Origin of the sequence: Pseudomonas sp. W22_MBD1_FP4 (assembly GCF_052113765.1) — a bacterium.
GTDB classification, from domain to species: Bacteria; Pseudomonadota; Gammaproteobacteria; order Pseudomonadales; family Pseudomonadaceae; genus Aquipseudomonas; species Aquipseudomonas sivasensis.
On record NZ_JBGQOI010000010.1, the window covers coordinates 169038 to 216583 of the forward strand.

The window sequence follows — 47546 nt, forward strand, 5'->3', positions numbered from 1 at the left end:
TGGGCGAAGAAGACTTCATCAGCACCCTGCAAGACGGCGCGATTCTGGTACGCAACCCAAGCGCGCGCATGGCGTGGTCGGAAGTGGACGACGACGTGCTGCTGTTTGCCAGCGGCCAGAGCCGCTACCTGCCCGGCAAGCTGCGTGAACTGTTGAAACTGGTGTGCTCCGCCGATGCGTTGCACAGCGAAAACCTGGGTGAGTGGCTCGCCGACGAAGACGGCCGCGACCTGCTGTGCGAGCTGGTCAAGCAAGGCAGCCTGGGATTTGCCGATGAATAAAATTCACGTAAGTGTCGCGGACTGGCAAAAGGATATCGCCGAGATTCGGCGCATTCGTGAAGCGGTATTTATCGCTGAACAATCGGTTCCGCCCGAGTTGGAGTGGGACGCGGATGACGCTGGTGCGATGCACTTCCTGGCGTTCGAAGGCGACTTTCCAATCGGCACCGCTCGCCTGCTGCCCAGCGGCGAGATCGGCCGCGTATCGGTCCTCAAGGACTGGCGCGGCCTGAAGGTTGGCGACAAGCTGATGGAAGCGGTGATTGGCGTGGCCGAGCAACGCGGCCAGACCAAACAGTTCCTCAGCGCGCAGGTCTATGCAGCGCCGTTTTATGAGCGGTTGGGCTTCAAGATCGTCAGCGATGAGTTCCTGGAAGTCGGGATTCCCCATGTTGATATGGTGCGTGGGGGCTGATCCCTGCTTAAGGGCTTGTCTGTGGTGAGCGGGCTTGCCCCGCGCTGGGCTGCTTAGCAGCCACAAAACCAAACGCCGCGTTCTTTCTGAAAGAACGCGGCGTTTTTTATAGGGGCCGCTACGCAGCGCAGCGCAGGGCAAGCCCGCTCACTACACCCCAGGCCGACAAACTGGCACTATCAAGCCTAAATGACTCGCAGAGATAACGGACATGTCCCTACGCACCCTGCTCACCGCCCTCCTCCTGGCCGTCAGTTGCTCGACAATGGCCGACACCGAAGTCGTCAACCTGAACAACCGCACCAGCGCCGATCTATTGCCGGTGGCGCAGAATTTCATCGGCAAGGACGGCACCGTCAGCGCCTACGGCAACCAACTTATTGTTAACGCCGATCCCGGCAAGCTCCAGGACCTGCGCGCACTGATTGCACAACTGGACACACCGGCCAAGCGCCTGCTGATTACTGTAGACACGAACGAAAACAACCAACAGAACAGTGGCGATAGCCAAACCCGCATCATCAACTACGGCACTGCCAGTCGCGACGGCGGCATCCAGCAGATCCAGGCCAGCGAAGGCGTGCCTGCGCTAATCCAGGTCGGCCAGAGCGTGCCACTGACCACCACCCAACCAGACGCCTACGGCCGCCCGCAGAACCAGACCCAATACCGCAACGTCACCCAGGGCTTCTACGTCACTGCCAGCGTCACCGGCGAGACCGTGCATCTGGCGATCAGTACCAACCGTGACCGCATGAGCCAGGAACGTCCCGATGTAGTGAATGTGCAAAGTACCGACACAACCGTCAGCGGGCGTCTTGGCGAATGGATCCCCCTGGCCGGCATCAACCGTGAAACCCAAGCCGATAAATCCTCTACAACCCGCAGCTACTCTACCCAGGGCCGTGATGACCTGACGTTGCGGGTCAAGGTCGACACCCTGAACTGAAGCACCAAAAACTGACTGATGAGTCGTATTAGACTAAAGATGTAGTGCTATAAAAAAAGCACTACAAAACATTTGACGATCCAAAAAAGCATGGGCATGATGGCCTCGCTCCCGCTAATCAGGGGCCCTGGCAAGGGCCTTCGGATCGTCGCTCTAAGCTACCCACCTGAGCCGATTCGTGTCTGTACCGCCCACAAGGTGTGTTTGACGAGGTTGCGACTGGAACGAAGTTGTCCCGAGGGACGGAAGCTAACCAGGTAACCCGGCAACATGCTGCAGAATACCCAAGGGCCCACGATGCCCGAAGACCGTTCTCGGCCAGCCTTTACCTGCCCCCTCTCGATCATCGTTCATCCCGTCGCCTTCCCCGTCGAACCTGACTTGACCACCTATGCTTCTGGTCAGCGAGCAGCCATACCCCGCAACGATTGCGCGGCTGGCAAATGGATCTTTCCACCTAGACCTATGCGACGAGGTTTTTCCCCATGGCACTGACACGCGAACAGCAAATTGCAGCCCTTGAAAAAGATTGGGCTGAAAACCCACGCTGGAACGGCGTAACCCGCGCTTATTCCGCTGCTGACGTCGTCCGCCTGCGTGGCTCGGTTCAACCTGAGCACACCTTTGCAAAACTCGGCGCCGAGAAGCTGTGGAACCTGGTCACCCAAGGTGCCAAGCCTTCCTTCCGTCCCGACAAAGATTTCGTCAACTGCATGGGCGCCCTCACTGGCGGTCAAGCAGTCCAACAGGTAAAAGCCGGCATCCAGGCGATCTACCTGTCCGGCTGGCAAGTGGCAGCGGACAACAACTCCGCTGAATCCATGTACCCCGACCAATCGCTGTACCCGGTTGACTCCGTGCCAACCGTAGTCAAGCGCATCAACAACTCGTTCCGTCGTGCTGACCAGATCCAGTGGAAAGCTGGCAAAGGCCCAGGCGATGAAGGCTACATCGACTACTTCGCGCCAATCGTAGCTGACGCCGAAGCCGGCTTCGGCGGCGTACTGAACGCCTATGAGCTGATGAAGAGCATGATCGAAGCAGGCGCCGCGGGCGTTCACTTCGAAGACCAACTGGCTTCCGTGAAGAAATGCGGCCATATGGGCGGCAAGGTACTGGTTCCGACCCAAGAAGCTGTACAGAAGCTGACCGCTGCCCGTCTGGCGGCTGACGTTGCCGGCACACCGACCATCATCCTGGCCCGTACCGACGCCAACGCAGCAGACCTGTTGACCTCGGACTGCGACCCGTACGACCAGCCATTCGTTACCGGCGAACGCACTCAGGAAGGTTTCTACAAGGTACGCGCCGGCCTCGATCAGGCCATCGCCCGCGGTCTGGCCTACGCACCGTATGCCGACCTGATCTGGTGCGAAACCGCCAAGCCGGATCTGGACGAAGCGCGTCGTTTCGCCGAAGCGATCAAGAAGGAATACCCGGACCAACTGCTGTCCTACAACTGCTCGCCTTCTTTCAACTGGAAGAAGAACCTGGACGACGCGACCATCGCCAAGTTCCAGCGCGAACTGTCCGCCATGGGCTACAAGCACCAGTTCATCACCCTGGCCGGCATTCACAATATGTGGCACAGCATGTTCAACCTGGCGCACGACTACGCCCGCAACGACATGACCGCCTACGTGAAGCTGCAGGAGCAGGAATTCGCTGACGCCTCCAAAGGCTACACCTTTGTGGCGCACCAGCAGGAAGTGGGTACTGGCTACTTCGATGACATGACCACCGTGATCCAGGGCGGCACCTCGTCCGTGACCGCGCTGACCGGGTCGACTGAAGAAGAGCAGTTCCACTGATCGATGTGAGTACACAGCCACTGCGGACCCGTTAAAGAGCTAACCGCAGTGCTGCACGACAATCACGCCCCGACTGGTTCGGGGCGTTTTTTTGCCTGAGATATCTGCCCCGGGCCAATGAGAATCCAAATGTGGGAGGGGGCTTGCCCCCGATAACGGTGGATCAGCAACAGCGTTATTGACTGACACTCAGCCATCGAGGGCAAGCCCCCTCCCACAAGGGAACGCACGCAACCTGAAGATTTTGTACAAAACCTTGATCCAGAGCGGTATTCGCTGCGGATAAATCGGTTAAAAGATCCGCTCCGGCAACTTGCGCCAATCAAACAAGTAACGGCAACTTACCCCGCCACATGAGAAACAATCGCTTAAACCCCGCGCAAACAATATTCATTATCATTTAGACCATGAAAACTTCGTTACTGGTTAAACAAAACATAATTGATCAAATGCCCGCTAATCCCCGCCCCGCAAGGGCTACAGCCCCAAGAAGGTGCACTATGTCCTTATTCCATCGAATAATTTCGCTATAGGAATTTTACTTGCCCGGTGTTTAGCCATAAAATCACCGCGATTGACTGCGCTGCGACATATCGTCACTGCATCATTACTTTTTCGAGCTCAGAGACCTTTGCTCTCTGTTAAGGATTTCCAGCATGACCGAAGCGACAGGACTCATGGCCCACAACTGGGGCTTTGCCATTTTCCTCCTCGGTGTTGTCGGCCTTTGCGCCTTCATGCTCGGTGTTTCCAGCCTCCTCGGGTCAAAAGCCTGGGGCCGCAGCAAAAACGAACCGTTCGAGTCGGGCATGCTACCTACAGGTGGCGCCCGTCTGCGGCTCTCAGCCAAATTCTATCTGGTCGCGATGCTGTTCGTGATCTTCGATATCGAAGCCCTCTTTCTCTTTGCCTGGTCTGTGTCCGTCCGCGAAAGCGGCTGGACCGGATTCGTCGAAGCTCTCGTTTTCATAGCAATTCTGTTGGCAGGCCTTGTCTACCTATTTCGAGTGGGCGCCCTTGACTGGGCTCCGGAAGCTCGTCGTAAGCGGCAAGCGAAGCTGAAACAATGAGGCTTTGGCGATGCAATACAATCTCACCAGGATCGACCCGGATGCTCCTAACGAGCAGTACCCCATCGGCGAACGGGAAACCGTTTCCGATCCGTTAGAAGACCAAGTCCACAAAAACATCTACATGGGCAAACTCGAAGACGTGCTGAGTGGCGCGGTCAACTGGGGGCGTAAAAACTCCCTGTGGCCTTACAACTTCGGCCTTTCGTGCTGCTATGTGGAAATGACCACCGCCTTCACGGCGCCCCACGACATCGCGCGCTTTGGCGCCGAAGTTATCCGGGCATCACCGCGCCAGGCGGATTTCATGGTTATCGCCGGAACCTGCTTCATCAAGATGGCGCCAATCATTCAGCGTCTCTACGAGCAAATGCTCGAACCGAAGTGGGTTATCTCCATGGGTTCGTGCGCCAACTCCGGTGGCATGTACGACATCTACTCAGTGGTCCAAGGGGTGGATAAGTTCCTGCCCGTGGACGTCTACGTGCCTGGCTGCCCGCCCCGCCCTGAAGCATTTCTGCAAGGCTTGATGCTGTTGCAGGAATCGATTGGCAAGGAGCGTCGTCCGCTTTCCTGGGTCGTCGGCGATCAAGGCGTTTACCGCGCCGAGATGCCCTCGCAAAAGGAACAGCGCCGCGAACAGCGAATCGCAGTCACCAACCTGCGCAGCCCTGACGAAGTCTGATCCAGCCCGCTTCTTTTATAGAACGAACACCTGGCTTCATTCTTTACGTTGACCGAAAGCGATAAAAAACCATGACTACAGGCAGCGCTCTGTACATCCCGCCTTATAAGGCAGACGACCAGGATGTGGTCGTCGAACTCAATAACCGTTTTGGCCCTGACGCCTTCACCGCCCAGGCCACACGTACCGGTATGCCGGTGCTGTGGGTGGCGCGCGCCAAGCTCGTCGAAGTCCTGACCTTCCTGCGTAACTTACCCAAGCCGTACGTCATGCTTTATGACCTGCATGGCGTGGACGAGCGTCTGCGCACCAAGCGCCAGGGCCTGCCAAGCGGTGCCGATTTCACCGTGTTCTACCATCTGATGTCGCTGGAACGTAACAGCGACGTGATGATCAAGGTTGCCCTCTCCGAGAGCGACCTGAGCGTCCCGACCGTAACCGGTATCTGGCCGAACGCCAGCTGGTACGAGCGTGAAGTGTGGGACATGTTCGGCATCGATTTCCCCGGCCACCCGCACCTGACGCGCATCATGATGCCGCCCACGTGGGAAGGTCACCCGCTGCGCAAGGACTTCCCTGCCCGCGCCACCGAATTCGACCCGTTCAGCCTCAACCTCGCCAAGCAACAGCTTGAAGAAGAGGCTGCGCGCTTCCGTCCGGAAGACTGGGGCATGAAACGCTCCGGCACCAACGAGGACTACATGTTCCTCAACCTGGGCCCGAACCACCCTTCGGCTCACGGTGCCTTCCGTATCATCCTGCAACTGGATGGCGAAGAAATCGTCGACTGCGTGCCGGACATCGGCTACCACCACCGTGGCGCCGAGAAGATGGCCGAGCGTCAGTCGTGGCACAGCTTCATCCCGTACACCGACCGTATCGACTACCTCGGCGGCGTGATGAACAACCTGCCGTACGTGCTCTCGGTCGAGAAGCTGGCCGGCATCAAGGTCCCGGACCGCGTCGACACCATCCGCATCATGATGGCCGAGTTCTTCCGGATCACCAGCCACCTGCTGTTCCTGGGTACCTATATCCAGGACGTCGGCGCCATGACCCCGGTGTTCTTCACATTCACCGACCGTCAGCGCGCCTACAAGGTCATCGAAGCCATCACCGGTTTCCGTCTGCACCCGGCCTGGTACCGCATCGGCGGCGTGGCCCACGACCTGCCGAATGGTTGGGAGCGCCTGGTCAAGGAGTTCATCGACTGGATGCCCAAGCGTCTAGACGAGTACCAAAAAGCCGCGCTCGATAACAGCATCCTCAAGGGCCGTACCATCGGCGTCGCCGCCTACAACACCAAAGAGGCCCTGGAATGGGGCGTCACCGGTGCAGGCCTGCGCTCGACTGGCTGCGACTTCGACCTGCGTAAAGCGCGCCCATACTCCGGCTACGAGAACTTCGAGTTCGAAGTGCCGGTGGCCGCCAATGGCGATGCCTACGACCGTTGCATCGTGCGCGTCGAAGAAATGCGCCAGAGCCTGAAGATCATCGAACAGTGCATGCGCAACATGCCGGCCGGCCCGTACAAGGCGGATCACCCGCTGACCACGCCGCCGCCGAAAGAACGCACGCTGCAGCACATCGAAACCCTGATCACGCACTTCCTGCAGGTTTCGTGGGGCCCGGTCATGCCGGCCAACGAATCCTTCCAGATGATCGAAGCGACCAAGGGTATCAACAGTTATTACCTGACGAGCGATGGCGGCACCATGAGCTACCGCACCCGGATTCGTACTCCAAGCTTCCCGCACTTGCAGCAGATCCCTTCGGTGATCAAAGGCGAGATGGTCGCGGACTTGATTGCGTACCTGGGTAGTATCGATTTCGTTATGGCCGACGTGGACCGCTAAGCATGAACAGCACGCTTATCCAGACAGACCGTTTCACCCTGAGTGAAACCGAGCGCTCGGCCATCGAGCACGAGCTGCATCACTATGAAGACCCGCGCGCGGCGTCGATCGAAGCCCTGAAGATCGTTCAGAAGGAACGTGGCTGGGTGCCGGACGGCGCCCTCTACGCCATCGGCGAGATTCTGGGCATCCCCGCCAGCGACGTTGAAGGCGTGGCTACGTTCTACAGCCAGATCTTCCGCCAACCGGTGGGCCGTCACATCATTCGCGTGTGCGACAGCATGGTCTGCTACATCGGTGGTCACGAATCCGTGGTCAGCGAGATCCAGAACAAACTGGGCATCGGCCTGGGCCAAACCACTCCGGACGGCCGCTTCACGCTGCTGCCGGTGTGCTGCCTGGGCAACTGCGACAAGGCGCCGGCGTTGATGATCGACGACGACACATTCGGTGACGTGCAGCCTGCTGGCGTGACCCAATTGCTTGAGGGCTACCCATGACCCTTACATCTTTCGGCCCGGCCAACCTGATCAAGCGTTCGCCTGAGACCCATCCTCTCACCTGGCGCCTGCGTGACGATGCCGAGCCGGTATGGCTCGATGAGTACCAGGCCAAGAACGGCTACGCCGCTGCGCGCAAAGCCTTTGCCGACATGGCCCAGGACGACATCGTCCAGACCGTGAAAGACGCCGGCCTCAAAGGCCGCGGCGGTGCAGGCTTCCCCACGGGCGTGAAGTGGGGCCTGATGCCCAAGGACGAGTCCATCAACATCCGCTACCTGCTGTGCAACGCGGATGAAATGGAGCCGAACACCTGGAAAGACCGCATGCTGATGGAGCAACTGCCCCATTTGCTGATCGAAGGCATGCTGATCAGTGCCCGCGCGCTGAAAACCTACCGTGGCTATATCTTCCTGCGTGGCGAATACACCACCGCCGCCAAGCACCTCAACCGTGCTGTAGAAGAAGCCAAGGCTGCTGGCCTGTTGGGCAAGAACATCCTGGGTTCCGGCTTTGATTTCGAACTGTTCGTGCACACCGGCGCCGGGCGTTACATCTGCGGTGAAGAAACCGCACTGATCAACTCCCTCGAAGGGCGCCGCGCCAACCCGCGCTCCAAGCCCCCCTTCCCCGCCGCCGTGGGCGTATGGGGCAAGCCGACCTGCGTCAACAACGTTGAGACCCTGTGCAACGTGCCGGCGATCATCGCCGACGGCGTGGACTGGTACAAATCGTTGGCCCGTGAAGGCAGCGAAGACATGGGCACCAAGCTCATGGGCTTCTCCGGCAAGGTCAAGAATCCTGGCTTGTGGGAGCTGCCATTCGGCGTTACCGCACGCGAGCTTTTCGAGGACTACGCCGGCGGCATGCGCGACGGCTACACCTTGAAGGCCTGGCAGCCAGGCGGCGCTGGTACCGGTTTCCTGTTGCCCGAGCACCTCGACGCACAAATGTATGCCGGCGGCATCGGCAAGGTGGGCACCCGGATGGGTACTGGCCTGGCGATGGCGGTGGACAACACCGTGAACATGGTCTCGCTGCTGCGCAACATGGAGCAGTTCTTTGCCCGTGAATCCTGTGGCTTCTGCACCCCATGCCGCGACGGTCTGCCGTGGAGCGTCAAGCTGCTGATGGCCCTGGAAAATGGCGAAGGCCGTGAGGGTGACATCGAGACCCTGTTGGGTCTGGTCGGTTTCCTCGGCCCAGGCAAGACCTTCTGTGCTCACGCACCGGGCGCCGTGGAGCCATTGGGCAGCGCAATCAAATACTTCCGCTCGGAGTTCGAAGCCGGTATTGCGCCTACCAGCGCCGCCGTCCCGCCTCTGGCAAGGCCGATCGTAGTCGGCGCGTAACGCTTTAAAAGGCGAAGGGTCCGTGCCCTTCGTCTTCTCATGGGCTGACGCCGTAAAGGCTGTGTTGATGCCCATGAATAACAAGATTCCATTAGCCACGCCCGCTGACAACGGGCCAACGAAGAACTTTGAACCATGGCCACTATCCACGTAGACGGCAAAGCGCTCGAAGTCGATGGGGCGGACAACCTGTTACAGGCATGTCTGTCACTAGGCCTCGACATCCCGTATTTCTGCTGGCACCCCGCACTCGGTAGCGTCGGTGCCTGTCGCCAGTGTGCGGTCAAGCAATACACCGACGAGAACGACACCCGTGGTCGTATCGTCATGTCCTGCATGACCCCAGCCACCGACAACACCTGGATCTCCATCGAAGATGAAGAATCCAAGGCGTTCCGCGCCAGCGTTGTCGAATGGCTGATGACCAACCACCCCCACGACTGCCCAGTCTGTGAGGAAGGCGGTCACTGCCACTTGCAAGACATGACGGTGATGACCGGCCACAACGAACGCCGTTATCGCTTCACCAAGCGTACCCACCAGAACCAGGACCTCGGCCCGTTCATTTCCCACGAGATGAACCGCTGCATCGCCTGCTACCGGTGCGTACGTTTCTATAAAGACTACGCTGGCGGCACCGACCTTGGTGTCTTCGGCGCCCACGACAACGTGTACTTCGGTCGCGTTGAAGACGGCGTGCTCGAAAGCGAGTTCTCCGGCAACCTCACTGAGGTCTGCCCGACCGGTGTGTTCACCGACAAGACCCACTCCGAGCGCTACAACCGTAAGTGGGACATGCAATTCGCCCCGAGCATCTGCCATGGCTGCTCCAGCGGTTGCAACATTTCCCCGGGCGAACGCTACGGCGAACTGCGTCGTATCGAAAACCGCTTCAACGGTTCGGTCAACCAGTACTTCCTGTGCGACCGTGGCCGTTTCGGCTATGGCTACGTCAACCGCAAGGATCGCCCGCGCCAACCACTGCTGGCCGACGGCACTAAGCTGAGCCTGGACGACGCGCTGGATAAAGCCGCCGACCTGCTGCGCGGTCGTAATATCGTCGGTATCGGTTCGCCTCGCGCCAGCCTCGAAAGCAACTACGCGTTGCGCGAACTGGTCGGTGCCGAGCACTTCTACTCCGGCATCGAAGCTGGTGAGCTGGAACGCATCCGTCTGGTCCTGCAAGTGCTGAACGACAGCCCGCTGCCAGTGCCGAACATGCGCGACATCGAAGACCACGATGCCATCTTCGTGCTCGGTGAAGACCTGACCCAGACCGCCGCGCGTATCGCGCTGTCTCTGCGTCAGTCGGTCAAAGGCAAGGCTGAAGAGATGGCCGACGCCATGCGCGTACAGCCGTGGCTGGACGCTGCGGTGAAAAACATTGGCCAGCACGCGCTGAACCCGCTGTTTATCGCCAGCATCGCTGAAACCAAGCTCGACGACATCGCCGAAGAATGCGTCCACGCTGCACCGGACGACCTCGCCCGCATCGGTTTCGCCGTGGCCCACGCCCTGGACGCCAGCGCGCCTGCCGTCGAAGGCCTGGACACAGAAGCCGTCGAATTGGCCCAACGCATTGCCGACGCCCTGCTGGCAGCCAAGCGTCCATTGATCATTGCCGGTACCTCGCTGGGTTCCAAAGCATTGATCGAAGCCGCCGCCAACATCGCCAAGGCCTTGAAGCTGCGCGACAAGAACGGCTCCATCAGCCTGGTCGTGCCGGAAGCCAACAGCCTAGGCTTGGCCATGCTGGGTGGTGAGTCCCTGGACGCTGGCCTGCAAGCCGTGATCGACGGCAACGCCGACGCCATGGTGGTGCTGGAAAACGACCTGTACACACGCACCGACGCCGCCAAGGTTGACGCTGCACTGAACGCCGCCAAAGTTCTGATCGTGGCCGACCACCAGAAGACCGCCACCAGCGACCGCGCTCAGTTGGTATTGCCAGCGGCGAGCTTTGCCGAAGGCGACGGCACCCTGGTCAGCCAGGAAGGCCGCGCCCAGCGCTTCTTCCAGGTATTCGATCCGAAGTACATGGACGCCAGCATCCTGGTTCACGAAGGCTGGCGCTGGCTGCATGCCCTGCGCGCGACCCTGTTGAACCAGCCGATCGATTGGACCCAACTGGACCACGTGACCGCAGCCGTCGCCGGCAGCACACCGCAGCTTGCGCGTATCGTCGATGCCGCACCGTCCGCCGCGTTCCGCATCAAGGGCATGAAACTGGCCCGTGAACCGCTGCGTTACTCCGGTCGTACCGCCATGCGCGCCGACATCAGCGTGCACGAACCGCGTACCCCACAAGACAACGACACAGCGTTCGCCTTCTCCATGGAAGGTTACTCGGGGTCAGTCGAGCCGCGTCAGCAGGTGCCGTTTGCCTGGTCGCCGGGCTGGAACTCGCCGCAGGCCTGGAACAAGTTCCAGGACGAAGTCGGTGGTCACATCCGCGCTGGCGACCCAGGCACCCGCCTGATCGAAAGCACCGGTGACTCGCTGAACTGGTTCGCAGCAGTACCGCGCCCGTTCAACCCGGCCCAGGGCACTTGGCAAGTTGTGCCGTTCTTCCACCTGTTCGGCAGCGAAGAGAACTCTTCCAAGGCCGCGCCGGTGCAAAGCCGCATCCCAGAAGCGTACGTGTCCGTGGCCAAGTCCGAAGCCGACCGTCTCGGCGTCAACGACGGTGCCGTGCTCAGCCTGAACGTGGCCGGCCAGACTCTGCGTCTGCCGCTGCGTATCAACGAAGCGTTGGGCGCTGGCCTGGTTGCATTGCCTAAAGGCCTCGCCGGCATTCCGCCTGCGATCTTTGGCAAAACCGTTGACGGTCTGCAGGAGGCAGCGCAATGACCTGGTTCACCCCTGAAGTGATCGACGTGATCATCTCGGTCGTCAAGGCCATCGTGATCCTGTTGGCCGTGGTCGTTGCGGGCGCCCTGCTCAGCTTCGTCGAACGTCGCCTGCTAGGCTGGTGGCAGGACCGTTACGGTCCGAACCGCGTTGGCCCATTCGGCATGTTCCAGATCGCTGCCGACATGCTGAAAATGTTCTTTAAGGAAGACTGGACCCCGCCGTTTGCCGACAAGGTGATCTTCACCCTGGCACCGGTCGTGGCCATGAGCGCCTTGCTGATTGCCTTCGCGATCATCCCGATCACCCCGACCTGGGGCGTGGCGGACCTGAACATCGGCTTGCTGTTCTTCTTCGCCATGGCCGGTCTGTCGGTCTACGCGGTGTTGTTCGCCGGTTGGTCGAGTAACAACAAGTTCGCCCTGCTGGGCAGCTTGCGTGCCTCGGCGCAGACCGTGTCCTACGAAGTGTTCATGGGCCTGGCGCTGATGGGCATCGTGGTGCAGGTCGGCTCGTTCAACATGCGCGACATCGTCGAGTACCAGGCGCAGAACCTGTGGTTCATCATTCCGCAGTTCTTCGGCTTCTGTACTTTCTTCATCGCTGGCGTCGCCGTGACTCACCGTCACCCGTTCGACCAGCCTGAAGCAGAGCAGGAACTGGCCGACGGTTACCACATTGAATATGCCGGCATGAAATGGGGCATGTTCTTCGTCGGTGAGTACATCGGCATCATCTTGATCTCTGCCCTGCTGGTGACGCTGTTCTTCGGCGGCTGGCACGGTCCGTTCGGCATCCTGCCGCAGTTGGCGTTCTTCTGGTTCTTCCTGAAGACCGCGTTCTTCATCATGTTGTTTATCCTGCTGCGCGCTTCCATTCCGCGTCCACGATACGACCAGGTGATGGATTTCAGCTGGCGCTTCTGCCTGCCACTGACCCTGATCAATTTGCTGGTGACTGCTGCCGTTGTGTTGTTGAACACGCCAGCGGCCGCGGTTCAGTGAGGATTTGACCCATGTTCAAATATATTGGCGACATCGTTAAGGGTACCGGTACCCAGTTGCGAAGCCTGGTGATGGTATTCGGTCACGGTTTCCGCAAACGCGACACCCTGCAATACCCGGAAGAAGCGGTCTACCTGCCGCCGCGCTATCGCGGCCGTATCGTGCTGACCCGCGACCCCGATGGCGAAGAGCGTTGCGTAGCCTGCAACCTGTGCGCCGTAGCGTGCCCGGTGGGTTGCATCTCCCTGCAGAAAGCTGAAACCGAAGACGGTCGCTGGTACCCGGACTTCTTCCGCATCAACTTCTCGCGCTGCATTTTCTGCGGCCTCTGCGAGGAAGCTTGCCCGACCACCGCAATCCAGCTGACACCGGATTTCGAGATGGCCGAGTTCAAACGTCAGGACCTGGTGTACGAGAAAGAAGATCTGCTGATCTCTGGTCCCGGTAAAAACCCTGATTACAACTTCTATCGTGTTGCAGGTATGGCCGTTGCCGGTAAGCCGAAAGGCGCCGCACAAAACGAAGCCGAGCCGATCAACGTGAAGAGCTTGCTGCCTTAAGGAAGAAAGATGGAATTCGCTTTCTATTTCGCATCGGGTATTGCAGTGGTGTCCACGCTTCGCGTGATCACCAACACTAACCCCGTGCACGCCCTGCTCTACCTGATCATTTCGCTGATCGCCGTGGCCATGACGTTCTTCAGCCTTGGCGCACCGTTCGCCGGTGTGCTCGAAGTGATCGCCTACGCCGGCGCCATCATGGTGCTGTTCGTGTTTGTGGTGATGATGCTCAACCTGGGGCCGGCTTCGGTCGCCCAGGAACGCGTCTGGCTCAAGCCCGGCATCTGGCTCGGCCCGGTTGTCCTCGCAGCGCTGCTGTTGGGTGAACTGCTGTATGTGCTGTTCGCTCACCAGAGCGGCCAGGCCATCGGCCACACCACCGTAGACGCGAAAGCCGTGGGCATCAGCCTGTTCGGCCCGTACCTGCTGGTGGTCGAACTGGCTTCGATGCTGCTGCTCGCGGCAGCCATCACCGCCTTCCACTTGGGCCGCAACGAAGCCAAGGAGCAATGACGATGCCTGCTATCCCTTTGGAGCATGGTCTGGCGGTTGCCGGCATCCTGTTCTGCCTTGGCCTGGTCGGCCTGATGGTTCGCCGTAACATTCTGTTCGTGTTGATGAGCCTGGAAATCATGATGAACGCTGCGGCACTGGCGTTCATCGTTGCAGGTGCACGTTGGGGCCAGCCTGATGGACAAGTCATGTTCATCCTGGTGATCAGCCTGGCAGCCGCCGAGGCCAGTATCGGCCTGGCGATCCTGCTGCAACTGTATCGTCGCTTCCACACGCTTGATATCGACGCTGCCAGTGAGATGCGCGGATGAACATGATCTTTCTGACTTTCGTATTTCCCCTGATTGGTTTCCTACTGCTGTCGTTCTCCCGTGGACGCTGGTCGGAAAACCTCTCGGCCCTGATCGGCGTGGGTTCCATTGGCCTGTCGGCCATCGTGGCCGCCTACGTCATCTGGCAATTCAACGTAGCGCCGCCGGAAGGTGGTCACTACACCCTGGTGCTGTGGCAGTGGATGTCGGTGGAAGGCTTCAAGCCTAACTTCGCCCTCTACGTCGACGGCCTGTCGATCACCATGCTCGGCGTGGTCGTCGGCGTGGGCTTCCTGATCCACCTGTTCGCGTCCTGGTACATGCGCGGTGAAGCGGGCTACTCGCGCTTCTTCTCGTACACCAACCTGTTTATCGCCAGCATGCTGTTCCTGGTGCTCGGCGATAACCTGTTGTTCCTGTACTTCGGCTGGGAAGGCGTGGGCCTGTGCTCGTATCTGTTGATCGGTTTCTACTACAGCAACCGCAACAACGGTAACGCGGCACTCAAGGCATTTATCGTTACCCGCATCGGCGACGTGTTCATGGCCATCGGCCTGTTCATCCTGTTCCAACAGGTGGGCACGCTGAACATCCAGGAACTGCTGGTGCTGGCACCACAGAAATTCCAGGTCGGCGACTTCTGGATCACCCTGGCGACCCTGATGCTGCTGGGCGGCGCCGTGGGTAAATCCGCGCAACTGCCGCTGCAAACCTGGCTGGCGGATGCGATGGCCGGTCCTACCCCAGTGTCGGCACTGATCCACGCCGCTACGATGGTAACTGCGGGTGTCTACCTGATCGCCCGTACCCACGGCCTGTTCACCCTGGCGCCGGACATCCTGCACCTGGTGGGCATCGTCGGCGGCGTGACCCTGGTGCTGGCCGGCTTTGCCGCGCTGGTGCAGACCGACATCAAGCGTATCCTCGCCTACTCGACCATGAGCCAGATCGGCTACATGTTCCTGGCCCTGGGCGTTGGCGCCTGGGACGCGGCGATCTTCCACCTGATGACTCATGCTTTCTTCAAGGCCCTGCTGTTCCTTGCCTCTGGCGCGGTGATCGTTGCCTGCCACCACGAGCAGAACATCTTCAAGATGGGCGGCCTGTGGAAGAAACTGCCGCTGGCCTACGCCAGCTTCATCGTCGGTGGTGCAGCCCTGGCCGCACTGCCACTGGTGACCGCCGGTTTCTACTCGAAAGACGAAATCCTCTGGGAAGCCTTTGCCAGCGGTAACCAGAACCTGCTCTACGCAGGCCTGGTGGGTGCGTTCATGACCTCGCTGTACACCTTCCGCCTGATCTTCATCACGTTCCACGGTGAAGCCAAGACCGAAGCGCACGCAGGTCACGGCATCTCCCACTGGTTGCCACTGTCGGTGCTGATCGTGCTGTCGACCTTCGTCGGCGCCCTGATCACCCCGCCCCTGGCCGGTGTACTGCCGGAAAGCGCCGGCCATGCCGGTGGCGCCGCCAAGCACAGCCTGGAAATCGCCTCGGGTGCCATTGCCATCGCGGGTATCCTGCTGGCCGCGCTGTTGTTCCTCGGCAAGCGTCGCTTCGTGACGGCCGTGGCCAACAGTGGCATTGGCCGCTTCCTGTCGGCCTGGTGGTTCGCCGCCTGGGGCTTCGACTGGATCTACGACAAACTGTTCGTCAAGCCTTACCTGGCTATCAGCCATGTACTGCGCAAAGACCCGCTCGACCAGACCATCGGTTTGATCCCGCGCGCCGCCAAGGCCGGTCACACCGCCCTGAGCCGCAGCGAGACCGGCCAACTGCGTTGGTATGCAGCGTCCATGGCGGTCGGTGCCGTGCTGGTGATCGGCGCCATCGTTGTCGTGGCGGTCTGACCATGTCTATGTACATTGCGAACTTTGCAAACTTGCGAAAGGAAACGAGCCTGTCATGATTCTGCCCTGGCTAATCCTGATCCCCTTCATCGGCGGCCTGCTCTGCTGGATGGGTGAACGCTTCGGCGCCACCCTCCCCCGCTGGATTGCGTTGCTGACCATGTCCCTGGAACTCGCACTCGGCCTCTGGCTGTGGGCCCACGGTGACTATTCATTCGCTCCGGCACCGGGTGTCGATCCGACTTTCGCGCTTGAATTCAAGCACGTGTGGATCCAGCGCTTCGGCATCAACGTGCACCTGGCCCTCGATGGCCTGTCGCTGTTGATGATCCTGCTGACCGGCCTGCTGGGTATCCTCTCGGTACTCTGCTCCTGGAAAGAGATCCAGCGTCACGTGGGCTTCTTCCACCTGAACCTGATGTGGATCCTGGGCGGCGTTGTCGGCGTGTTCCTCGCCCTCGACCTGTTCATGTTCTTCTTCTTCTGGGAAATGATGCTGGTGCCGATGTACTTCCTCATCGCGCTCTGGGGTCACAGTTCTTCGGACGGCAAGAAAACCCGGATCTACGCGGCGACCAAGTTCTTCATCTTCACCCAGGCTTCCGGCCTGATCATGTTGGTGGCGATCCTGGGTCTGGTACTGGTCAACTTCAACAGCACAGGCGTGATTACGTTCAACTACGCCGACCTGTTGAAAACCAAGATGTCCCTGACCACCGAGTACATCCTGATGCTGGGCTTCTTCATCGCGTTCGCGGTGAAGCTGCCGGTGGTGCCGTTTCACTCCTGGCTGCCTGACGCTCACGCCCAGGCACCGACCGCCGGTTCCGTTGACCTCGCCGGCATCCTGCTGAAAACCGCTGCCTATGGCCTGCTGCGTTTCGCGCTGCCGCTGTTCCCGAACGCCTCGGCGGAGTTCGCGCCGATTGCCATGACCCTGGGTCTGATCGGGATCTTCTACGGTGCGTTCCTGGCGTTCGCGCAAACCGACATCAAGCGTCTGATTGCCTTCTCGTCCGTTTCCCACATGGGCTTCGTACTGATCGGCATCTACTCCGGCAGCCAACTGGCGTTGCAAGGCGCAGTGATCCAGATGTTGGCGCACGGTGTTTCCGCCGCTGCACTCTTTATCCTGAGTGGCCAGTTGTACGAGCGCCTGCACACCCGTGACATGCGTGAGATGGGCGGCGTGTGGTCGCGCATCGCGTACCTGCCGGCGATCAGCCTGTTCTTTGCCGCTGCCTCGTTGGGCTTGCCGGGTACCGGCAACTTCATCGGCGAGTTCCTGATCCTGATGGGTGCCTTCGTGCAAACGCCTTGGATCAGCGCCATTGCTACTTCCGGCCTGGTATTCGGTTCGGTCTACTCGCTGATCATGATCCACCGCGCCTACTTCGGCCCGGCCAAGTCCGACACCGTCCTGAAAGGGATGGATGCTCGCGAACTGATCATGGTGCTCGGCCTTGCGGTGCTGCTGATCTACATCGGCGTGTACCCGCAACCGTTCCTGGACACTTCTGCCGCAACGATGCATGGCGTGCAGCAGTGGTTCGGCACCGCCTTCTCTCAACTCGCTTCGGCCCGGTAAGAGCGCTATGGAATTCACGATCCAACACTTTATCGCGCTTGCGCCGCTGCTGATTACCAGCCTCACCATCGTGGTGGTGATGCTGGCAATCGCCTGGCGCCGCAATCACTCACAAACGTTCCTGCTGTCCTGTGCCGGTTTGAACCTGGCTTTGCTGTCGATTATCCCGGCACTCAAGGTCGCGCCACTGGCGGTGACCCCGCTGATGATGGTCGATGACTTCGCGCTGCTGTATATCGCGCTGATCCTCGTCGCCACCCTCGCCTGCGTCACCCTCGCCCACGCCTACCTCGGCGAAGGCGGCACCGGCTACCCAGGCAACCGCGAAGAGCTGTACCTGCTGATCCTGCTGGCTGCGGCCGGCGGTATCGTGTTGGTCAGCGCACAGCACCTGGCCGGCTTGTTCATCGGCCTGGAACTGCTGTCGATCCCGACCTACGGCCTGGTGGCTTACGCCTTCTTCAACAAGCGTTCCCTGGAAGCCGGCATCAAGTACATGGTGCTGTCGGCGGCCGGTTCCGCGTTCCTGTTGTTCGGTATGGCCCTGCTCTACGCCGAAGCCGGCAGCCTGAGCTTCACCGGTATCGGCCACGCGCTGGCTGCCACCAACAGCCCGGCGCCGATTGCCCAACTGGGTCTGGCGATGATGCTGATCGGCCTGGCATTCAAGCTGTCGCTGGTGCCGTTCCACCTGTGGACCCCGGACGTGTACGAAGGCGCCCCGGCGCCGGTGGCTGCGTTCCTGGCTACCGCGTCCAAGGTTGCTGTGTTTGCCGTGATGGTGCGTCTGTTCCAGATCTCGCCTGCTGCCAATACCGGCGTGCTGAGCAACGTGCTGACCGTGATCGCCATCGCGTCGATCCTGTTTGGTAACCTGCTGGCCCTGACCCAGAACAACCTCAAGCGTCTGCTGGGTTACTCGTCCATCGCTCACTTCGGCTACCTGCTGATCGCCCTGGTGGCGAGCAAAGGCCTGGCCGTGGAAGCCATCGGCGTTTACCTGGTCACCTACGTGATCACCAGCCTCGGCGCCTTCGGTGTAATTACGCTGATGTCCTCGCCGTACAAAGGCCGTGACGCTGACGCCCTGTACGAGTATCGCGGCCTGTTCTGGCGCCGCCCGTACCTGACCGCCGTACTGACCGTGATGATGCTGTCCCTGGCCGGTATCCCGCTGACCGCGGGTTTCATCGGCAAGTTCTACATCGTCGCTACCGGTGTCGAAGCCCACGAGTGGTGGCTGGTTGCGTCCCTGGTACTGGGCAGCGCTATCGGCGTGTTCTACTACCTGCGCGTGATGGTCACCCTGTACCTGATCGAGCCAAACCTGCGCCGTGTGGATGCCGAGCTGCATTGGGAACAGAAGGCAGGCGGCGTGATGCTGCTGGCCATCGCCCTGCTCGCGTTCTTCCTGGGCGTGTACCCACAACCGTTGCTCACCCTGGTGCAGCACGCGGTACTGGGCGTTTGATCGCTTAGCGGGATGCAGTAAACAAAACGGCGCCTTCGGGCGCCGTTTTGCGTTTCTGGATGCCCTGCAACAGGGCGTTCACCTCACTCGTTTTGGGCCAAATCGCGGATAGCCCAAAATTGCATATCCAACCCAGGAAACCCGGCGGGTACATGGATCGCAAAACCGCTCGACTGGCTCAACAGTTGCCAATACTCGCTGCTGCGATCAAGTTCGAAATACGTGCAGCCCGCATAGAACGGCAATTGCCGTGGGGCTGCCGGCAAAGGCCGCAGGCCAACACCCGGCAGTTGCAGGTTGACCAGGTCGCGGATTTTCTCCATCGAGCCGATCTTGACCTGGGAGGGGAAACTGCTGCGCACGCTGTCCGCCGCCATTTGAGCCTGAACCACCAGGATGAAGGTGGCCGAGGCCAGTAACGCCCGGTCCGGCAGCACGGCCACACGGATGCCGTATTGGCGCTCTTCCAAGGGAATAGCGATGGCCCGCGTATCCATCACGGTCGAGAGCATCCGACGCAGTTCAAGCATCACCGGAGCAAACGTTTCTGCCAGGGCCGTATGGCGATACACCGGGTAGGCAGGCGTGCGCTTATCGTCGCGGCTAAACGTTGCCAGCTCACCGGCCAGGGCCGAGAGGTCGCGATACAGTTGCTCGGGATGCAGGCCGCTCATGGTCGATAAATGGCGCATCAGCGGCAGGCTACGATTGAGCACCTGCAGTTGCAGGACATCGGCAATGTCCGCTGCACCACTGCCATCGAGCCGGGCCACGCGCGAGGCCGTGGCTTCGCCCCGCTGCTGCACCAGCCCTGCGACCTCATCGACCATCGCCTTGAGGCATTCGGCCGCCCGGATATCCAGACAGGGCGGGCAGTAGCCGCGATCAAGCACCACACAGTTGTCGGCGCGCTTTTCCAACACGTGGGCGATACCCAGTGAGGTGTAGGCATCGGCCACGTCGCCCTCAAAGGCCAGACGCACGCGCAACTTGCCGACACTCATCAGCGCACTGCTGTCCAGTCCATTACTGTCCCAGACTTCGTATTCAGCGCTGCGAAGTCGGGCGAAATTTTCGATACTGGGGTTGTCGTCAACCTCCGGGATCCCGGGACGTAAGCTTGGTAACGCCAACACCACGGTCAGGTCGCGCGCATCATCGGGGATGGTCAGGGGCGGCGGCATTTCATCATCGAATGGCAGGCCGACAGGCGTTCCATCCGGGAATATACCGCTGTATGAAAGCAACGATACCTTGCCCAGAGCCAGTTGCTGCGGGTCAATGTCCAACGCCGAAAAGCCCCAGCCATACGCACGCAACGCCGTGACCCGTGCCTCCAGCTGGGTTTGCAGGAAACGGTCATGTTGTTGCAGATGCTGAGGCTGCAACAACATGCCTTCGGACCAAACCACTTTGTGTTTCCAGGACATTAAGTTCTTCCAATATTGGCAACGGTAGAAGCAGACAGAGCCGACAACGGCTTACTTGCCATCGTCGGCCTCCTTGGGCGGCAGCGGCACACCCGCAGGCCCGGTGGCCGCTGCCAATGCCGCGGCGGTGGCAGCGGTTGCGGCCTGAGGCAAGGGCACAGGCATGGCCGAAGCGAGAATCGAGCCTGGAGAAAAGGTCATAAAGGCCCCACCGACCTTCAAGGTGATGCTCGCGCCGGCTTCGATCACCACGTTCGCCCCGCCCTTGATATGCACATCGGTACCGGCGGTGATACCCGTCTTCATGGCGCCCTCGATAATCATCTCGCTGCCGGCGCTCATCGATACCGCACCGCTGGTTTTTTCATTGCGGTTGCCGTCCACAGAGGAATGACGATCACCGCCGACCTTCTCGCGCAGGTCCTGGTCGATTCTGGAGTGACGGTCGCCGCCTACCCAGTCCAGGGCATCCTTGAGCACTCGCTGGTCGAAGTTTTTCTGGGCGTGCAGGAACACCTGCTCCGAACCCTTCTTATCCTCGAAGCGCAGTTCGTTGTAGCCACCACCGCCCTTTGAAGAATGGGTCTTGAGGGTCGAGCGGGTGGCATTTTCTGGCAGTGCATAGGGCGGCAGCGATTCCGCGTTATAGACGCTGCCGGTGACCAACGGCTGGTCGGGGTCGCCGTCGAGAAAGCTGACCACCACTTCCTGGCCGATACGCGGGATATGCAGGCTGCCCCAACGCTTGCCGGCCCAGCCATGGGCTACTCGGACCCAACATGAGCTGTTTTCGTCGCCCTTGCCCTCGCGGTCCCAGTGGAACTGCACCTTGATCCGTCCGTATTTGTCGGTCCAGATGTCTTCGCCCTGTTTGCCCACCACCTTGGCGGTCTGCGGACCGTGCATCCGTGGCTTGGGCGATACGCAAGGTGCTCGAAATGGCTGCTGGTGCGGCATGGCCACGAACTCGCAAGTCAGCACGGGCGCGGGCTCGGTCGGTGGCGTCGGCTCATAGGTGTCTAACGACAACGTGTAACGCGCTTCCAGCAGCAAACATTGCGCGTTCTGTTCACTGCGCGGGTGCTCGGCCAAGGTCATCAACGCTCCCGGGAACAGCCCCCGGGCACGAGTGGCACCGCTGATCCGACTGGCGCCGGTCTGCAGCGATTCAATCAAGGTGCGGGCATAGGTTTCGCCCTGTTTGCGCTCGGTGTATCGACCCGGATAGTCGTAACGTTCGTGACGAGACTGCGGGTAGTCACCAGGCATGGCCGACTTGACCATCAGATTGACGCTGGGCTTTTCGAAGTCGAAGTCCTTCAGGGTATAGCCGCCCGGCGCCACCTCGCCGCTCATGTGCCAGGCGTAGATCACCTCGCTTTCGCGCAGGGCGTGATCCTGGGACGGCATGTAGCGCAGTTGGGCATAGCCCGGCGCCGGCGAATGCGCGCCGCAGGAATCGGCAAGTACCAAGGTATGACGGCCAGCAGCGCTTTTGAAGAAGTAGTAGATACCTTCCTGCTCCATCAGCCGGCTGACAAAGTTGAAATCGCTCTCGCGGTATTGCACGCAATAGTTAAGTGCCGTGTAGTCCGCACTCAGGCCCGAGGTGTCGACATCGGCAATGCTGTAAGGCGCGAACACCTGGTTGAGGATCTGCGGCACGCTCAGGCCCTGGAAAATACGGCAGTCGCTGGCCAGTGTCAGGAACCACAACCACGGCCTCAACACCGCTTTGCACGTGGTATAGCGCCCTTGACGACCGGTTATGGAGAAGTGGCTCACATGCCCGCTGAAGTAACGACTACCGCCCTTGGGCAAGTCCACCGCAATGCTCATCGGCGTAGCGAGCAAGTCGTTGATGTCCAGGTCGGCGCGTTCGCTGTACAGCTCCACCTCGTATTCACTGAGACGAGACAGCCCCTCGAATGCCTGCATGCTGCGAAACAGCAGCACATCGTCGCCGAGCACACTGCTGACCTGAATGTCACGATGCATTTGACTGGTTGCCATAGGGACTACCTCGCGGACTCGGAAAAGACATAGGCAAACTCGCCGTTTTCCACGCTGACCCCAACCTGGCTGGCCGGGATGCCCTGTAACAGACGATCGAGGAACTCACGGCTGATTGCTGGCAGCAAGCAGTTGGTCAGGATTGAGTCAATCATCCGCCCACCGCTTTCCAGCTCGGTACAGCGGCTGGCAATCAACTGCACCACGTCATCGCTGTACGTGAAGGGAATCTTGTGGCTGTCAGCGATGCGCTGTCTGATCCGCTCCAGTTGCAGGCGGATGATGCGGTGGAGCATGGCGTCGCTGAGGGGGTAATACGGGATCACCACGAGGCGTCCGAGCAAAGCCGGCGGGAAGACCTCCAGCAACGGCTCACGCAAGGCTTTTGCGAGGGCTTGCGGTTCTGGCATTGCCAGCGGGTCACGGCACTGGCGGGCGATCAGGTCAGTGCCGACGTTGGTGGTCAGCAGGATCAGGGTGTGCTTGAAGTCGATGACTCGCCCCTCACCGTCTTCCATCCAGCCCTTGTCGAACACCTGAAAAAACAGTTCGTGCACATCCGCGTGCGCCTTCTCCACTTCGTCCAGCAGCACCACGCTGTAAGGCTTGCGCCGTACTGCTTCGGTGAGCACGCCGCCTTCGCCGTAGCCCACGTAACCAGGCGGCGCGCCCTTGAGCGTAGAGACGCTGTGGGCTTCCTGGTATTCGCTCATATTGAGGGTAATGACGTTCTGCTCGCCGCCGTACAACGCCTCGGCCAGGGCCAGGGCTGTCTCGGTCTTACCCACCCCGGAGGTGCCGGCGAGCATGAACACCCCCACCGGTTTGCCTGGATTGTCGAGGCCCGCGCGGGAGGTCTGGATACGTCGCGAGATCATCTCCAGCCCATGATCCTGACCGATAATGCGCTGGCCCAAACGGTCTGCCAGGTGCAACACGTTCTCGATTTCATTCTTGACCATGCGACCCACGGGGATGCCGGTCCAGTCCTGTACTACCGCCGCGACGGCCTGTTCGTCGACGTTGACCAGGACCAACGGAGTCTCGCCTTGCAGCAGCGCCAATTGTTCCTGTAATTGACGCAGTTCCAACCGGCCCGCTTCAGGTTCATCGGCATCCACATCGACCAACCGGCTACGCAGACGCAAGATCTGCATGACCAGCGCCAGCTCGCTGTGCCAGCGGCTGCCAAGGACCTTCAGGCGCTCGCGCTCAGTCGCCAGCAACGCATCGACCGATGCACAACGACTTGAGGTTTGCGCCCCCATGGCGCGTTCACGCTGGATGATCGCCTGCTCGGTTTCCAGGCATTCGATACGCCGGCGGCTGTCATCGACTTCCGCCGGGGTGGCGTGCAGGCTGATGGCGACGCGGGCGCACGCGGTGTCGATCAGGCTCACCGCCTTGTCCGGTAACTGCCGCGCCGGGATATAGCGATTGGACAAACGCACGGCCGCTTCCAGCGCCGAATCGAGGATCTGCACCTGATGGTGCTCCTGCAGGCTGAAGGCAAGACCGCGCAGCATCAGCAGCGCGCGGCTTTCATCCGGCTCATCGACCTGCACCGTCTGAAAGCGCCGGCTCAGGGCCGGATCTTTTTCGATGTGTTTTTTGTACTCGGCAAACGTGGTTGCGCCCAAGGTCCGCAAGGTGCCACGGGCCAGGGCTGGCTTGAGCAGATTAGCCGCATCGCCGGTACCCGCGGCGCCACCTGCGCCGACCAGGGTGTGGGTTTCATCGATAAACAGCACCACCGGTTTGACGCTGGCTTGAACCTCATCGATGACCGAGCGCAGGCGCTGTTCAAACTCACCTTTCATGCTCGCACCGGCCTGCAACAGGCCGACATCAAGGGCCAGCAATTGTACGTCCCGCAGGCTAGGCGGCACGTCGCCACGGGCGATTCGCTGCGCGAACCCTTCCGCCACAGCAGTTTTGCCCACGCCCGCCTCGCCCACCAGCAGCGGGTTGTTCTGGCGACGGCGCATCAGGATATCGATGACCTGCCGGATCTCTTCATCGCGTCCGACGATAGGGTCCATCGTGTTTCGCCGCGCCTGCTCGGTCAGGTCGACAGTGAAGCGCTTCAGGCCTTCCTGACGGTCGGGCGCCAGTGCACCGACAGCCTCACCCGGCACCTGGTACCCATCGCTGGCCGTCATACGGGCCTCGGGCGAATCCTTGAGCAACGCGCCAAACTGCTCACTGAGGTCGTCGGTCCTGACGTTGTTGAACTCCCGTGACACACCATACAAACCATTACGCAATGCCGGAGTTTTCAGCATCGCCAGCAGCAAATGGCCAGAACGCACCTGGGACTCACCCAGCATCAGGGTCGCGTAGACCCAGGCACGCTCCACGGTTTCCTCGACCTGCGAGGACAGGTCCGTCACCGAGGTCGAGCCCCTAGGCAAACGATCTAGGGCGGCAGTGAGGTCCCGGTCCAACACCACCGGATCAATGCCGTAATGGCGGACCAGGCGCAACAGGTCCGAATCGGTCAATTGCAACAACTGCTGCAACCAGTGCACCAGCTCGACATAGGGATTGCCGCGCAGTTTGCAGAACACAGTGCTGCTTTCAATCGCCCGGTAGCACAGGCTGTTGAGCTTGCCGAAAAGCGCGACGCGACTGATATCAGCCATGGGCAGTTCCTTGAGAAGAAAATGAGGGTCGAGGCTTGATCAGCAATTGCCGATCATCCCGCTGGGGCGCTCTGCTGCTCAGCCAACTGGTCCAACCCAATGACGTGGACCCCAGGCGCAAGCGAGGCCGGTGTTCTTTCTTGACGATCAGGTTGACGTCCCAGTCCATCGCCATGCCGACGTACTGACGCACCCAATCCTGCACCCGTTGCAGGCTGTCGCCACCGGGCAGCAAACGGCGGGTTTGTGTCAGGTCCAGAGGGCCAATCAGCAGGCGAAACTTGTGTTGGGCATTCCAGACTTTCCGGCCCATGACCGTGGCCTGGCCGAGCACCACCGCGTCCGGACCGCTGCGCAAGGTGCACAGCCCGTCACGGGGCAGGGTCATCCAGTGGCCGACAAATTGCTCGACCTCTACGGGAACGCCAAGGTAGTCGCCAAGCAAGGCGGCCAGGCCTTCGGCATTGCGTGTTTGCGGTCCCAGGCGACCGGCGAAATGCAGCTTGGCGAGGTCCACCACGCCGTCGCGCGCCTGCAGCGACGGTAGGCCAATACCGAGCAATGATCCCAGGTAGTTGGCAAAGCGGTCCGCCCCCGGACGGTCCAGACTCACCGTTGGCTGGGCACTGGCCCAGGCGCGATAGAACAGGCTGATCATGCGGTGATGAAACACGTCGCAAAATGCCGCCAGCGTAGGGTCGTTGAGGTTGCGTTGACGGTCGCGAATGTATTCGGTGAGGTGAATCGGCAACGGGCCATTGGCGCCCATCAGGCCGAAGAAATTGAGCAGCAGTTTAGGCGTGTCGCCGGGTATGAGGCCCGCAATCATTGCAGGCTCAAACGCCAGCGAAGAATGCTGGCCGAAACGCACCGCCTCGTCCGCCGGGCGCGTGGCCTCGCCGATGCGCGGCAGGTGCGCAAAGGCGCACTCCAACTGGCGCAATGCCGCGTAGAAATCAAACCGACCCGGATGCGCTTCAAGCTCGCTGAGCAGGCTCAGAGGATCTCGCATCTGCCCACCCGCGCAGGCCACTGCATGATCACGCCGCGTGACGCGCTCACGATCCGCGTCTCGGTGAATGAGTTGAGCGACACGTACTTGGCGAAAAACTGTTCCAGCACCGAGCCCAATACACAGACGCCTGCACCCTCGAACGCAGACTCATCCACGCTCACACTGATCTGCAAACCTCGCCCATAGGTGACGGGTCCAGACAATGGCAGGCGTCGCACGATGCTCTGCGCAGTCACCGAACGCACGCCTTCGATCTGTTTATGTGCAACGGCATCGTCGACGCGGCAATACAGGCGCAACATGTCACGCAAGGCTACAGCGCCCTGCTCCGTGTCCTGGTCCAGCAGTGACAGGTAGTTAAGGGACAAATGGCTGACCAGACGCCATGCGGTATCGCCTTCGGCATACGACGGCGCGGGCACCGTGGGCCCTGCCACGCAACGTACCGACTGCACCGGCGCAGCGGATTGGACGCTGAAGTCGGTGCTGCCACTGCCCACCGGCATGCTCAGCACCAGGTCGCGGTTGCTGCACAGGGCGTCGATGCCCAATTGGCGCAGGTCGCTGCGGTGAGGAGCCTGCTCGCCGTCCACCAGCGACACGAATACCTCGCTGCCCCCATAACTGGAGCGCGGGCCTCGGCTGCGCTGCTGTTCGGACAAAACCCGCGTGTCGCGCCGTACCTGGTAGTACGCACGCGGCGGCGTGCGTCCCTGCAGGTCGTTGGCGCGGTAGAAGGGTTCGAATGTCTGACTGGCCTCGGCGCCACTGCCGTAACCGGTCACCCCTTCAATTTCGTAGATCTCGTAATCCATTGACCGTGTGCGGTCGGGGCTCACATGGTATTCAGAGCGCTGTTCATCCAAGTGCACACGCTCGGTGCGCATCGGGAACAGGTTGATCGCCGGCGTGCAATACAGCGCGAAATTGGCGGCACTGAGGTTTTGCTCAAGTAACGGGTCTGCCGTCTTGAACAACACGATCAGCTCCAGTTGCTCGGCGGTGCAGCGGCTGACACTGCTCGCCAACCCCACCACGTCGACGAACATGAAGCGTTGCGGCAAGGCGAAGTATTCCTGCAACAAGCGATAACCCTGGAACGAACGCGGCCCGATGGGCAGCAAGGCTTCGCTGTCGCTATAGCCCACACTGCGAATCGCACTGTTGGGCAGCAGCTGATGCCAGTCCCCAGACGCTTGCATGGGCATGACCAGCACACCCGCCACTTGGGCCAACAGCTGCTCAAGAACCCGCGCGGGCGTGCCGTCCCCGCCACGGATGTGCAGCCGCAGGGTGTCGAGGGCCAGGTCGCTGAAAGCCAGGCCAGCCCCGACGCTCAAGCGCAGGCGCAACGCGGCCTTGACTGCGCCGAGACGTGACAGGTCAACCCCGGCCACCTGCGTGCTGCAGGCGAAATAGCGCGCCTCGACCAACTCCACCGGCCACAGGGTTACCTCATGGGCAGTGCGAAATTCGCAGGCGGTCTGGTCCCCCTTGCCCAACTGGCTGTGCAATGCCGTGTGGCGTGGCACCTTGAAGCCGGCGGCCAAGCTGCCCTCGCCCATGTCCGGGTGCAGTTGCACCACTGCCATCGATGGCGTTGGCGCCAAGTAGTGTGGGTAGATCAGTTCCAGCAGGTGATGGGTAAATTGTGGGAATTGAGCATCAATCTTCAGTTGCACCCGTGCGGCGAGAAAGCTGAAACCTTCCAACAGCCGTTCAACATAGGGGTCGGCACAGGCGTAGGTTTCCAGCCCCAGGCGGCCGGCAACCTTGGGGTAGTCGCGGGCGAATTCACCGCCAACTTCCCGCAGATGCGCCAGCTCACGCTCGTAATAGCGCAGCAGTTTTGCGTTCAACGCACGTCCCTTGTCTCAATATCGAAGATCCGCGCCTCGCCTGCTTCCAGGTCGAGTTCGGTCTTCAGGTACAGGCGCTCGGGCAACGGTTGGCCCCAGAGTTCGCCATGAATTTCAAAGGTCATCTGGTTGGGACTGAGGGTTGCACCCGAGGAGGCAACCGGCACGACACGCAGGCTTTCGCGCAAAATCCGCGGTTCGAAATCCCAGATCGCCTGGCGAATGCGGCGTCCCAACGCTTCGCGGTCCAGGCCGGCAGCCGTCTTTCCCGCGAGATCGGGCAGCCCGAAATTGAGCACTGATTGTCCCGCCAACGGGCACTTCCTCAGGTCGCGAAAGCTGCCCAGACTGGTGCTGTTGAGCAGCCACCCCAAATCGCGTAATACCGCCTTGCGCAAGCGGCGCATGGACAACACGCGCTTGTCGCGAGGCTCGAAAACCTGCTCGGTGTCGTCATCACTCAAGCGATCGAGCAAGGACGGTTGCAAACGTTCGAGACTGGTTAGTTCAGCCATGCGCTGAGGCCTCCATCGACAGGACGGCGGGCGGGCGAACCCACCCACCGTCGGGCATCCGAATCAGATCTTCTGATTCTTTTCCAAGTCCCACTTCTTCGGCGTACCGGTGATTACCGTGTCACCGTTGAAGGCGTCATAGGCGTAGCTGATGGTGGTGAAGTTGATCGAAAGGGTTTCGGCCGGCCGATCGCCAGTGCTGCTGGCGGAGTAAGCACTGATAATCGCGCCGCCCAGGATGATCTTAAGAAACACTTGCTGTTTTTTGTCCGCGCCGCCCGTATGGACAAAGTGGATCTCGGCATCGCCCAGGCTCTTGCCGCACACAGCCTGCATAAACAGATCGGCCGAGGCCACGTCGGCCAGTTTGGTCACGGAAATTTCCGAGAACGAAGGGTTGCTGGTGTCACGGTCGGCACCGCCGCCACTGGAGGAAATCGCTCGTAAAACCCCCATTTGGATAGCGTCGAGGGTGATCCAGTCTTTGTGACCGTCGACGGTGGAAGTGCCTTTGATTGGGGTGCCTTTAAAGTTCAGCAGGATCATGGTGAGTACCTTTCAGGTTGAACAACGGGGTTATGACGCTTGGGTTGAAGGCAGCCTGGAGACCAACCGCAAGGACACGGTCAAGCCTTCAAGCTGGTAGTGCGGACGCAGGAAAAACTTGGCGCTGTAGTAACCGGGGTTGCCTTCGATTTCTTCCACCACGACCTCGGCCCCCGCCAGCGGCTTACGCGCTTTGTCGGCATCGGTCGCGGTGGCCGGGTTGTGCTCCACGTAGCGGCCAACCCAGTTGTTGAGCCAGGTCTGCATATCGTCGCGCTCTTTGAATGAACCGATCTTGTCGCGCACGATGCACTTCAAGTAGTGAGCAAAACGGCACGTGGCAAACAGGTACGGCAGACGCGCTGCCAAGTTGGCGTTGGCGCTGGCATCCGGGTCGTCGTACTCCGCCGGTTTGTGCAGGGACTGAGCGCCGATGAAGGCCGCCAGATCGCTGTTTTTTTTGTGCACCAGAGGCATGAAGCCGTTCTTGGCCAGCTCGGCTTCGCGCCGGTCGCTGATGGCGATCTCGGTCGGGCAGGTCATGTCCACACCGCCGTCGTCAGTCGGGAAGGTATGCACCGGCAAGCCCTCCACGACGCCGCCGGATTCGATGCCGCGAATTTGCGAACACCAGCCATAGTGTTTGAACGACCGGTTGATATTCACAGCCATGGCGTAAGCCGCGTTGGCCCAAGTAAAATCCTTGGCGTCGGCGGCGTCGGTGGTTTCTTCAAAATCGAAGTCTTCCACCGGATTGGACTTGGCACCGTAAGGAGCACGGGCCAGGAAACGCGGCATGGCCAGGCCCACGTAGCGTGAGTCTTCACTGGCGCGCAAACTGCGCCACGCCGCGTGCTCCGGGGTCTGGAAAATTTTGGTCAGGTCACGTGGGTTGGCCAGTTCCTGCCAGGACTCCATAAGCATCACGCTGGGGTCAGCGGCGGTGATCAGCGGGCAGTGCGCGGCGGCACTGACACGGGCGATCTGGGTCAACAGCTCGACGTCCGGCGCACTGTTGTTGAAGTAGTAGTCAGCGACAAAGGCGCCATAGGGCTCGCCACCGAACTGGCCGTATTCCTCTTCATACAGCTTCTTGAAAATCGGGCTCTGGTCCCAGGCCACTCCTTTGAACTTGCGCAGAGTCTTATGCACTTCGTGCTTGGAAATGTTCATCACCCGAATCTTCAGGGACTCGTCGGTCTCGGTGTTACTGACCAGGTAATGCAAGCCGCGCCATGCGCTTTCCACGGCCTGGAACTCCTCATGGTGGAGGATATGATTGACCTGTTCGGTGAGCTTTTGGTCGAGGCTGGCGATCAGGCCTTCAATCGTGCCGAGCACGTCATGGGACATCACCTGCGTGCCTTGCAGCGCCTGTTCCGCCAGGGTGCGCACGGCGGATTCCACGGCGTCCCTGGCTTTGTCGGTCTTGGGCTTGAATTCTTTTTGCAGCAGGCTGGCGAAGTCACCGGCGTCGAATGCCGTGGCCGGAGCTCCCTGTTCGGGTTGTTCCGATTGCGTAGTGGACATGACGGTATCCTTGAATTATGGGCAACAGCGTCCCCATACCGGGGCAAACGAGGCGCCGGCAGAGACCACGGTCATTCAGTTAGTCGGGTTGTTGGGGGGCCGCGCACAGGGCCTGCATCACACTCGGATCGCTGAGCACTTTGGCCAGCAATTCTTCGGCCCCTACCTTGCCGTCCATATAGGTCAGCAGATTCGACAGCTGGCGGCGCGCGGCCAACAACTGATTAAGGCTGGGCACCTTGTTGGCGATTGCACCTGGGGAGAAGTCGTCCATGCTCTCAAAGGTGATCTCCACCGGCAGGTTGCCCTCGCCCGTCAGGGTATTGGGCACCTGGAATGCCACACGGGGCTTCATGGACTTGAGGCGTTCGTCAAAGTTGTCCACATCGACTTCCAGAAACTTGCGCTCGGCTACCGGCGGCAAAGGCTCGGCCGGTTTGCCGGAAAGGTCTGAAAACACGCCCATCACGAAGGGTAACTGCACGGTTTTTTCCGCGCCGTAGATCTCCACGTCGTATTCGATCTGGACGCGCGGCGCACGATTGCGGGCGATAAACTTCTGGCTACTTTCTTTGGCCACGGAACTGGCTCCGGTGAGTGGAGTGGATAGATGAACGTTCAGTTGTCGTTGGTGCGGATGCCGCTGACCTGCGCCAGTTGCGCAAGTCCATCGGGCGCCAGGTCTTGCAGCAACTCCATGAAATTCTTGTCGATCAGTGTTTTTGCCCGTTGCAGCAGGAACGGCACCGGGCTCGCGGGCTCATGGGTATGAAAATAGCTGCACAGCCGATCGATGACCTGGCGCGCCTCTTCGCGGCTGCGGATCTCGCCGAACAGTGCCTGCGGTGCGGCCACCTCTGAGGTAGCAACAGTGGCTGCAGCCGCCTCGACTGGCGCAGGTTCAAGCAAGAACCGGCGGACTATTTCAGCGGCGCGACGCAGTGGAGCGACCAGTCCATTGAGGTCGATGGCGCGACCTACGCCGACTTTTTCCGTCAGCCACTGCTCAATCTGCAGGCTGTGCGCTAACGCCTGGGTCAGCGCAAGGTGAATGGCCTGTAGCTGTTGCGCATTGGCATCGACAAGCGCCCCTTCGATCATTGCCAGGCTCGGGTGATTGCCCTCGCCGCCGTGCTCGACAATCGCCAGATCGATCATTCTCAAGCTGACCGCGCCGATGCCTCGCGCGTTGATCAACGGCGCATCCAACACGTCGCGTACCAGGCCGTTGGGGGCGCAAAGGAACGCCAGGACATTGATGCGCAACAGCGGGTCATAGCCATCCTCCGGGTCGAGCCTGGGGTACAGCCCGTCCCAGCAATTTTCCAACAACCCCTGCACCAGCCCCAGGCCAGCCGACAGGCCGGCGATGCCGTGCACGTTGAGTTCGGCGCGGGTGGCCCAGATGGCCAGGCGCAAATCGCGGCTACGCTCCAACATCGGCAGTGCGAGGGCCATGACGCGCTTCCAGTTCGGCTCGATGGCGTCGGTAACGGTGTCGCCGTACTGAACCTCGGGTTTACCCAGTGCCTCTTCTTCAAGTTCTAAGAATTGCGCCGAATATTCAAAGTTCTGGCCACCGCCATCGGCCTCGCTCAGGGGCAAGCACAACAGGGTGAAATCCAGTGGTTGAGCTTCGGTGGGCGACCCCATCATGTGTCCCTCGGGCAAATGGCTCTGGCAGTAGAGCCGCGAGTCGGGACGTCGAATCCAACGGTTCAGAAAACTGAGCCTGTTGGAGCCCCCGCGCTACGCCTACTGCCGAAAATATTCAGCGTGGGCGGATTTATATAGCGATGGGACCACACGAGAATGCAGGCAGTGTCATTGCGGGGCGTAGGATTAAGCTGCGAATGCAGCGCTCGTGAGCAGAGAACGCGCACTCATAAATGGCGTCGCCTGGCTTTAGGTCGGCCACCCGCCGGCCATTGCTTGAGCCAGTGACGGCTGCACCGGCACGCGAATACCGAAGGTGTCCCTCAGCAAGGCCGTTAGCTCTTGCGCGTTGTTCAGCAGCCGTTTTTCGCTGGGCTGATCCAGGGAATGGATCGCGTAATGCGCGTTGTTCAAGGTATGGCGTTTGCCGGGCGCCAGCAGTGCGACTTTCAATTGGCCCAAGAACGGCGAGTTCGGGTGGGTCGAGACATACCAATTACCGATTTCGTAATCGATGGCGGCCTGCACCTGCAAGTCGAACACATACAAACCACGCCACTCCCCCGCCACTTCGGCCCACAAGGTGTAACTGTTCTCTCCCGCATTGAACGTCAGGCGATAGGGCTCATGGGCGGTGGCCTGCACGGCCTCAGTGTCCAACTGCAACGGACTGCTGGGCACCATGCCGCCAAAGCCTACATCGGTGATGTAACGAACCCCGTCCAGGGTCACCAGGCTCAAACGATGGGTGCGTGCCGTGCGCGCGTCCGGCGGTCCGCCCATCACCACCCGACCGGTAATGCCACGGGCCTCGAAACCCAGTTCCTGCAGCAGCGCGAGGAACATCTGGTTCAACTCATAGCAGTAGCCGCCGCGGCCATCGAACAACACCTTTTGCTCGACGCTGGGCAAGTCGATCGGCACCGGCAGGCGCAGCAGGGTCGACAGGCTTTCAAAGGCGAAGGTGCACACATGGCGCAGTTGCAGATCCCGCAGGGTTGCCAGGGTGGGCGGTGGCGGCGAATCGTATCCCAGGCGCTGCAGGTACAGATGGCTGTGGTTGAGGCGGGTCATGGCACGGTCCTTGGGCGCAGGAAGAGTGCGTCACTATGCCGCGTTCACATGCAAACTGTCATTTTGAATGAACCTTTTTGAACGCTTCAGCCTCCATCTATAACAAGACAGGGAGGCAACATGAGTACCGCAAAAATCTACACCATCCACTACCAACTGCACGGTCAACCGAAGTCCTTTGTGGTGCGTGCCGAAGTGATGAATAACGCCGAGGCCTGGCACTGGGCAGCGGTCGATGCCGACATTGCTCATGTCAGCCGTATCGGCCGCGTCGGCCACGAGCAAGTGAAAAAAACCACCCGGCCCTGGGCGGAGAAGTTCGGGATTACCGACGTTTCCTGGACGCCACCTAAATAAACGAAGGCCCCGCTCAATGGCGGGGCCTGATTACCTATTACGCTGTTATTTCTTTAAGTCGCCCAACGGATCGTAGGGCGGCTTTTTTTTCGCCTCGTCCTTGTCCTTTTTATCCAGCGGGGCAATGGCCGGACCTACCGGGTCAACCTGCGGATCAGCCACATCCGGCGAGTCGGGGTCAAATCCCAGCTCATCCTTGCCGCTGGCGTGTTCGTTAGAGGGGGGCCCATCCGAGCGCTTGTTCATCATGGTCTCCTGTTAGAGCGGGCGAGCTTTGTCGTGGAGGTTTTCCAAGTCTTCTTCGACGCGCTCCACATCATCATGGTCGTCACGCTCTTTCGGGTCATTGGGGCGCAAGGCATCGTTGTCGCGCTCTTCTTCACCGGGTGTGCGATCAGGGTCGGGTGTACCGGGCGGTGGTTGCTTGTATTCGGGCATGGTGGTTCACCTCAAAGGGACTACATTCGTTTAGAGAAACTGCCACAGATCATGGTTCAACTTGATTGCCCCACCGCTGACCGCTGACCATGAGAAGATGCCACCCCCTACCCGCCCTGGAGACCTGGACCGGATGTTCGAGCTCAAACCCTGCGACCCCGTCACCTACCGCCAACAGACCCGCCGCAGCACGTTGATCGTGGCCGTGCTGTTCATGGCCTTGGCCATGCTGCTGTCGACCCTGGCGGTGATGCTGTTCGGCGAACCCGGCGGTGATAACTTTCGCTTCAATGTCGGCGGTGTGCTCGCGGGGGTGCTGATTACCGTCGCCCTGGTGCGCGGCCCGTTCTGGTCCAAGTCGTGGCTGGCCGCTGCGGTGTACGGCTGGCAGCTCAAGCGCACGCTGATGCGCGTGACCAATGTGATGCACACCGTCACCGAACGTGTGCAGGCCAATGATCCGACGGCCATGAAAGTGCTGCGTTTCTATCACCTGGGGCTGACGCAGATGCATGCACTGGACGCCAACTCCAGCGCCCAGGCGCAACTGGTCGGCGAAATGGACGCGCATAAAGCCAGGATGCAGACGCTGGGAATCGACACCGAACAGACCCGTTTCGACCCCGCGTGGCTGGACGGTTTGAAAAGCGTTTAAATCATCTGCCTCGCCAGCAGAACAACGCACTCACCGCAATCGCCGCACCCGCCACGCCAAACACCAGCGGCGCCGACGCCACCGGCAGCAGCAGACCCGCCAGCAGCGGCCCCAGGCCAGCGCCGATGTCGCGCCAGACCGCATTGGACGCCAGCGCCGACACTCGCATCGAACCGGGGTTGCGCTCGGCGACCAAGGTAGTCACCAGCGGCAGTTGCAATGCGCGCAGCACCAGCACCGCCGCCGCGCCGACGATCACCCAATAGCTGCCGAATGCGCTCAAGGCCAGGGCACTCAAGAACGAAAACAGCAGCAACATGGCGGTGGCGCCAAATCGCTGCGCCGCGCGACCGCCCAAGGGGCTCAGAAGCATTTCCGAGACGTAGCGCAGGGCCATTAAGCCACCAGCAATCAGCACCGCATCGCCGCCGAGAATTTTCTGGGCCTGGATCGACAGCCCAAAGATAAACAGCCCGTCCAGCGCCACGCCTTCGATAAACGACCACAGTGCAACGCTGTCCGGCCACTTGAAGCGACGCCCTGGTGTGCTGTGCAAATCATGTCCGGCGCTGGGCAAGCCGCGCGCCATCCAAAGGCCTATCAGGCAGCAACCGGCAAGAATCACAAAGATCGGACGCGGCCCGGCCCACAGCGTCAGCCAACCACCGAACGGCAACGCCAGCATCGGTCCCCAGGCGATCAAGGCCCGCGAACGCCCTGCCCGGCGCGCGGCGCCCTCTGGCTCAGCGGTGGCCAATACCTGGGTCGACAGGTTCAACGCGGCAAAACACAGGCCCCACACCAGCCGCAACCCGAGCAACGCGGCAAAGCCGGATAGCACCGAATTGCCCAGGGCACACAGCGCAGCGGCACCGGCGGCGATCATGCAGGTCAGGCGATCGCCGTTGCGCGCGTAGAAATTCAACACATGCCGGTAACCGAAAATCCGCACCAGGCGGTTGGCCGCCAGCAACACCCCGGCCTGGGCCAGGGTAATGCCAAAGGCCTGGGATTCCATGGGCAGCAGCAGGTAGAGCAGCACGTCGCTGGGCAGGCACAACGCCAGGGTCAGCGCGGCGCGGCGGGAGGTGGTGTCGGCAGTGCGTTGGGCCTGACTGGACATAAATCTGAAACATCCCGAAATATTCAGGTCGCCACGGTAGCCTTAGCGAACCGCGCTTTACAACGCCCCGTCACGTCTTTTTCCCATAGGGCAGCAAACGCAAACCGCTGGCCACGCTGCCCACCAGCGCAAATGCACAGCCCAGCCACAACGCAGAGTGCGGGCCGCTGGCCATGAACAGGTGGAAACACAACGCCACCAGCGAGGCGCCCAGCGTCTGCCCCAACAAGCGCGAAATCGCCACGATGCCACTGGCCCCGCCGCTGCGCGCCAGCGGTGCACTGGTCATCAACGCCTTGAGATTGGGCGACTGGAAAAAACCAAAACCGGCGCCGCACAAGGCCATGCGCCAACCGATATCGAAGGCCGACGCGCCGGTGTCCAAGGTCGCCAATGCGGCCATGCCCAGGCTCAACATCAGCAGGCCGATGCCGCACAGCAGGCCCAGGGACACACGGTCGGCCAGGCGCCCGGCGACCAGTGCCATCACCGCCACCACGGCAGGCCACGGCGTCATCAGGAAGCCGGTTTCCACCTGGCTATGGCCGAGCACTGCTTGCAGCAGAAATGGCAGCGACACGAAGGCCAGGCCCTGGGCACTGAAGGCGCAGATCGCAGTGAGAGAAGACAAGGCAAACACCGGCCGCTTGAACAGGTCCAAGGCGAGCATCGGCGCCGGATGACCGGCCTGGCGACGCAGCAACAAGGTGCCGCACAGCAGCGCCACGGCAATCAAGCCCAGGGTCAGTGCGCCTTGAGCGCCGTGCACCGCTGTGCCAAGGCCCAAGACCAACAAGGCGAACAAACCGGCACATAACAATGCCGCCAGCCGGTCAAACGCGTGCCCGGTGATGGGGAGGATGGGCAGTGAACGCACGCCGAGTGCCAGGGCCAACAGCCCCAGCGGCACATTGATCAGGTACAGCCAGTGCCAGGTCGCCACTGACAGGATCGCCGACGCGGCGGTCGGCCCCAAGGTAAAGGCCAACCCCACCACCAACGAGTTATAACCAAGGCCGCGCCCAAGCATTTTCGACGGGTAGATATGCCGCAGCAACGCCGTGTTCACACTCATGATCGCCGCCGCCCCCAGCCCCTGCACCACCCGCGCAGCCGTCAGGGTCTCCAGCGAACCGGCCAACCCGCAAAACAGCGACGAGACGATAAACAGCAGCAACCCGCCAAGGTACACACGGCGATGCCCCAGCACGTCACTCAGCGACGCAAACGGCAGCACCGTGGCAATAATCGCCAACTGGTAGGCGTTGACCACCCAGATCACCGAGGCGGAATCGGTACCAATCCCTTCGGCCAGTGTCGGCAGTGCGGTGTTGACGATGGCCGTGTCCAACGTCGCCATGCCGATCCCCAGGGAGATCGCGATCACGGCAGGCAGGCGTTTGTTGAGAGGCAGGCCATCGGCGGCAGAAGACATGAACGATCCACGCGGGTGATAAGGCTGCCAGATTAAGGGCAGCGCTGATTTTTTTCAGCCGCGGATCAGTTGCCTGTCGACAATTTCATGTTCGCCAGCGCGCTCAGGTCCAAATGCCCGCCTATAACCGGCGGGCACCAGTAGTAACCACCGGTCAACGGCGTGCTGATGCGGTACAACCCGTCGACAATCCCATCTTCCAACCCGCTCATGCGGCGCAGTTGTGCTTCGAAAGCATCGAACGAGTGGCCGAACGCGAGGAACATCAACCCCGCCTGACCGTTCTCGGCCCATGGCATCGAGCGGCGTACCACGAAGGCTTCCGGGGTAAAGCTTTCCTGGGCGGTGCGTTTGGTGTGGGCGGATTCGGGGGCGTCGTCCAGCTCTTCGTTGTCTCCATGGCGGCGGCCGATGATGTGGTCGCGCTCCTGGGCGGGCAAGGCGGCGAAGCCGTCGAGATCGTGCTGCCATTGCTGGATCGCAGCGAAGCTGGCGCCGCTGTCGGTCAGCGCGGCGTCAACGGCGGCGTCGTCGTGGGGGTTTTCGGTGCCGTCTTCATAGTCGGTGAGGTCAAAACCGGTCTTGTAGCGAAAGCCTTCGGTTGACTGCACCAGGCCAAACGCCGGGGCCAGGGCCTTTTCATAGGCACGGCTGCGCAACAGCAGTTCACCGCGATCCACACCGTGCAGCCACACCCACAGTGCCTGCTGGGTGGACGGATTATTCGCACCCGGGCCGCTGACAGCCGGGAATGGGCGCAGACCATCGATGTGCGTGCCCAGTGCATTTACCAGCGGTTCACCAAAACCGACCACTGCCGCCGAATCCACCAGTTGCACCAGCGCGTCCAACGCGGCCGGTACGGCTTCAAGGGTTTGCACGGCAAAAAACAGATGGCGTGCCTGCAAAGGCACCGGTGCGGCAAGAATGCCCGGCTGGTAGTGACTCATGTGAACTCCTTCAAGAAAGGCGCGCAGTTTACCCGCCGTACGTCATCGTGCGTAGGAGAAAGCGCGCAAGCCTTGCCATAGAGCCCTCTGTTGGGTGACTCTCTAGTCATGTTTTGAAACTATTCCAGGGGTAGCGACATGACCACCAGCAACCTGCTCGCCCAGCTGTTTCCAACGTCCGTGGCCGATATTCCCGAGCAATTCCGGCTTGAAGCGCCCATTGAACAGCGTGATTACCTGGTCGATGGCCAGTTGCAGGTGTGGAACGGCCCGCTGGCCCAGGTGCAGAGCCCGGTGCAGTTGGGCGACAGCCGTGTGGTGATCGGCAGCACGCCGCTGCTGGACGCCGACACCGCCCTCACCGCCCTCGATGCCGCCGTGCGCGCCTACGACCGGGGCCAGGGCGAATGGCCAACCATGCGTGTGGCGGACCGTATCCAGCATGTCGAAGCGTTTTTGCGCCGTATGCGCGAACAGCGCGATGCCGTGGTCACGCTGCTGATGTGGGAAATCGGCAAGAACCTCAAGGACTCGCAAAAAGAGTTCGACCGCACCTGCGACTACATCACCGACACCATCAATGCCCTCAAGGAACTGGACCGTCGCAGCAGCCGCTTCGAACTGGAACAGGACACCCTCGGGCAAATCCGCCGCGTACCGCTGGGTGTAGCGCTGTGCATGGGCCCCTACAACTACCCGCTCAATGAGACCTTCACCACGCTGATCCCGGCGTTGATCATGGGCAACACCGTGGTGTTCAAACCGGCCAAGCTCGGCGTGCTGCTGATCCGCCCGCTGCTGGAAGCGTTCCGCGACAGCTTCCCGGCCGGAGTGATCAACGTGATCTACGGCAGTGGCCGTGAAACCGTCAGCGCGCTGATGGCCAGCGGCAAGATCGATATCTTTGCGTTTATCGGCACCAACAAGGCCGCCAGCGACCTTAAAAAACTGCACCCCAAGCCGCACCGCTTGCGTGCTGCACTGGGCCTGGACGCGAAAAACCCCGGCATCGTGTTGCCCGAGGTGGACCTGGACAATGCCGTCAGCGAGGCCGTCACCGGTTCGTTGTCGTTCAACGGCCAGCGCTGCACCGCGTTGAAAATCCTGTTTGTGCATGAGGATGTGGTCGACAGCTTTATCGAGAAATTCAACGCCAAGCTGGCGACACTCAAGCCCGGCATGCCATGGGAAGACGGCGTGTCGCTGACGCCGCTGCCGGAAGTGGGCAAGGTGGATTACCTCAATGATCTGGTGGCCGATGCTCAACAACACGGTGCCCAGGTGGTGAATGCCAACGGTGGCACCAGCCGTGGTTCGTTTTTCTACCCGGCCGTGCTGTACCCGGTGAACCCGCAGATGCGCGTGTACCACGAAGAACAGTTCGGCCCGGTGGTGCCGATCGTGCCTTACCGCGATCTGGAGACGGTGATCGAGTACGTACTCGACTCGGACTTCGGGCAGCAATTGAGCATCTTCGGCACCAACGCCGTGGCAGTTGGGCGTCTGGTGGACACCTTTGCCAATCAGGTTGGCCGGATCAATATCAACGCCCAGTGCCAGCGCGGGCCGGACACGTTCCCATTCAACGGGCGCAAGAACTCGGCCGAAGGCACGTTGTCGGTACATGACGCCTTGCGGGTGTTCTCGATCCGCACCCTGGTGGCCACCAAGTTCCAAGAGAGCAACAAGGCGCTGGTCAGCGACATCCTGCGCAACCGCGATTCGAGCTTCCTGACCACCGATTACATTTTCTAGAGGAACGCGAGCAGTTGATTAACCTGCATTTGCCTATGTTTGCCCGGCGCCTGCTGCGTCCGTTGCTCGACCCGTACCGTCGCTATCGCCATGCCAAGCTGATCCACGCCGTGCGCGTGTCCATTGGCTTGCTGGCGACGATCCTGCTGACCACCGGCATCAACCTGCCCCACGGTGAGTGGGCGTCGGTGACCATGCTGATCGTGATCGGCGGTTTGCAGCACCACGGCAATATCGGCAAGAAAGCCGTGGAGCGCGCCTACGGTACTTTGATCGGCGCCAGCGTCGGCTTGCTGCTGGTGGTGCAACAGGCCTACTTCGGTCTGCCGCTGTTGACCTATTTGCTGATGTCGGTGGTGTGCGGGTTCTTTTCCTATCACGCCATCGGCAAGGGCGGATACATCGCCCTGCTGTCGGCGATCACGGTGTTTATCGTCGCCGGCCACGGAGACAATCCGATCTCGGATGGTTTGTGGCGCACGGTCGATATCCTGATTGGCATCGTGCTGGCCCTGGCGTTTTCCTTCGCCCTACCGCTGTATGCCGTGTACTCGTGGCGCTACAACCTGGCCAGTGCTTTGCGCGACTGTGCGGCGATTTACAGCAGAATCATCAACGGCCAATCGGTCACTGATGATGAACACCTCAAATTGTTGAACCGTTTGAACGCCGCGATGGTGCAACTGCGCTCGCTGATGCCGTCGGTGTCCAAGGAAGTGCGCATCTCCATGACCGAGCTGGACACGATCCAGCGGCATCTGCGCATGTGCATCAGCACCCTGGAAATTCTCGGCAACACGCGGCCGGACCCGCGTGATGAACAGGCCACTGCGCGCATGCAGATGATGTTGAAGGCTGAGCACCGGCAGATTCGTGTGCAGTTGGTGGGGATGGCGCGGGCGCTGAAGTCAGGGGTGACAGAGCGGTTGGAGCGGCCAAGCCATGCCGGCGTGAGCGAGCCGGCGCTGGATACGCCGGTCTACAGCGCGTTGGACGGTTATCGGTTGCTGACGGTGCAATTGGCGGCGAATGTGGATGGGATGCGCCAGCGGCTGGCTAAGAGCGCCGGGCGCTGGAAGATCTAGAAAGCTGGTCCGTTGACGTGTACCCAGCATCTACACCTTCACACTTTCTCCTACATATTTTTCACGTTTTATTCACATCCCGGGACGTAGGGTGAAGCCTCATCCGTTACAAACGTTGCACATCAAGCCCGCCGCCCCAGCGGGCTTTTTTTTGCCTGGGATTTGACTTAACGCGAGGCCTTGGCAGCGGGCGCGGCCGCTTGTTCACGAATGGCACGCTGGGTATCCAGCACCTTCGCCAACGCGGTTTCCGCTTCCGGGCTTTGCTGCGGCACACGAATCGCCGCCGAGACCAAGGTGATCAATTTGGCCATCACTTCGGCATCCGTCGCCGGGCGGCCCAGGCTCATGGAATTCATCAGCAGGCGCAGTTCGGTGCCGGCCATCACCCCGGAAATCGCCTTGAGGGCAAATTGCAGGCGCACGCCCAGCTCATTGCGCGGCAGATCCGGCAAGGCCAGGGCGAACGCTTCGAAGAATCGCTGGAACACCGGCTGGTAATGCACCTTGAGGTATTCCTGGATGAACGGTGAGGTGTCGCTGTACACACGACCCAGGAAACGGATGAACGAACGCCCTTCCCCACTCGCACTGGCCGGATCGCTGCGCTCCAGGCCCATGGCCGGGGCGAACAGCACGCCTAGGAGGGTATCGCAATCGAGTGGGCCATCAGACTCGGCTTCACAACGAGCCAGCAGTTCCAGGCGCTGCTCATTGAGCGGTTCCAGGCGCTGCATCAGCAGGGTTTTCATCAGGGAATCCTTGTCCCCGAAGTGGTAGTTCACAGCGGCCAGGTTCACTTGGGCTCGCTCGGTAATCTGCCGTAACAACACTGCGTCATAACCGTACTTAATAAAGAGCGCCTCTGTCGCATCCAGCAATCGAGTCTTGGTAATGTTTGGAGCGCTGAGTTTCTTCGCGACCATAAAGGGTTCCACGGCGGAAATATTGTTTTAAAAAATAATTTGATTTTTTATACCGGGGCGGCCGTTCGAAAGCAAGTGGGGATACACCGCCATACGATTCAAAGCCTTGGCCAGCGGGCATTTTGAGGGTGATCCGGACAATTTTGGCGGCCCCTCACACCGTCTTATGTAATCGTTTCAAAGGGTAAAACCGCTCTACATCCATGGCTGGCGAAGCGCTGGGAACACGGTTAGTATTCAAACAATATTTTAAAAACAAGAAATAAAACCAGTCCGTGACGCGTACCTGACAACTCCCGAACTTGTTACAAGGATTTACCGGGGGACATGACGGCAGCGTCGAGACTGCAGGCGTAGTCATGATGACAGATACCCCCGCGCACCCAGGCTTGATCTCCCTGCAAGGCATCGGCAAACGCTATCAGTTGGCCGGGCAAGAGCTGTCCATTCTCAATGACGTGTGCCTGTCCATCACCCGCGGTGACAGCTGCGGCATTCTCGGCGCGTCCGGCTCCGGTAAAAGCACCCTACTCAATATTCTTGGCCTGTTGGACTTGCCCAACTGCGGCCAGTACCACTTTGCGGGCCACGATATTTTCAGCGCCACCCCGGATGAACTGGCGGCGATCCGCAACCAGCAGATCGGTTTTGTGTTCCAGAGCTTCAACCTGCTGCCGCGCCTCAGCGCCTTGGACAACGTCGCCTTGCCCCTGAGCTATCGCGGAGTGTCGCGCCATGAATCGGTGGAACAGGCCCTGCGCATGCTCGAACAAGTGGGTTTGGCCGATCGCGCTCACCATCGCCCCGCCGACCTTTCCGGCGGTCAGCGCCAACGCGTTGCTATCGCCCGCGCGCTGGTGGGCAAACCTTCGGTGATCCTGGCCGACGAACCCACCGGTAACCTCGACAGCAGCACCGCTCAGGACATCATGGACCTGCTGCTGGCGCTGAACCGCGAGCAACAGGTCACGCTGATCATCGTCACCCACGACGCGACTATCGCCGAGCGACTGGAACGCAAGATTCTGGTGCGCAACGGCGTGGTGCACGAGGTCGGTCGCCTATGAGCCTGCGGGTCGAACAGAGCCTCAGCCAATTGCTGCATGAAGCCTTCATCAGCCTGCGCACCCTTGGCAAGCGCTCGGTTCTGGCCCTCTTGGGCATCGTGATTGGCAGTTCGTCGGTGGTAGCACTGATCAATATCGGCCATAACGCGGCAGTGGATGCCGCGATGATTTTCAAGGACATGGGCACCGACACCCTGGTGGTGCAGTTCCCGCCCAAAGGCAACAACAATGTGCCGATGCGTACCCCACTCAACCTGCAAGCGGTGCGCGAGGCCGTGCCAGGCATCGCGCACATCGGCGCACTCAGCCTGTTCAGCGGGCCCATCGTGTTCCATGGCCGCACAGCCAACGCCAACTTCGTCGGCGGCACAGCGGAGATTCCCCAAACGATGCGCCTGGAACTGCGACAAGGGCGTTTTCTGTCGAGCTACGACGCCAACGAAACCTATGGCGTGATTGGCGACCAGGTCGCCCAGGCACTCGGCGCGCCGGGCGATCCCGTGCAACTGGGCGACCGGGTGCGCATCAACGACTACCTGTTCCTGATCGTCGGCATTCTGCACAACCAACCGCGGGCGATGCTGATGCCGGTGCAGGCCAACGAGTCATTGTTCATCCCCGCCGAAGGCATGCGCCGTATCTACGCCACGCCGCAGATCAGCAATGTGATCATCCGCGCCGCGCCCGGCCAGGACATGGAGCACATCGCCCGGGCAGCCGCCGACGCCTTGCAGACCCAGCTCACCGAACACACTGTCGACATTCAGGTGCCCCAGCAAATGATCGACGGCATGACCCGGCAAAGCCGCACCTTCGCCTACCTGCTACTGGCCCTCGGCGCGATTTCCCTGGTGGGCGGTGGCGTGGGGGTGATGAACGTGATGCTGATGAACGTCTCGGAGCGCCGCCGCGAGATCGGCATTCGCATGGCCTTGGGCGCTCGCCAGCGGGATATCCGCAACCTGTTCCTGCTCGAAGCCGTGACCCTCACCGCCGTCGGCGCGCTGTGCGGCGCGGTGCTGGGCATGAGCGCTGCCTGGCTCTACGCCTGGCTGTCGGGCTGGGAGTTCGCGCTGGCGGCTGCCGCCCTGCCCCTCGGCGTGGGCAGTACATTGCTGGTGGGTTTGTTCTTCGGCCTCTACCCGGCAGTTTCGGCCTCGCGATTGCAACCGGTGGAGGCCCTGCGTGATGAGTAAATGGCTCTGGTTGCTCGCGCTGATCAGCCTGCCCGGCGTGGCGGCCGATGTGGTCATCCGTCCCTCGGCCCCCAGCAGCCCCCGCAGCGTGTCGTTGAACGCCCAGGTCACCGCGCTGACCCTTGGCGACGCGGTGTACCTGGGCCTGCGCAACAACCCGGCAATCCGCAGCGCCTACCTGCAACGGGTGGCGCAGAAGTTCGACCTGCGGGTCGCTGAAGACGTGTTCAACCCCAAGCTCACCCTCAACAGCTATTACCGCGCCACCCGCGGTTCCCAGGACAGCGCACGCAACACCAACGTGGCGCCGGCCACCAGTTTGCTCAGTGAGTACGGCACCCGACTGAGCATGGGCTGGACCCAGCAACTGAACAACGCCGACCGCGCCGGCCGTTACCGCAGCGACGGCCTGGACCTGGCGATCATCCAACCGCTGCTGCGCGGTGCCGGCTGGGACGCCACCACCGCGCCGCTGCGCCTGTCGCGCCTGTCGGAACAGGCCAATCGCCTGAACCTCAAGGCCACCGTGGCGCAGACCATCAGCCAGATCATCGCCACCTACCGCGAACTGCTGCGCGCCCAGGAGCAACTGCTGATCGTGCAGGAAGCCCTCAAACGCTCCGACACCTTGCTGAACGTGAACAAGGCGCTGATCAGCGCCGGGCGCATGGCCGAGTTCGAAATCGTGCAGACCGAAGCCGATATCGCCACCCAGCAGTTGGGCGTGGAAGAAGCGCAAAACCAACTCGATACCAATCGCATGGCGCTGCTACGTCTGCTGGCCCTGGACCTGTCCACGCCGATTCGCGCCACCGAAGCCCTGGAGGCCAAGCCCATGCAGATCGACAAGCGCCAGGCCTTCACCCTGGCGCAAACCCAGCAACCGGAGTACCTCGCCGCCCTGCTCGGCAGCCAGCAGGCCGACCTCGACCTGGTGATCGCCAAAGACTCCGGGCGCTGGCAGGTGGATTTGGTGGCCGGCGCGAACCAGATTCGCGACAACTACAATAACGACGCCGGCAGCAGCAATAACCGCACCTGGGACAGCTACGCCGGGGTGCAGGTGCAGATCCCCATCGGCGACATCAGCACACGCCAGGCCGAAGTGCGTGCGCGGGTGAATGTGGAGGATCAGGAAATCCGCATCACCGACGCCCGTCAGGAACTGGAGCGCAGCGTCAACGATGTGGTGCGCGACCTCGGCACCCGTTGGCGCCAATATGAAATCTCCCAGCGTGCGGTGGAGCTGTCACGGCGCAAGATCGAGATCGAGCGTGAAAAGCTCAGTGCCGGACGTTCCACCAACTTCCAGGTGCTGAGTTTCGAGACCGACCTGCGCAACGCCGAAAACGCGCAGCTCAATGCACTGATCGCTTATTTGAACGCCCAGACCCAGCTCGACTTGACCCTGGGCATGACGCTGGAAAGTTGGGAAATCACCCTCAATGACTACTAATCGAAAACGCCTGCTGGGCGCTGTAGTGATCCTGCTGCTGGTCGGAGCGGGGCTGGCGTTGCGCAGTCCTGCTTCCAGTCCCGCCAGCACCGCCGAGCAATGGCTGGCCATAAAACCCGACCCGCTGGTGCACCAGATAGGTCTGGTGGGCAAGATCGAGCCCGACACCACCCTCATCCTCACCGCCCCGTTCGACGGCAACGTGCAGGCCAACCTGGTGGAACAAGGCCAACGGGTCGAGGCCGGTCAGGTGCTGCTGCGCATGGACCCGGCCACCCTCCAAGTGCAACTGCGCGACGCACTTTCCGCCCAGCTCAAGGCCCGGCGTACCGTGCAGGAGATGCAAGACTGGGAGAGCAGCCCGGCAGTCAGCCGTGCCCGCCGCAGCCTGCGCACCACCGAGATGAATGCCGGCAACACCCAGCGCAAACTCACCGAAAGCGACAACCTGTTCAAGCGCGGCATCATCCCGCGCAACGAACTGGACGAACTCAAGCAGCAAGCCCAGCAACAACAGCTGGACCTCGCCTCCGCCCGCAGCGAACTGCAACAGGCGCTCGATCAGGGCAAAGGCGAATACCGCCAGATTGCCGACATGGAACTGACCAACGCTACGGTGAAATACGAGGCCCTGCGCACGTTGCTCGAAGGCCAGGAGGTCAAGGCGCCGTTTTCCGGCATCGTGGTACCCGCGCCTGGCAATAACACACCCCAAGGCGGCGGCATTACCAACGCCCCCATCCAGGTTGGGAGCAAGATCAGCCAAGGCCAGGTGTTGTTCGGGTTGGCGAATATAGAACGGCTGAAAATCGTCGCCAAGGTCTCGGAGTTGGACATCAACCAATTGCATCAGGGCCAAGCGGTGGAGGTCATGGGCGATGGGTTTGATGGCGAGCGGCTGACTGGCTCAGTCAGCGTGGTCAGCGGGTTGGCGATGGCCAGTGACAGCCAGGGCAGTGCGCAGTTTCCGGTGACGCTATCGATCCCCAAGCTGACGCCCCAGCAGTTGCAGCGGGTGCGGTTGGGGATGAGTGCACGGTTGACCATCATCACCTACAACAATGCGCAGGCGATTGTGATTCCGAGCGAGGCGATCCAGGCAGATATGACGGTGGAGTATCGAGAAGCGATGGATAAGCCGGTGGAGCGAGTGAAAGTGACCACCGGGCAATCGACGGCGCAGGGGGTTGAGGTGTTTGGCCTCAAGCCTGGCTTTGTGAAGACCTCAAGATAAATGGAGATCCCTTGTGGGATGGCGGTGCGACGGTTCGACTTGCTCCCGATGGCGGTGTGTCAGTTTATGCAGCTGTGACTGACCCACCGCCATCGGGAGCAAGCCCCCTCCCACATTTGAAATGAGTTCAACTTAAGAGCCCGGTCGGCTCTAAGGCCACCACGCTCTTGCTTTTGATCTGAAATCGCCCCGTCAACCACGATGGCCGGCATTCCGGCCTTTACAAAAGTGACCCGTTGTAAGAGCGGGACCACTAGCCGCCTAGGCTCGGTGTGCACGCACTCAGGCTTGAATCCGTGGGCCACCGCGCTGGGCCATCCATGGCCCAGTGCGTCTAACCCGGCGTCCTGCCGAGTTAGCCACGGATTAAAGCCTGCGTTCGGCCAGCGTGTTTGACGGGGCGCCTCTGATCTATGGAGATCAAACTGTGGGAGGGGGCTTGCTCCCGATGGCGGTGTGTCAGTTTATGCAGCTGTGACTGACACACCGCCATCGGGAGCAAGCCCCCTCCCACATTTGG

At 60.9% G+C, this 47546-nt stretch carries 42 protein-coding genes (1 of these 42 only partly in view); 25 read left to right on the forward strand and 17 right to left on the reverse strand.

The window, feature by feature from the left end; genetic code table 11:
• The 17 genes from ACEN2T_RS15245 to nuoN all read left to right on the forward strand — a co-directional run.
• Positions 1-281, forward strand: the 3' portion of a protein-coding gene (locus tag ACEN2T_RS15245) for a ribosomal protein uL16 3-hydroxylase (protein WP_032889686.1). Its footprint begins 886 nt before the window's first position; only the last 281 of its 1167 coding nucleotides appear in the window; its start codon lies beyond the left edge, outside the window; it ends in the stop codon at positions 279-281.
• Entirely contained in the window at positions 274-696 is a 423-nt protein-coding gene (locus tag ACEN2T_RS15250; RefSeq protein ID WP_032889687.1) for a GNAT family N-acetyltransferase, read from the forward strand. The genes ACEN2T_RS15245 and ACEN2T_RS15250 overlap by 8 nt, the downstream gene beginning before the upstream one ends.
• A 211-nt stretch (positions 697-907) precedes the next feature.
• Positions 908-1645 carry a secretin N-terminal domain-containing protein gene (locus tag ACEN2T_RS15255; RefSeq protein ID WP_032889688.1) on the forward strand — a complete coding sequence of 246 codons (738 nt, stop codon included), beginning with the start codon at positions 908-910 and terminating at the stop codon, positions 1643-1645.
• A gap of 485 nt (positions 1646-2130) precedes the next feature.
• A complete protein-coding gene (aceA, locus tag ACEN2T_RS15260) occupies positions 2131-3456 on the forward strand; it encodes an isocitrate lyase (RefSeq protein WP_442116943.1) in 1326 nt (441 codons plus the stop codon).
• A 656-nt stretch (positions 3457-4112) separates the two neighbouring features.
• The gene (locus ACEN2T_RS15265) at positions 4113-4526 is read left to right on the forward strand and encodes an NADH-quinone oxidoreductase subunit A (protein WP_003219575.1); all 414 of its coding nucleotides are present in this window, start codon (positions 4113-4115) and stop codon (positions 4524-4526) included.
• 10 nt (positions 4527-4536) lie between these two features.
• Entirely contained in the window at positions 4537-5211 is a 675-nt protein-coding gene (locus ACEN2T_RS15270; RefSeq protein ID WP_003174719.1) for a NuoB/complex I 20 kDa subunit family protein, read from the forward strand.
• Between the two features lie 71 nt (positions 5212-5282).
• Positions 5283-7067, forward strand: a complete 1785-nt coding sequence (nuoC, locus tag ACEN2T_RS15275; RefSeq protein ID WP_095184439.1) for an NADH-quinone oxidoreductase subunit C/D — start codon at positions 5283-5285, stop codon at positions 7065-7067.
• Between the two features lie 2 nt (positions 7068-7069).
• Positions 7070-7567 carry an NADH-quinone oxidoreductase subunit NuoE gene (gene nuoE, locus ACEN2T_RS15280; protein ID WP_003174721.1) on the forward strand — a complete coding sequence of 166 codons (498 nt, stop codon included), beginning with the start codon at positions 7070-7072 and terminating at the stop codon, positions 7565-7567.
• Positions 7564-8919 (forward strand): NADH-quinone oxidoreductase subunit NuoF, encoded by a 1356-nt coding sequence (gene nuoF, locus ACEN2T_RS15285; RefSeq protein WP_003174722.1) that lies wholly within the window; start codon positions 7564-7566, stop codon positions 8917-8919. Before nuoE ends, nuoF begins: the two co-directional genes overlap by 4 nt.
• A gap of 135 nt (positions 8920-9054) precedes the next feature.
• Positions 9055-11769 carry an NADH-quinone oxidoreductase subunit NuoG gene (gene nuoG, locus ACEN2T_RS15290; protein ID WP_032889693.1) on the forward strand — a complete coding sequence of 905 codons (2715 nt, stop codon included), beginning with the start codon at positions 9055-9057 and terminating at the stop codon, positions 11767-11769.
• Positions 11766-12773, forward strand: coding sequence for an NADH-quinone oxidoreductase subunit NuoH (gene nuoH, locus ACEN2T_RS15295; protein WP_003174724.1), 1008 nt, complete (start codon positions 11766-11768; stop codon positions 12771-12773). The genes nuoG and nuoH overlap by 4 nt, the downstream gene beginning before the upstream one ends.
• Before the next feature lie 11 nt (positions 12774-12784).
• Entirely contained in the window at positions 12785-13333 is a 549-nt protein-coding gene (nuoI, locus tag ACEN2T_RS15300; protein ID WP_003174725.1) for an NADH-quinone oxidoreductase subunit NuoI, read from the forward strand.
• A gap of 9 nt (positions 13334-13342) precedes the next feature.
• Positions 13343-13846 carry an NADH-quinone oxidoreductase subunit J gene (nuoJ, locus tag ACEN2T_RS15305; protein WP_003174726.1) on the forward strand — a complete coding sequence of 168 codons (504 nt, stop codon included), beginning with the start codon at positions 13343-13345 and terminating at the stop codon, positions 13844-13846.
• 2 nt (positions 13847-13848) lie between these two features.
• Positions 13849-14157, forward strand: a complete 309-nt coding sequence (gene nuoK, locus ACEN2T_RS15310; RefSeq protein ID WP_003174727.1) for an NADH-quinone oxidoreductase subunit NuoK — start codon at positions 13849-13851, stop codon at positions 14155-14157.
• Entirely contained in the window at positions 14154-16007 is a 1854-nt protein-coding gene (nuoL, locus tag ACEN2T_RS15315) for an NADH-quinone oxidoreductase subunit L (RefSeq protein WP_099601015.1), read from the forward strand. The genes nuoK and nuoL overlap by 4 nt, the downstream gene beginning before the upstream one ends.
• Positions 16008-16062: 55 nt before the next feature.
• Complete coding sequence (nuoM, locus tag ACEN2T_RS15320; protein ID WP_017527174.1) at positions 16063-17595, forward strand: NADH-quinone oxidoreductase subunit M; 1533 nt, start codon at positions 16063-16065, stop codon at positions 17593-17595.
• Between the two features lie 7 nt (positions 17596-17602).
• Positions 17603-19066, forward strand: coding sequence for an NADH-quinone oxidoreductase subunit NuoN (nuoN, locus tag ACEN2T_RS15325; RefSeq protein WP_003174731.1), 1464 nt, complete (start codon positions 17603-17605; stop codon positions 19064-19066).
• 83 nt (positions 19067-19149) lie between these two features.
• Here nuoN and tssK read toward each other — a convergent pair whose 3' ends face one another.
• The 11 genes from tssK to ACEN2T_RS15380 all read right to left on the reverse strand — a co-directional run bounded on the left by tssK (position 19150) and on the right by ACEN2T_RS15380 (position 33349).
• Entirely contained in the window at positions 19150-20496 is a 1347-nt protein-coding gene (gene tssK, locus ACEN2T_RS15330; RefSeq protein ID WP_179178794.1) for a type VI secretion system baseplate subunit TssK, read from the reverse strand.
• Between the two features lie 51 nt (positions 20497-20547).
• Entirely contained in the window at positions 20548-22509 is a 1962-nt protein-coding gene (locus tag ACEN2T_RS15335) for a type VI secretion system Vgr family protein (protein ID WP_179178793.1), read from the reverse strand.
• 5 nt (positions 22510-22514) lie between these two features.
• On the reverse strand, positions 22515-25154 hold the full coding sequence (gene tssH / locus ACEN2T_RS15340) for a type VI secretion system ATPase TssH (protein WP_442116944.1): 2640 nt from the start codon (positions 25152-25154) through the stop codon (positions 22515-22517).
• The gene (gene tssG, locus ACEN2T_RS15345; protein ID WP_032889704.1) at positions 25147-26166 is read right to left on the reverse strand and encodes a type VI secretion system baseplate subunit TssG; all 1020 of its coding nucleotides are present in this window, start codon (positions 26164-26166) and stop codon (positions 25147-25149) included. The genes tssH and tssG overlap by 8 nt, the downstream gene beginning before the upstream one ends.
• Positions 26151-28028 (reverse strand): type VI secretion system baseplate subunit TssF, encoded by a 1878-nt coding sequence (gene tssF, locus ACEN2T_RS15350; RefSeq protein ID WP_181643418.1) that lies wholly within the window; start codon positions 28026-28028, stop codon positions 26151-26153. Before tssF ends, tssG begins: the two co-directional genes overlap by 16 nt.
• Positions 28025-28543, reverse strand: coding sequence for a type VI secretion system baseplate subunit TssE (gene tssE / locus ACEN2T_RS15355; RefSeq protein WP_181639982.1), 519 nt, complete (start codon positions 28541-28543; stop codon positions 28025-28027). Before tssE ends, tssF begins: the two co-directional genes overlap by 4 nt.
• Before the next feature lie 63 nt (positions 28544-28606).
• On the reverse strand, positions 28607-29089 hold the full coding sequence (locus ACEN2T_RS15360; RefSeq protein WP_442116945.1) for a type VI secretion system tube protein Hcp: 483 nt from the start codon (positions 29087-29089) through the stop codon (positions 28607-28609).
• Positions 29090-29119: 30 nt separating this feature from the next.
• Entirely contained in the window at positions 29120-30619 is a 1500-nt protein-coding gene (tssC, locus tag ACEN2T_RS15365; protein WP_032889713.1) for a type VI secretion system contractile sheath large subunit, read from the reverse strand.
• A gap of 79 nt (positions 30620-30698) precedes the next feature.
• On the reverse strand, positions 30699-31199 hold the full coding sequence (gene tssB / locus ACEN2T_RS15370) for a type VI secretion system contractile sheath small subunit (protein WP_032889715.1): 501 nt from the start codon (positions 31197-31199) through the stop codon (positions 30699-30701).
• A 38-nt stretch (positions 31200-31237) separates the two neighbouring features.
• Positions 31238-32275 carry a type VI secretion system protein TssA gene (gene tssA / locus ACEN2T_RS15375; RefSeq protein ID WP_442116946.1) on the reverse strand — a complete coding sequence of 346 codons (1038 nt, stop codon included), beginning with the start codon at positions 32273-32275 and terminating at the stop codon, positions 31238-31240.
• Positions 32276-32524: 249 nt separating this feature from the next.
• A complete protein-coding gene (locus ACEN2T_RS15380) occupies positions 32525-33349 on the reverse strand; it encodes an arylamine N-acetyltransferase family protein (protein WP_339483076.1) in 825 nt (274 codons plus the stop codon).
• Positions 33350-33469: 120 nt separating this feature from the next.
• Between ACEN2T_RS15380 and ACEN2T_RS15385 the strand changes: the two genes are divergently transcribed.
• A complete protein-coding gene (locus tag ACEN2T_RS15385) occupies positions 33470-33706 on the forward strand; it encodes a DUF6555 family protein (RefSeq protein ID WP_032889720.1) in 237 nt (78 codons plus the stop codon).
• A gap of 45 nt (positions 33707-33751) precedes the next feature.
• On the opposite strand, the gene ACEN2T_RS15390 is transcribed toward ACEN2T_RS15385, so the two are convergent.
• The gene (locus ACEN2T_RS15390; protein ID WP_032889722.1) at positions 33752-33952 is read right to left on the reverse strand and encodes a DUF6021 family protein; all 201 of its coding nucleotides are present in this window, start codon (positions 33950-33952) and stop codon (positions 33752-33754) included.
• Between the two features lie 12 nt (positions 33953-33964).
• Positions 33965-34144, reverse strand: a complete 180-nt coding sequence (locus tag ACEN2T_RS15395) for a hypothetical protein (protein WP_032889724.1) — start codon at positions 34142-34144, stop codon at positions 33965-33967.
• Between the two features lie 133 nt (positions 34145-34277).
• Between ACEN2T_RS15395 and ACEN2T_RS15400 the strand changes: the two genes are divergently transcribed.
• Positions 34278-34799: a DUF3087 family protein gene (locus ACEN2T_RS15400; protein ID WP_442116947.1), complete on the forward strand. Its 522-nt coding sequence runs from the start codon at positions 34278-34280 to the stop codon at positions 34797-34799.
• Between the two features lies 1 nt (position 34800).
• On the opposite strand, the gene ACEN2T_RS15405 is transcribed toward ACEN2T_RS15400, so the two are convergent.
• The 3 genes from ACEN2T_RS15405 to ACEN2T_RS15415 form a co-directional block, all read right to left on the reverse strand.
• Positions 34801-35922, reverse strand: a complete 1122-nt coding sequence (locus ACEN2T_RS15405; RefSeq protein WP_032889729.1) for an MFS transporter — start codon at positions 35920-35922, stop codon at positions 34801-34803.
• Between the two features lie 70 nt (positions 35923-35992).
• Positions 35993-37357 carry an MFS transporter gene (locus ACEN2T_RS15410; protein WP_032889731.1) on the reverse strand — a complete coding sequence of 455 codons (1365 nt, stop codon included), beginning with the start codon at positions 37355-37357 and terminating at the stop codon, positions 35993-35995.
• Positions 37358-37422: 65 nt separating this feature from the next.
• Positions 37423-38307 carry a Dyp-type peroxidase gene (locus ACEN2T_RS15415; protein ID WP_095184427.1) on the reverse strand — a complete coding sequence of 295 codons (885 nt, stop codon included), beginning with the start codon at positions 38305-38307 and terminating at the stop codon, positions 37423-37425.
• 138 nt (positions 38308-38445) lie between these two features.
• On the opposite strand from ACEN2T_RS15415, the gene ACEN2T_RS15420 reads away from it, so the two are divergent.
• Positions 38446-40062 (forward strand): NADP-dependent glyceraldehyde-3-phosphate dehydrogenase, encoded by a 1617-nt coding sequence (locus ACEN2T_RS15420; RefSeq protein ID WP_032889737.1) that lies wholly within the window; start codon positions 38446-38448, stop codon positions 40060-40062.
• A 23-nt stretch (positions 40063-40085) separates the two neighbouring features.
• Positions 40086-41147, forward strand: a complete 1062-nt coding sequence (locus ACEN2T_RS15425) for an FUSC family protein (protein WP_442116950.1) — start codon at positions 40086-40088, stop codon at positions 41145-41147.
• Between the two features lie 167 nt (positions 41148-41314).
• Here the strand turns inward: ACEN2T_RS15425 and ACEN2T_RS15430 are convergent, their stop codons facing one another.
• Positions 41315-42073, reverse strand: a complete 759-nt coding sequence (locus tag ACEN2T_RS15430) for a TetR/AcrR family transcriptional regulator (protein ID WP_032889739.1) — start codon at positions 42071-42073, stop codon at positions 41315-41317.
• A gap of 359 nt (positions 42074-42432) precedes the next feature.
• On the opposite strand from ACEN2T_RS15430, the gene ACEN2T_RS15435 reads away from it, so the two are divergent.
• The 4 genes from ACEN2T_RS15435 to ACEN2T_RS15450 are packed head-to-tail and all read left to right on the forward strand — an operon-like array spanning position 42433 to position 47026.
• Positions 42433-43140: an ABC transporter ATP-binding protein gene (locus ACEN2T_RS15435; protein WP_032889741.1), complete on the forward strand. Its 708-nt coding sequence runs from the start codon at positions 42433-42435 to the stop codon at positions 43138-43140.
• Positions 43137-44336 (forward strand): ABC transporter permease, encoded by a 1200-nt coding sequence (locus tag ACEN2T_RS15440; protein WP_032889744.1) that lies wholly within the window; start codon positions 43137-43139, stop codon positions 44334-44336. The genes ACEN2T_RS15435 and ACEN2T_RS15440 overlap by 4 nt, the downstream gene beginning before the upstream one ends.
• On the forward strand, positions 44329-45792 hold the full coding sequence (locus ACEN2T_RS15445; RefSeq protein WP_032889747.1) for a TolC family protein: 1464 nt from the start codon (positions 44329-44331) through the stop codon (positions 45790-45792). The genes ACEN2T_RS15440 and ACEN2T_RS15445 overlap by 8 nt, the downstream gene beginning before the upstream one ends.
• A complete protein-coding gene (locus tag ACEN2T_RS15450; protein ID WP_095184426.1) occupies positions 45782-47026 on the forward strand; it encodes an efflux RND transporter periplasmic adaptor subunit in 1245 nt (414 codons plus the stop codon). Before ACEN2T_RS15445 ends, ACEN2T_RS15450 begins: the two co-directional genes overlap by 11 nt.
• Positions 47027-47546: the final 520 nt, after the last annotated feature.

Bases quoted from the DNA above. Each gene is read 5' to 3' on its own strand.
- ACEN2T_RS15265 (WP_003219575.1), top strand. From the start codon at position 4,113: ATGACCGAAGCGACAGGACTCATGGCCCACAACTGGGGCTTTGCCATT.
- ACEN2T_RS15440 (WP_032889744.1), top strand. From the start codon at position 43,137: ATGAGCCTGCGGGTCGAACAGAGCCTCAGCCAATTGCTGCATGAAGCC.
- ACEN2T_RS15430 (WP_032889739.1), bottom strand. From the start codon at position 42,073: ATGGTCGCGAAGAAACTCAGCGCTCCAAACATTACCAAGACTCGATTG.
- tssC (WP_032889713.1), bottom strand. From the start codon at position 30,619: ATGTCCACTACGCAATCGGAACAACCCGAACAGGGAGCTCCGGCCACG.
- nuoJ (WP_003174726.1), top strand. From the start codon at position 13,343: ATGGAATTCGCTTTCTATTTCGCATCGGGTATTGCAGTGGTGTCCACG.
- ACEN2T_RS15360 (WP_442116945.1), bottom strand. From the start codon at position 29,089: ATGATCCTGCTGAACTTTAAAGGCACCCCAATCAAAGGCACTTCCACC.
- aceA (WP_442116943.1), top strand. From the start codon at position 2,131: ATGGCACTGACACGCGAACAGCAAATTGCAGCCCTTGAAAAAGATTGG.
- ACEN2T_RS15410 (WP_032889731.1), bottom strand. From the start codon at position 37,357: ATGTCTTCTGCCGCCGATGGCCTGCCTCTCAACAAACGCCTGCCTGCC.
- tssK (WP_179178794.1), bottom strand. From the start codon at position 20,496: ATGTCCTGGAAACACAAAGTGGTTTGGTCCGAAGGCATGTTGTTGCAG.
- ACEN2T_RS15395 (WP_032889724.1), bottom strand. From the start codon at position 34,144: ATGCCCGAATACAAGCAACCACCGCCCGGTACACCCGACCCTGATCGC.
- nuoM (WP_017527174.1), top strand. From the start codon at position 16,063: ATGATTCTGCCCTGGCTAATCCTGATCCCCTTCATCGGCGGCCTGCTC.
- ACEN2T_RS15420 (WP_032889737.1), top strand. From the start codon at position 38,446: ATGACCACCAGCAACCTGCTCGCCCAGCTGTTTCCAACGTCCGTGGCC.
- tssE (WP_181639982.1), bottom strand. From the start codon at position 28,543: ATGGCTGAACTAACCAGTCTCGAACGTTTGCAACCGTCCTTGCTCGAT.
- nuoC (WP_095184439.1), top strand. From the start codon at position 5,283: ATGACTACAGGCAGCGCTCTGTACATCCCGCCTTATAAGGCAGACGAC.
- nuoL (WP_099601015.1), top strand. From the start codon at position 14,154: ATGAACATGATCTTTCTGACTTTCGTATTTCCCCTGATTGGTTTCCTA.
- ACEN2T_RS15390 (WP_032889722.1), bottom strand. From the start codon at position 33,952: ATGAACAAGCGCTCGGATGGGCCCCCCTCTAACGAACACGCCAGCGGC.
- nuoK (WP_003174727.1), top strand. From the start codon at position 13,849: ATGCCTGCTATCCCTTTGGAGCATGGTCTGGCGGTTGCCGGCATCCTG.
- ACEN2T_RS15405 (WP_032889729.1), bottom strand. From the start codon at position 35,922: ATGTCCAGTCAGGCCCAACGCACTGCCGACACCACCTCCCGCCGCGCC.
- ACEN2T_RS15270 (WP_003174719.1), top strand. From the start codon at position 4,537: ATGCAATACAATCTCACCAGGATCGACCCGGATGCTCCTAACGAGCAG.
- nuoH (WP_003174724.1), top strand. From the start codon at position 11,766: ATGACCTGGTTCACCCCTGAAGTGATCGACGTGATCATCTCGGTCGTC.
- ACEN2T_RS15385 (WP_032889720.1), top strand. From the start codon at position 33,470: ATGAGTACCGCAAAAATCTACACCATCCACTACCAACTGCACGGTCAA.
- tssG (WP_032889704.1), bottom strand. From the start codon at position 26,166: ATGCGAGATCCTCTGAGCCTGCTCAGCGAGCTTGAAGCGCATCCGGGT.
- nuoI (WP_003174725.1), top strand. From the start codon at position 12,785: ATGTTCAAATATATTGGCGACATCGTTAAGGGTACCGGTACCCAGTTG.
- ACEN2T_RS15415 (WP_095184427.1), bottom strand. From the start codon at position 38,307: ATGAGTCACTACCAGCCGGGCATTCTTGCCGCACCGGTGCCTTTGCAG.
- ACEN2T_RS15255 (WP_032889688.1), top strand. From the start codon at position 908: ATGTCCCTACGCACCCTGCTCACCGCCCTCCTCCTGGCCGTCAGTTGC.
- ACEN2T_RS15435 (WP_032889741.1), top strand. From the start codon at position 42,433: ATGATGACAGATACCCCCGCGCACCCAGGCTTGATCTCCCTGCAAGGC.
- ACEN2T_RS15445 (WP_032889747.1), top strand. From the start codon at position 44,329: ATGAGTAAATGGCTCTGGTTGCTCGCGCTGATCAGCCTGCCCGGCGTG.
- ACEN2T_RS15335 (WP_179178793.1), bottom strand. From the start codon at position 22,509: ATGGCAACCAGTCAAATGCATCGTGACATTCAGGTCAGCAGTGTGCTC.
- tssH (WP_442116944.1), bottom strand. From the start codon at position 25,154: ATGGCTGATATCAGTCGCGTCGCGCTTTTCGGCAAGCTCAACAGCCTG.
- tssA (WP_442116946.1), bottom strand. From the start codon at position 32,275: ATGATGGGGTCGCCCACCGAAGCTCAACCACTGGATTTCACCCTGTTG.
- ACEN2T_RS15380 (WP_339483076.1), bottom strand. From the start codon at position 33,349: ATGACCCGCCTCAACCACAGCCATCTGTACCTGCAGCGCCTGGGATAC.
- nuoF (WP_003174722.1), top strand. From the start codon at position 7,564: ATGACCCTTACATCTTTCGGCCCGGCCAACCTGATCAAGCGTTCGCCT.
- nuoG (WP_032889693.1), top strand. From the start codon at position 9,055: ATGGCCACTATCCACGTAGACGGCAAAGCGCTCGAAGTCGATGGGGCG.
- nuoE (WP_003174721.1), top strand. From the start codon at position 7,070: ATGAACAGCACGCTTATCCAGACAGACCGTTTCACCCTGAGTGAAACC.
- ACEN2T_RS15250 (WP_032889687.1), top strand. From the start codon at position 274: ATGAATAAAATTCACGTAAGTGTCGCGGACTGGCAAAAGGATATCGCC.
- ACEN2T_RS15400 (WP_442116947.1), top strand. From the start codon at position 34,278: ATGTTCGAGCTCAAACCCTGCGACCCCGTCACCTACCGCCAACAGACC.
- nuoN (WP_003174731.1), top strand. From the start codon at position 17,603: ATGGAATTCACGATCCAACACTTTATCGCGCTTGCGCCGCTGCTGATT.
- ACEN2T_RS15450 (WP_095184426.1), top strand. From the start codon at position 45,782: ATGACTACTAATCGAAAACGCCTGCTGGGCGCTGTAGTGATCCTGCTG.